The 57,671-nt window shown below is 50.0% G+C and carries 55 protein-coding genes and 1 riboswitch (2 of these 56 running past the window's edge); of the genes, 7 read left to right on the forward strand and 48 right to left on the reverse strand.

Annotation, left to right across the window (positions count from 1 at the left end; translation table 11 throughout):
• From C162_RS07805 to C162_RS34210, 5 genes are all read right to left on the reverse strand, one after another.
• Positions 1 to 280, reverse strand: partial view of an ABC-three component system protein gene (locus C162_RS07805; protein ID WP_036693211.1) — the start only. Its footprint begins 704 nt before the window's first position; the window shows 280 of its 984 coding nt (coding positions 1-280); the start codon lies at positions 278 to 280; its stop codon lies beyond the left edge, outside the window.
• Positions 281 to 487: 207 nt separating this feature from the next.
• On the reverse strand, positions 488 to 2,407 hold the full coding sequence (locus C162_RS07810) for an FtsK/SpoIIIE domain-containing protein (RefSeq protein WP_036693213.1): 1,920 nt from the start codon (positions 2,405 to 2,407) through the stop codon (positions 488 to 490).
• Positions 2,408 to 3,276: 869 nt separating this feature from the next.
• Positions 3,277 to 4,239, reverse strand: a complete 963-nt coding sequence (locus C162_RS07815; protein WP_036693215.1) for a copper amine oxidase N-terminal domain-containing protein — start codon at positions 4,237 to 4,239, stop codon at positions 3,277 to 3,279.
• A gap of 213 nt (positions 4,240 to 4,452) precedes the next feature.
• A complete protein-coding gene (locus C162_RS07820) occupies positions 4,453 to 6,072 on the reverse strand; it encodes a hypothetical protein (protein ID WP_036693217.1) in 1,620 nt (539 codons plus the stop codon).
• A gap of 26 nt (positions 6,073 to 6,098) precedes the next feature.
• Positions 6,099 to 6,803, reverse strand: a complete 705-nt coding sequence (locus C162_RS34210) for a copper amine oxidase N-terminal domain-containing protein (RefSeq protein WP_051493303.1) — start codon at positions 6,801 to 6,803, stop codon at positions 6,099 to 6,101.
• A 153-nt stretch (positions 6,804 to 6,956) separates the two neighbouring features.
• On the opposite strand from C162_RS34210, the gene C162_RS35280 reads away from it, so the two are divergent.
• A complete protein-coding gene (locus tag C162_RS35280) occupies positions 6,957 to 7,157 on the forward strand; it encodes a helix-turn-helix transcriptional regulator (protein WP_084648852.1) in 201 nt (66 codons plus the stop codon).
• Positions 7,158 to 7,583: 426 nt separating this feature from the next.
• A complete protein-coding gene (locus C162_RS07830) occupies positions 7,584 to 8,027 on the forward strand; it encodes a hypothetical protein (protein WP_036693219.1) in 444 nt (147 codons plus the stop codon).
• A gap of 260 nt (positions 8,028 to 8,287) precedes the next feature.
• Here the strand turns inward: C162_RS07830 and C162_RS34985 are convergent, their stop codons facing one another.
• The 8 genes from C162_RS34985 to C162_RS07870 all read right to left on the reverse strand — a co-directional run bounded on the left by C162_RS34985 (position 8,288) and on the right by C162_RS07870 (position 14,427).
• Positions 8,288 to 8,980: a helix-turn-helix domain-containing protein gene (locus C162_RS34985; RefSeq protein ID WP_063828992.1), complete on the reverse strand. Its 693-nt coding sequence runs from the start codon at positions 8,978 to 8,980 to the stop codon at positions 8,288 to 8,290.
• A 552-nt stretch (positions 8,981 to 9,532) separates the two neighbouring features.
• Positions 9,533 to 9,886 (reverse strand): hypothetical protein, encoded by a 354-nt coding sequence (locus tag C162_RS07840; protein ID WP_036693221.1) that lies wholly within the window; start codon positions 9,884 to 9,886, stop codon positions 9,533 to 9,535.
• Positions 9,887 to 10,436: 550 nt separating this feature from the next.
• The gene (locus C162_RS07845; protein ID WP_036693222.1) at positions 10,437 to 11,042 is read right to left on the reverse strand and encodes a hypothetical protein; all 606 of its coding nucleotides are present in this window, start codon (positions 11,040 to 11,042) and stop codon (positions 10,437 to 10,439) included.
• Positions 11,043 to 11,230: 188 nt separating this feature from the next.
• Positions 11,231 to 11,644 carry a YopX family protein gene (locus tag C162_RS07850; protein WP_036693223.1) on the reverse strand — a complete coding sequence of 138 codons (414 nt, stop codon included), beginning with the start codon at positions 11,642 to 11,644 and terminating at the stop codon, positions 11,231 to 11,233.
• 68 nt (positions 11,645 to 11,712) lie between these two features.
• Positions 11,713 to 13,029 (reverse strand): replicative DNA helicase, encoded by a 1,317-nt coding sequence (gene dnaB / locus C162_RS07855; RefSeq protein WP_156949564.1) that lies wholly within the window; start codon positions 13,027 to 13,029, stop codon positions 11,713 to 11,715.
• The gene (locus C162_RS07860; protein WP_051493304.1) at positions 13,010 to 13,324 is read right to left on the reverse strand and encodes a replicative helicase loader/inhibitor; all 315 of its coding nucleotides are present in this window, start codon (positions 13,322 to 13,324) and stop codon (positions 13,010 to 13,012) included. The genes dnaB and C162_RS07860 overlap by 20 nt, the downstream gene beginning before the upstream one ends.
• The gene (locus C162_RS34215) at positions 13,311 to 14,210 is read right to left on the reverse strand and encodes a replication protein (protein ID WP_051493305.1); all 900 of its coding nucleotides are present in this window, start codon (positions 14,208 to 14,210) and stop codon (positions 13,311 to 13,313) included. The genes C162_RS07860 and C162_RS34215 overlap by 14 nt, the downstream gene beginning before the upstream one ends.
• 34 nt (positions 14,211 to 14,244) lie before the next feature.
• Entirely contained in the window at positions 14,245 to 14,427 is a 183-nt protein-coding gene (locus tag C162_RS07870) for a helix-turn-helix domain-containing protein (RefSeq protein ID WP_036693226.1), read from the reverse strand.
• 152 nt (positions 14,428 to 14,579) lie between these two features.
• Here C162_RS07870 and C162_RS34220 point away from each other — a divergent pair, with 152 nt between their 5' ends.
• The gene (locus C162_RS34220; RefSeq protein WP_051493306.1) at positions 14,580 to 15,035 is read left to right on the forward strand and encodes a helix-turn-helix domain-containing protein; all 456 of its coding nucleotides are present in this window, start codon (positions 14,580 to 14,582) and stop codon (positions 15,033 to 15,035) included.
• A 6-nt stretch (positions 15,036 to 15,041) separates the two neighbouring features.
• Positions 15,042 to 16,244 carry a site-specific integrase gene (locus C162_RS07880; RefSeq protein ID WP_036693228.1) on the forward strand — a complete coding sequence of 401 codons (1,203 nt, stop codon included), beginning with the start codon at positions 15,042 to 15,044 and terminating at the stop codon, positions 16,242 to 16,244.
• Between the two features lie 49 nt (positions 16,245 to 16,293).
• Here the strand turns inward: C162_RS07880 and rlmD are convergent, their stop codons facing one another.
• The 4 genes from rlmD to C162_RS07900 form a co-directional block, all read right to left on the reverse strand.
• Positions 16,294 to 17,796 carry a 23S rRNA (uracil(1939)-C(5))-methyltransferase RlmD gene (rlmD, locus tag C162_RS07885; RefSeq protein ID WP_036693229.1) on the reverse strand — a complete coding sequence of 501 codons (1,503 nt, stop codon included), beginning with the start codon at positions 17,794 to 17,796 and terminating at the stop codon, positions 16,294 to 16,296.
• Between the two features lie 34 nt (positions 17,797 to 17,830).
• Positions 17,831 to 18,721 carry a diacylglycerol kinase gene (locus C162_RS07890; RefSeq protein ID WP_036693231.1) on the reverse strand — a complete coding sequence of 297 codons (891 nt, stop codon included), beginning with the start codon at positions 18,719 to 18,721 and terminating at the stop codon, positions 17,831 to 17,833.
• Between the two features lie 243 nt (positions 18,722 to 18,964).
• On the reverse strand, positions 18,965 to 19,729 hold the full coding sequence (locus tag C162_RS07895; RefSeq protein WP_036693234.1) for a sirohydrochlorin chelatase: 765 nt from the start codon (positions 19,727 to 19,729) through the stop codon (positions 18,965 to 18,967).
• A gap of 3 nt (positions 19,730 to 19,732) precedes the next feature.
• On the reverse strand, positions 19,733 to 20,023 hold the full coding sequence (locus C162_RS07900; RefSeq protein ID WP_019913624.1) for a YerC/YecD family TrpR-related protein: 291 nt from the start codon (positions 20,021 to 20,023) through the stop codon (positions 19,733 to 19,735).
• Between the two features lie 374 nt (positions 20,024 to 20,397).
• On the opposite strand from C162_RS07900, the gene C162_RS07905 reads away from it, so the two are divergent.
• Entirely contained in the window at positions 20,398 to 20,946 is a 549-nt protein-coding gene (locus C162_RS07905) for a hypothetical protein (RefSeq protein ID WP_036693237.1), read from the forward strand.
• 27 nt (positions 20,947 to 20,973) lie between these two features.
• Here the strand turns inward: C162_RS07905 and corA are convergent, their stop codons facing one another.
• The 13 genes from corA to C162_RS07970 form a co-directional block, all read right to left on the reverse strand.
• Positions 20,974 to 21,933: a magnesium/cobalt transporter CorA gene (gene corA, locus C162_RS07910; protein ID WP_036693238.1), complete on the reverse strand. Its 960-nt coding sequence runs from the start codon at positions 21,931 to 21,933 to the stop codon at positions 20,974 to 20,976.
• Positions 21,934 to 22,135: 202 nt separating this feature from the next.
• Positions 22,136 to 23,038, reverse strand: a complete 903-nt coding sequence (locus tag C162_RS07915; RefSeq protein WP_036693240.1) for a response regulator — start codon at positions 23,036 to 23,038, stop codon at positions 22,136 to 22,138.
• Positions 23,039 to 23,041: 3 nt separating this feature from the next.
• Complete coding sequence (locus C162_RS07920) at positions 23,042 to 24,331, reverse strand: ATP-binding protein (protein ID WP_036693243.1); 1,290 nt, start codon at positions 24,329 to 24,331, stop codon at positions 23,042 to 23,044.
• An 87-nt stretch (positions 24,332 to 24,418) separates the two neighbouring features.
• The gene (locus C162_RS07925; protein WP_036693245.1) at positions 24,419 to 25,069 is read right to left on the reverse strand and encodes an amino acid ABC transporter permease; all 651 of its coding nucleotides are present in this window, start codon (positions 25,067 to 25,069) and stop codon (positions 24,419 to 24,421) included.
• Positions 25,070 to 25,111: 42 nt separating this feature from the next.
• Entirely contained in the window at positions 25,112 to 25,762 is a 651-nt protein-coding gene (locus C162_RS07930; protein WP_036693248.1) for an amino acid ABC transporter permease, read from the reverse strand.
• Between the two features lie 185 nt (positions 25,763 to 25,947).
• Complete coding sequence (locus C162_RS07935) at positions 25,948 to 26,802, reverse strand: glutamate ABC transporter substrate-binding protein (protein ID WP_036693249.1); 855 nt, start codon at positions 26,800 to 26,802, stop codon at positions 25,948 to 25,950.
• A 33-nt stretch (positions 26,803 to 26,835) separates the two neighbouring features.
• Positions 26,836 to 27,564 (reverse strand): amino acid ABC transporter ATP-binding protein, encoded by a 729-nt coding sequence (locus C162_RS07940; RefSeq protein WP_036693252.1) that lies wholly within the window; start codon positions 27,562 to 27,564, stop codon positions 26,836 to 26,838.
• A gap of 432 nt (positions 27,565 to 27,996) precedes the next feature.
• Positions 27,997 to 28,986 carry an inorganic phosphate transporter gene (locus C162_RS07945; protein ID WP_036693255.1) on the reverse strand — a complete coding sequence of 330 codons (990 nt, stop codon included), beginning with the start codon at positions 28,984 to 28,986 and terminating at the stop codon, positions 27,997 to 27,999.
• A 12-nt stretch (positions 28,987 to 28,998) separates the two neighbouring features.
• Entirely contained in the window at positions 28,999 to 29,616 is a 618-nt protein-coding gene (locus tag C162_RS07950; RefSeq protein WP_036693257.1) for a DUF47 domain-containing protein, read from the reverse strand.
• 205 nt (positions 29,617 to 29,821) lie between these two features.
• Positions 29,822 to 30,937: a DUF3048 domain-containing protein gene (locus C162_RS07955; protein ID WP_305954389.1), complete on the reverse strand. Its 1,116-nt coding sequence runs from the start codon at positions 30,935 to 30,937 to the stop codon at positions 29,822 to 29,824.
• 169 nt (positions 30,938 to 31,106) lie between these two features.
• Positions 31,107 to 31,883 (reverse strand): DODA-type extradiol aromatic ring-opening family dioxygenase, encoded by a 777-nt coding sequence (locus C162_RS07960; RefSeq protein ID WP_036693263.1) that lies wholly within the window; start codon positions 31,881 to 31,883, stop codon positions 31,107 to 31,109.
• A gap of 83 nt (positions 31,884 to 31,966) precedes the next feature.
• Positions 31,967 to 32,797 (reverse strand): alpha/beta hydrolase family protein, encoded by an 831-nt coding sequence (locus C162_RS07965; protein WP_036693266.1) that lies wholly within the window; start codon positions 32,795 to 32,797, stop codon positions 31,967 to 31,969.
• 204 nt (positions 32,798 to 33,001) lie between these two features.
• Positions 33,002 to 33,202, reverse strand: a complete 201-nt coding sequence (locus C162_RS07970; protein WP_036693270.1) for a hypothetical protein — start codon at positions 33,200 to 33,202, stop codon at positions 33,002 to 33,004.
• A gap of 185 nt (positions 33,203 to 33,387) precedes the next feature.
• Here C162_RS07970 and C162_RS07975 point away from each other — a divergent pair, with 185 nt between their 5' ends.
• Both C162_RS07975 and C162_RS07980 read left to right on the forward strand, forming a co-directional pair.
• The gene (locus tag C162_RS07975) at positions 33,388 to 34,050 is read left to right on the forward strand and encodes a DUF1129 family protein (protein WP_036693273.1); all 663 of its coding nucleotides are present in this window, start codon (positions 33,388 to 33,390) and stop codon (positions 34,048 to 34,050) included.
• 41 nt (positions 34,051 to 34,091) lie between these two features.
• Entirely contained in the window at positions 34,092 to 35,030 is a 939-nt protein-coding gene (locus C162_RS07980; protein WP_051493307.1) for a hypothetical protein, read from the forward strand.
• A gap of 75 nt (positions 35,031 to 35,105) precedes the next feature.
• Here C162_RS07980 and ilvA read toward each other — a convergent pair whose 3' ends face one another.
• The 18 genes from ilvA to C162_RS08070 form a co-directional block, all read right to left on the reverse strand.
• The gene (gene ilvA, locus C162_RS07985) at positions 35,106 to 36,368 is read right to left on the reverse strand and encodes a threonine ammonia-lyase IlvA (RefSeq protein WP_036693275.1); all 1,263 of its coding nucleotides are present in this window, start codon (positions 36,366 to 36,368) and stop codon (positions 35,106 to 35,108) included.
• Positions 36,369 to 36,566: 198 nt separating this feature from the next.
• Positions 36,567 to 38,609, reverse strand: coding sequence for a methyl-accepting chemotaxis protein (locus C162_RS34225; protein WP_051493308.1), 2,043 nt, complete (start codon positions 38,607 to 38,609; stop codon positions 36,567 to 36,569).
• A gap of 283 nt (positions 38,610 to 38,892) precedes the next feature.
• The gene (locus tag C162_RS07995) at positions 38,893 to 39,429 is read right to left on the reverse strand and encodes a PadR family transcriptional regulator (RefSeq protein ID WP_083677984.1); all 537 of its coding nucleotides are present in this window, start codon (positions 39,427 to 39,429) and stop codon (positions 38,893 to 38,895) included.
• Positions 39,430 to 40,272, reverse strand: coding sequence for an NmrA family NAD(P)-binding protein (locus C162_RS08000; protein WP_036693279.1), 843 nt, complete (start codon positions 40,270 to 40,272; stop codon positions 39,430 to 39,432).
• A gap of 277 nt (positions 40,273 to 40,549) precedes the next feature.
• Positions 40,550 to 41,872 carry an SEC-C metal-binding domain-containing protein gene (locus C162_RS08005; RefSeq protein ID WP_036693282.1) on the reverse strand — a complete coding sequence of 441 codons (1,323 nt, stop codon included), beginning with the start codon at positions 41,870 to 41,872 and terminating at the stop codon, positions 40,550 to 40,552.
• A 306-nt stretch (positions 41,873 to 42,178) separates the two neighbouring features.
• A complete protein-coding gene (gene purD, locus C162_RS08010; protein WP_036693283.1) occupies positions 42,179 to 43,444 on the reverse strand; it encodes a phosphoribosylamine--glycine ligase in 1,266 nt (421 codons plus the stop codon).
• Positions 43,445 to 43,467: 23 nt separating this feature from the next.
• Entirely contained in the window at positions 43,468 to 45,015 is a 1,548-nt protein-coding gene (gene purH, locus C162_RS08015) for a bifunctional phosphoribosylaminoimidazolecarboxamide formyltransferase/IMP cyclohydrolase (RefSeq protein ID WP_036693286.1), read from the reverse strand.
• Between the two features lie 579 nt (positions 45,016 to 45,594).
• Positions 45,595 to 46,209, reverse strand: a complete 615-nt coding sequence (purN, locus tag C162_RS08020) for a phosphoribosylglycinamide formyltransferase (protein WP_036693288.1) — start codon at positions 46,207 to 46,209, stop codon at positions 45,595 to 45,597.
• On the reverse strand, positions 46,209 to 47,249 hold the full coding sequence (gene purM / locus C162_RS08025) for a phosphoribosylformylglycinamidine cyclo-ligase (protein WP_036693291.1): 1,041 nt from the start codon (positions 47,247 to 47,249) through the stop codon (positions 46,209 to 46,211). Before purM ends, purN begins: the two co-directional genes overlap by 1 nt.
• Before the next feature lie 656 nt (positions 47,250 to 47,905).
• Positions 47,906 to 49,402, reverse strand: coding sequence for an amidophosphoribosyltransferase (gene purF, locus C162_RS08030; RefSeq protein WP_036693294.1), 1,497 nt, complete (start codon positions 49,400 to 49,402; stop codon positions 47,906 to 47,908).
• Positions 49,387 to 51,633, reverse strand: coding sequence for a phosphoribosylformylglycinamidine synthase subunit PurL (gene purL, locus C162_RS08035; protein WP_036693297.1), 2,247 nt, complete (start codon positions 51,631 to 51,633; stop codon positions 49,387 to 49,389). The genes purF and purL overlap by 16 nt, the downstream gene beginning before the upstream one ends.
• Positions 51,611 to 52,300 (reverse strand): phosphoribosylformylglycinamidine synthase subunit PurQ, encoded by a 690-nt coding sequence (gene purQ / locus C162_RS08040; RefSeq protein WP_036693302.1) that lies wholly within the window; start codon positions 52,298 to 52,300, stop codon positions 51,611 to 51,613. Before purQ ends, purL begins: the two co-directional genes overlap by 23 nt.
• Positions 52,301 to 52,305: 5 nt before the next feature.
• A complete protein-coding gene (gene purS, locus C162_RS08045; RefSeq protein WP_019913657.1) occupies positions 52,306 to 52,551 on the reverse strand; it encodes a phosphoribosylformylglycinamidine synthase subunit PurS in 246 nt (81 codons plus the stop codon).
• 160 nt (positions 52,552 to 52,711) lie between these two features.
• Positions 52,712 to 53,602, reverse strand: a complete 891-nt coding sequence (locus C162_RS08050; protein WP_036693305.1) for a phosphoribosylaminoimidazolesuccinocarboxamide synthase — start codon at positions 53,600 to 53,602, stop codon at positions 52,712 to 52,714.
• Positions 53,603 to 53,969: 367 nt separating this feature from the next.
• A complete protein-coding gene (gene purB, locus C162_RS08055) occupies positions 53,970 to 55,265 on the reverse strand; it encodes an adenylosuccinate lyase (protein WP_036693308.1) in 1,296 nt (431 codons plus the stop codon).
• 6 nt (positions 55,266 to 55,271) lie between these two features.
• A complete protein-coding gene (purK, locus tag C162_RS08060) occupies positions 55,272 to 56,612 on the reverse strand; it encodes a 5-(carboxyamino)imidazole ribonucleotide synthase (RefSeq protein ID WP_235218372.1) in 1,341 nt (446 codons plus the stop codon).
• Positions 56,609 to 57,094: a 5-(carboxyamino)imidazole ribonucleotide mutase gene (purE, locus tag C162_RS08065; RefSeq protein WP_036693310.1), complete on the reverse strand. Its 486-nt coding sequence runs from the start codon at positions 57,092 to 57,094 to the stop codon at positions 56,609 to 56,611. Before purE ends, purK begins: the two co-directional genes overlap by 4 nt.
• Positions 57,095 to 57,338: 244 nt before the next feature.
• Positions 57,339 to 57,440: riboswitch (purine riboswitch) on the reverse strand.
• A 152-nt stretch (positions 57,441 to 57,592) separates the two neighbouring features.
• Positions 57,593 to 57,671 carry the 3' end of a universal stress protein gene (locus tag C162_RS08070; RefSeq protein WP_036693311.1) on the reverse strand. 356 nt of this gene lie beyond the right edge of the window, so only the last 79 of its 435 coding nucleotides appear in the window; the start codon falls outside the window, past its right edge — the gene reads right to left on this strand; its stop codon occupies positions 57,593 to 57,595.

A 57,671-nucleotide genomic window follows, 5' to 3' on the forward strand; every position in this document is an offset into this window, starting at 1 on the left:
TTTTTTTCAACGTACTCTCTATTTTTTGCTTAGTTGCAGTTGAAGAAACTTGAATAACAAGTTTATTTTCAGAATCTATTAAATCAATAGCTGCCATATTGGCACTTGAAACATTTGCAGACTCAAGTTTAAAGCCATATACATTGTTTAATAAATCTCTATAGAACGTTTCAGCGTGAATATTCAGGTCTAAAACATTTAATTTACCATTGGTTTTTATTCTATGAGATAGTATCTCAAGCTTCTCTGAAATTTCATTATAATACCGTTGTCTTTTCATTAACGAAGCTTCACCTCTCGTTTTTTATAGGTATTAAAGCCTTATTATGTTCCGAAGTCAAATGCTGTTGTATTCATTATAATAGTAAGAACGTTCAGACGATAGAAAAATCTCAATAAGAATGCGTAAGGCATTTCTCTACATGTACTCCCACGACAAGATAATATCTCTTATTGTTTTCGTGGAAGTACGCTTCTCCGGCAAATACTAAAAAATTTGATTATAGTCGAATTGATCTATAACACTAACTTCTTCTTGCGCCACAACACTATTACCAATTTTGTAATTAGAGTAAGAATTATCAGGCCATGTCGCTAAGTATTCCGAAAAGGTAGTGTCATCCATAAATGGAACTCTAAATGGCGCATCTGTACCAAGTCCTGAAGCTATGAAGATCCCAGCATACCCTTGATCAGGTATTCGTTGGTTAGCCCGATCATCCCCGTAAATGAGTGTGGAAGCCTGAATGCTGAGATATGAGGACATTTTGACCGCTATATTATCTCTTATGCCTGTACTGCCTAAGGAACGGGCATCCGGGCGTTGTGTACTGAGAATCATATGAATCCCCGATGCGCGAGCTTTTTGGAGCAACAGTTCGGTGTTCTGAATGCTTGGCTTTTGAATATTAGGGTCACTATGACCCATAACTGTCGCCACTTCGTCGATGAAACAGACAATGCGCGGCAGTGATGGCAGCCCTTGCTGGTCACGCAGAGCCTCATAGCCCTCAAAGTTCTTAAAACCATGCTTCTTTAAGAACTCAGCGCGAATGGACATTTCCTTAACAAGCTTCGTACTAAAATCTGGGTACTGGTCTACTTCTTCGATCACACTGTAGCCTTTGGAATAGTAAGGAGCATACTCAAGCCCGTTTTTAAAATCGACGAACAACATGAGAACGTCTTTTTCTTTCATCTGCCGAATGATATTATTGACGGTTGCTGATTTGCCACTCTTTGTAATGCCGACTACCAACAAATGAGGCTGGTCATAATAATCCCAGTAGATTTTTTGTTTTACATCTCGGCCCAATATTACAAGGTTCCTTTCTTTTGGTGTGGGCGTTTCCTTGTAGGTGACAAACAAAGGTAACTGAGTTGTGATAAGCTCAATTGCTGTAACTCCCACCTCTTGATAATTGGAATGGACACGATAGACTCTTTTTCTGACTAAGCTTTCTACAATAGCCTCACGTTTACTGAACTCACTAGCTGGGATTCCAGCGATACGGAACACATGCAGTTCTGTAGATTCCTCTTTGATGTATTCAGGTGTAATATAGGAAGCTTTTGAAAAATGTTGTTCAATAAACTTCTTCCAAACGGCATCAAGATAATTAGCATTAGCAAAGGTAGATTCTATAGATCCAGTATGAACCTCTTTAGCCTCTAAACACCCAAATTGGTTAGGGATTTGTTTATAGCTGCTTTCTGCTTGATGCTTTTGATAACTAACGGCATGAAGAACACTTTGGATCTGAGCAACTTCTTTCAACCGCTTACTGAGTAGTAAGGTTTTAGCCTGTTGGTGAAGCTGTGCGAGATTCGCATAATAGAGGTGTTCAGCAGCAATATGGTCGGCAGTAACAGTACGAATGACAGGGAGCAGCTTATAGCCCTTGTAAGTGCAAATGAGAATCAGGAATACTACTGCTATTAAGCCTATGGGGAACCAATCAAAAGGGAACCAGCTAAATACATGCAATAGCATCACTGTCAATGAAGCCATTGAAACTGAACCCAACAGCCACAAGAATCGCCGTCGGAGCAACGGAGCTTTCAGGCCAAGTAGAAAGGCTAGATGAAAACCTAACGATGTATAAGGGAGCCTGAGTGTATCATAGCGGAGTATCAATCTAACCGCTTGATCAATCCTCCCTTGAGGTGTATCTCGTTCAAAGAATGCCTTTCCTGCAAATTCATTCAGTAAATTATAGGCGGCTTGCAAATCGTCTTTCGTTTTCTCCAGCCAAACAGCGATTGTGGCCTTTCGCAAGCGTTCTTGATCATCGTAGCGCCACCAAGCCGCAGCATTCTTAACGGGTGGTGAAATGAATGCAAGGCCACGGCAAGAGGTAATAAGGATGTTCTTAGCTTTCGCTCTTGCTCTTTTAAGTAGTCGCATGTACACCCTCCTGTGAGATTTAGAGCTTGCAAGGTTGCCCAACACAAGCCCTTTTGATGTTAACGAAACAGTTCTTTCAGTAACTTATTAGGTTTTGTCATATTCTTTCAATTGACAGAATGACCATCAAATTTCAATCCCCCCTCCGATGCGGAGACTCTTGCCAATTCACACAAACTGTTTTTAAGGAAATCTGATTTGGTAAACTCCAGTGCCTCGAAGATACTAATGTCGAGCGTTTTGAAAAAAGTTCTTATCTCGAATAAAGACAAACAGCCAACGGCAAATATTGAACCTCTTCCCTTGAGGATATGCTATGGAAACCCAGGTCAGCAGAATCCATGCAAAGTTACAAAGCGTTTCAGTGAATCGTGATGCCTATATTTGAGTTAGTTTCTGCCCTGATATAGCCTGATTAGACGTACTTCAACCTGAGAAAAACCACAATAGCCTGCCATAATACTCAGTCCTAAAAATGGAAAAATAAATACATACCTCCCTAACTTCTAAGTAAGAAAAATCCGGCATCAAAACCATTAGTTTTTCATAAGAAACACCTCATTTCTTCACTTTTCAACTTAATTAGATAGACTCTCCGTAGTTACAATCTCTGTGTAAATGCCCAATCTGACTTTCGGAAAAGACAGACGTTGTGTTGGAAAGAGCTGAAGGAGGAGAAGATTGCGTTGTAATATTTCTCAAATACATATTTTTCAAAATCTCTTTAAACCTTTAATAAAGTTCAAATAAAAAAAGGATACGCGGAATACTAAAGCGTATCCTTGCATCCTTCACCTAATTCTTCTGACTCTATTACATTTTTATCCACAAATAAGTTGTATATTATAGTTATATAACTTCTTGAGCGGTCAATCGCTAATTCCTAGTACTTTATATATTGTTCCAAGCGTTATAAGCTCTCCCTCAGAATCATACACAATTGGTTCATTATCTATTGTTCCTTTATAAGGATAGTGTGTTTTTGCATAAACCTTAGACATCATATAATATCTGTCAATTATCCCATTAATATTCCCATTTTTATCGTGGCTTGAAATTTCAATATAAAGGATAAAATTTACATCTAAGTTTGAAAGTATTTGCTGTTTATCTAACGTAAATTTAGTGTATTTTGTATTTGTGTCATAGATTTCTCCATTCTGTAACACAGCACTTACACCCCAAGTTTCTTTTCCGTTAATTATATTAGAGGGTAATTTGAATTTGAGCGTTCTTGTAACTTCATCCCAAGTCATAGGGTTGAAAACAATCGGCCCAGTAATTCTTTGATTATCCGATAGTTTCCACTCCCAAGTAGGTGTTGTCCAAGGCACTGTTATTCTTAACTCCGCTATTTTTTGGTAATTAGCTGGTTTAAGAACAAACGTTGCACCAAACCCCTCTGTAAGTGCACGTAGAGGAATCATTATGTGGCCATTATCCACTATTGGTGCTCCGCTAATAGTCTTTACTACTCCATCGACTATAATCTTTTTACTATTAAGAGTTAACACTAACTCATGAAGAACTGGTTTTTTAACTGTGAGAGTAATAGGATTCTGATTAGAGGTGTAATTCACATTCAACCCCAAATAATCTACAATATCTCTTAAAGGTATATATGTAATGTGAGATTGATCATCAATGAAGCTGTAGTATGTCCCTTTAACAGACTGATTGTTAACAAAAACTTTAATATTGCTTGTCCATGATGCAGAAACGATACTTGATAAACCACTAAAAGAAGTTATTAATAAAACCATAGAAATTATAACCTTTATACTCAATTCAACAATGTTCTTTAATTTATATGGATATTTATCATACTTCATACTTAACCTCCCGTTATAGCTTTTGTGAAGATTGTTTAGACTTTTACATATGAATCAAATAATTTTAGTTTTATAATACTCTGATATCAAATCATAATTCGCTCCCATTAAGGTCAGTAACTAAATTACAAAGCCTATTGGCCTTACTGTTTATCCTAATTTCCATCATATAAATATCGTGATAAACCCTATTAACTCAAACAGTTGCAGTTCTTACTTTATAGTCACTTTTAGATTCAGACTGCGTTTCAACTCATCCAGCGGTACATACACTCTGTTTTTGAATCTAATTACTGTGCCAGCTTGAATTGGAACTGTTATATCCCCTCGGCTTATTGTTAATCCCCCCGCCTTCTCAGATACTGTAGCTGCAACGCCCTTAGCGAAATCATCCAGTGGTACATACCACAATCCCGCTCCTGATATAAATGGTCCCTGGCCACTTATCCGTAATTCATTCCCATCAAGGATAAGTTGTCTGCTAATCTCTGGAGATAATAAATTCTCATTGTTTGTTCCATACCTTTTAGCACTCGAACTTGATTCACCAAAATCTTGCTTAACAAAGATTCCTGTCGAAACGTTTAAGTATCCAGACTTTATTCGGTCAAAAAAATACACACCTACAAGTTCATCACCATAATCCCATTCATATATGTGGGATAAGCCTTTGTTCTCAAATACTGGAAGCTTATGAATTACTTTCGCTGTAGCCGTATCGATTATCAAAGTGTCATATTTCCCTGTACTTATTCCAGTCTTTGGATTAAATTCATTCTGCGTAATAATCAGATATTTTTTGTTAGGAGAAAATGAAGCATCCGGCTTGACCCCTGCACGCGTATAAAGTGTATAGTCCTTACCGTTAGTGGTGTATCCAACGACATTAGTCCCCATTTTTGCATCATAAAATCCAGAGTATCTTATATTTCCAACTTTGTAAGTGAACGGACTACCAAAGTAAATATATCTCCATCTTTCTACTTCTATAGAAACATCAGGTGGTTCTTCAAACTCAGTTTTTGTTCCTTCATGAGTCAATTCATATCCTTGTTCTGAATAATAATCTTTACCTATCTTATAAGTTTCGAACTCTCGCTCAACGTGTCCTGTTTTTCCTTTAAAACTAAGCCAATAGGCAGAATGCTGTCGGGAAGGTTTGATAGAACTCTTGTTAATCATTCCGATAAGCAAATGATCCGACTTAGGGAGTGGAATAACGTACTTCCCTCGATTGTTCTCCCGAATCCCTTCACCTCTCACATAATTAACCTTTGTCAAAAGCTTATTGTCAGGCAATGTATATATCTCGATGTCATTCTCACGATGAGGCTTATTATCCAAGATACTCCTATCTAAACTAATAGAATAACCCTTAAAGTTAGGATAGAGATTGATTCTTAATGGCCTATATATTGCTCTAACCTGCTTGATAATTTTTAGCTTTTTGGAGCCTAAATCAAATTCATATAGCCTTGCGTAGTTCCCCGCTGTTATTGGTACCAGGTCATTTGTAACACTCCAATAAGCTTTATTATCAATGATTGCATATTCCTCATATCCAGCAAAATCATTTCCATTTGAGTCATTTTTTATCGACAACTCCGGATACTTGTATTCTTCCTTCAATAAAGAATTGTCAATATAATTAAAAACACTCACCTTCACGGTTGGAATAAGTTTTCCAGTAATATCTTCTTTGTCATAATTAAATACGACCTCAGTTCTTAATTGCTTTGATTCCGCTGCAAATCCAAAATTATTCTTACCTATTGCTATTAAGATCATAAGAACCATTAGAGACATCAAAATTCGTATATATTGTTTCATCATATGTAGTACCCTCCTTGAATTAGAGCCTAACGTATTTTCAAATACGTTGTTGCCGCATCACGAATGAATGAATTATAAAATTTCTCATTAATTTTAGGGTCCAGAATAGTAATAACTACCTTTCCATCCATAAGTTCAATCTTAGCCTTATAGGTTACATCATCGGAGATAAAATGAAGAGTAGTTTCGGCAATCCCATTACTATTCACCTTGAACTCATTTGTTTCCCAATCTCGCTGGGTTGTACCCAACCACTCTTCTTTACCGTTACCCTGGTCAAAGGTAGCAACGTCACGATAAGAATTAGAAAGCTGAATGGTATCACCACCAATAACCTCTAAATCAAAACCAGTTTCTATTTCAGTTTTAATTTTCTTGTCCACATCTATCTTTTCTATTTCTGTTCTCCAAGTGCCTATGTATTTAGATGCATCAAATTCCGAATTAGTTGTACACGTTGTTTGTTTACTATTAATAGTTATAATCTGAGTCTTAGCATCCCATCCCACTTCAGCACCTAGATTATCAGAAATATATCTAAGCGGAACATATGTTGTCCCGTTATAGGTAAAAGGCTCTTGCTTAGGCATTTTAGATACATTGTTAATTTTTATATCCTTAATCCCAAAAATTACTCCAATTGTCTTTGTTGAAGAAGCAGCGGCAACTCCAATTGTACCGAATACCATTGCTCCAGCTATAAAGCCTATAGCAAACTTGAATTTACTCATTCTAATCTCTCCTTTTGAATAATAATTAGTAGATATTTTTGTAATAATAAAGAGAATGACATCTATTACGATATATATTACACGATATATGTATCGTTATAAAGATATTATTTATTCGATAACATAGGGGTAAAATAGTTAGGAGCAATCCCCTTGAAATTAAGCGTAGCAAGAAACAATAAAAATATAACTCAAGAGGATTTTTCTCATTCTATTGATGTTTCATTGAGATATTACCAACGCTTAGAAACTGGAAAATCCATTCCAAGTGTGAAAATCGCACTCCGCATATGTACAAAACTAGAAGTCAGCCCATTTGATATTGATGAATGGCAAGATGAACCAAACAACTAATGTAAACCGTCAAGCTTCTAGCTGGCGGTTTTTTATTATTTCTTTCAGTGTATTTGAGAATACCTATTATCTCCACGGACTATAAGTAACATATTTCCACAAAATTTGACAAAGTCTATAACTATTGAATCATGTAGCCGATGTACTAAGGAAGATTATTGATAATCATTTGGGGATGATCTTGAGCATTCGGGCTGATTTGGAATAAGTATATGTGAGCTTCGTGCAGGCAGGGGATATCACAGGAGCTGTTAGCTAATCGTGCAGGATGGATCGGTCCTATATTAGCGGTGTGGATTGTGGGGATTGGAAAATTAGCATTGTAAACATTGAGAAGATTCCCCGTGCGCTCAATGTTTCTATCGAATACCTGTTTGCAAGTTAACGTTTTGAGCAAATCTGGATATCAGCCCAAGAGACTTTAAAGTGCCTTTTAAGAAGCGCTTCTCGTATCAGTTAGGCAAGAAGCAGAAAATTTCAGCCTTTCGGGTGAACGGACTGCTCATCAGAAATGAGGTGGATTATACATCGGTAGTCTTGACGGATACTTCCTCCTCTTTCGCAGAAGGGGAATTAAGCGTACTTGTAGATCATCGCGAGACGAAGGCCGCTGATGGTGTGCTGGCTGTGTATTCCCCGGAAGCAGCCGAACGCGCCGTCCCGTTCCAGCAGAAGATTTTCTCCCGCGTCAAGCAATCTGTCGTCCTGTGCAACTCCTATTTTATGGTGCATCAAATGAATGTTGTAACACTAACCAGCAGGATACGCGACAAGGCCACTAACCTGTACGGGAGTGACAGAGACATGACCGGGAATGCCTATCTGTTAATTGATATTCACGGAAATAAACTTATTAAAGTTGCAAAATAAAACCGCCAGGAGGTGACTGGCGGTTCCTTCTTTGTCTATAATCCACTTTCGGCGGAATTAGTATTTCCATATTATGAGTATATTCACTGTTATAGTATTGCCTTATCATCCTTTTATACATTGTCAGGTGAGGCTGAAATAAAGGCCAACTATTGATCACATATTTTAGAAATAAGTACGAAGAGCTATCGGGTTAGTTAGTATCTTATATAGGTGAAGTTTGGTAGGCAGAAAATAAACCGTCAGCAATCACGGACGGATTATTGCATAGGTTTAATTAATTCATTTCCGTTAACATCTAATAATCCGTAAGCTTGATCTAACATTTCTTTATCCCTGTCGTACAAAGGCGTGGTTTTATGCCATACCCCACTTCTGGTTGTCATATAATTCAGTTGATGTACCATGAATTCTGAATTACATAATACTATAGCCTTTTTGCTGCACGCTATCACGCTCTGTTGAAGCAAAACCGCCTTCTCAATTACTTCAGGAAAAAAAACAACTGGCCCACCGTCCCCTGCTTTCATGTTTCTATGATCAACGAAAACACTTAATTCTCCCTCCGCAAAGTTAGAGACAATGCCTTTCCATATTTTAGATACATAATCCACGTTTGCACCGGTTACTACTCCTTGTATCTGAATAGTAAGTAACTTTCGGTCACAGTCCAAATGATACTTGAATCGTTCGGAAATCGGGACTTCAACATTTTTCTTTAAAAAAATAGGATTGCTTGAAAACCGCTCACTTGAAAACAAGTATTTCATTGGGACGCTCAGCGCGTCTGCAATCTTTTCAATATTAACTAAGCTGATGTTACGCACACCACGTTCCACTCCACTTATATATGTTCGATCCAATTCGGAGCGATGCGCCAACAGTTCTTGCGAAATTCCACTACGCACACGCAGTTCCTTAACCCTATTTCCGAACTCGGCAAGTATATCCATGAAACAACCTCCAACAACCTCTTTTATAAATAGATTTCATTCAATGATATATTCTTGAAATACTTTGGGACAATAAGGAGGAATACAATTACGATGAAATATTTTGGAGGATTCATCAAACTCTTCGATACTGTTGAAGGTGCATACACTTACCTTGATAATTCAGTACATTATTAAAATAAAATTCATAGATGTATGCCAAATTCAGATCGAATATACGAACATACAAGCTCGAAACCTTACCATTTCCTCTATGCTAAATATCGGATAGTTAGGATGAAAGTTGTAGGTTTTTGTCGATGTGACTTATAGTCCGTGGAAATAAGAGATAGTGATATCCTATAGTTGAATACAGAGATCAAACTATTGGACTTGTGGGATATGAGATAAAGCAACTCACATTTATGGAAAAGATAAATCCATGATCGGACAGGCTTACCAATTAATTAATATCTACGGAAATGAACTCATTAAGGCTGCAAAATAAAACCGCCAGGAGCTTGTCGGCGGTTTTATTTCTGTATATAAACTAATTTCCGTTAGATTAAGATATCAGTTGCTCAGATATTCGTCAGCCTCAGCGTAAGATTCAAAGTAGGCAACAAAATCACCAAACATACGTTTCATCTGCATTTTGAAGACTGGAGAGTCGGTAATGTAAGCCCATTTCTTCGTGGTAGAAAATCCAGCTTTAATTGCAAGCTCGTTAGTTGGACTCAATTCCTTAACCACTTCTTGAGTCAGCACGCGGCATCCCGTAAGATCGGTTAGACCTGTAAAACCTGGGCGTACTTGTTTAAGAATTTCCGTAAGCTCGCTGATGTAGGGTGCAACATCCTCCATAGCCATTCTATCCCCTACGAAGTGGACCCGGTTCTTTTTAGCATCATATTCAAGAGTAAACATAATTAATTCCTCCTAATACTTTCATGTCATGGTTGTATTGATTACACTGCAATAATGGGAATTAAAGTAACTACTTCTGAATATAAGTATATATACTTTGTTAAGAATCTCCACGGACTATAAGTAACATATTTCCGCAAAATGTGACAAAATCTATGACCAATAGGGAATGCACTAAATGTCTATATTGAGTATTTATTTGCAAATGAAAGATTTATATTAAATACAATATATCTGTAAAATAAAACCGCCGTATTCTAATCAGCGGTTATTTTCTTCTAAAGGCTAAAATTTAAGGTCAAAATAGTATTGGCGAATTATAAGGATATACACTGTTATTGTATATCCTTATTATCCGTTTATTCATGGTCAGCTGAGGCTATAAAACAGAGCAACTATTAAAATAACATATTTTTGAAACAAGAACTCTCGTTTAAATATCGGTTCATTATCAAAATGGAATAAAGTGGGTAAAGACAGGATCTTTACTATAGATGAATTCAAGAGGAGATATCGGGTTAGTGAGTATCTGATATAGCTGAGGTTTAGACTAAATATCTATCGTTTGAAGCAGCACAGTGAAGTGACAACCGTTCGTGTTCACGTAGCGCTGTAACTCTGCTGCACGATTTTCTGACAATGCGATAATGTCCAATGGTGCATTGATCGTAGCTACTTTGACAACTTCCTCAATTCGTTGAAATGTATTGGCTATGTGTACATTAGGATTGTCCACGATTAACGCTCTAGGAGTTTCGCCTTTACTCACAGCGTCTAATGGCTTTGTTGAAGGCTGTGCCTCTAATCCCAGCGTTTCAATAAATCCGGTTTGTTCCATCGCCCATGTCATTCGTACCAAGTCACTTTGCAGAAAGCTCCGTCCCCGTAAGGTAACACCTTGCATTATCAATTCATCAACACCTCGTTGCGTAAGTCTGAAAATCTTCCTCTTGTGACGATCAACTACTGGCTCGATATACCCCCATTCGGCGAGCACTCTTGTACGCTGATAAATAGTGTTCTTAGGTCGCGGTTCTAGTAGGAGGCTGCTTAGACCAGTTACGGAGATATGTCCATAATGTCCTATTGTCTGCATCAGTGAATGGTCAAGTGTCAGAAGATATCGTTTAATCTGTTTTTGAGCTTCGTTTGGCAATTTAGAAATCTCCTTTCGAGATTTGATGCAAGGCTAATTGTTCAGCAGCCTTCGCCATGAATAAGGCATATTCTCGTTGCTACTTTTTGAGCTTTTCTTTGACTTTCATAGGGCAGTTCCTTTATCTAGTGTTTAGATCGATCAGGACCTAAACTCCCAGTTTCTACGAATAGGTAAATATGACGATACTAATTAAGTTGGAGATCAAAAACCCCTAAAGCCCAGGCATTTCCGATAACTTCGGCGTTCTTGTATTTTTTCAGAAAATTAATTAATAACTGATCTGTATCTTTTTCTTGAATTTGATTCTGATTCGGCTTAAATGTTACCACTCGATATTGTCCAAATCGCAACTCAACAACCGCGTACTCCTCAGTTTCTCGTTGAAAAACGTCTCCAACATAAATCTCAGTTCCAATGCAATCACGTTTACCGGTATTGCTTAGCAATACCACCTCTCCATAATCGAATTCAAAACCAGCTTTGTTTTCTACACAGTACTTGTCGCTGGTTCCGTACTCATATACCATTCCATTCCACAAAAAACGGAATGGAGTTGTCAAATAAGGAAAGGGTCTTTTTTTATGTGTATGTTTTTCCATAGGTAACTCCTCCACATTTCATTATAGGGGCGTGTTTTTATAATGCTATTGATGCAGGAAGCCTAAGCTTAATGCAAATCAACAAATTTTCCGTATTGCTTTAAATATCCCATCTCTATAACCCCGATACCTGTATTCCTTCCCTTGGCGATGATAATTTCTGTAATATTTTTCTTTTCACTATCGGAATTATAATAGTCGTCTCGATATAAGAAATCGACTTCATCTGCATCAAATTCGATTTGCCCTGATTCCCTTAAATCTGAAAGCATCGGGCGTTTATCCTGCCGTTTCTCGCTGTTACGGTTAATAGCACTTATCGCTATAACTGGACAGTCATTTTCTAAAGCTATTTGCTTCAAAGCACGGCTAATATAACCAAGTTCAGCTTCCCGATTAGAGAAGCGTTGACCTCCATGTACCAGTTGCAGATAATCAATGTAAATAACTAAATTATTATGTTCTCTTTTTAACCATTTCACTTTGTTTCGAATGCTTTGAATAGATTGACCTTGCTTCGCGGCAATGTAAATAGGTAATTCCGATAAACAGGAACGAGCCATCGTATACCTATACCAATCATCATCATCCAACAATCCACTACGAAGTTTTGACCGGTCGATCTGCCCGATCATTGAGATTAAGCGATCTGTTAGCATTACACCAGGCATCTCCAGACTAAATATTCCTGCCGCTGTACCACTTTTCGCTGCATTTAACGCTTCATTCAACATATAATCACTCTTGCCGATTGAGGGACGAGCAGCAACAACTATCAATTCTCCTTTCTGTCTGCCTCCAGTGAACATATCTAATGCGGAACCTGCCGTTTTAACTCCGGTTAGTCCCTTATGTTGAACCCTACCTTCCATAATATCCTCATGACCTTCAGCACTTTCAGCGACATGGATAAAACCTTCTTCCGGTTCTAACTGATCTGAGAGTCTTGTAACATTCTTAGTAATCTCCGAAAGGACTTCTTCAAAATCTTCCCCCTCTGCTATAGATGATAAGCCCTTTCCTAGAGCTTGTTTCAAATTTCGGAGTCGATGCTTCTCCAATAAGATATCAACATAATACAAAATATTAGTGGCTGTAGGCACAGAACCGACAAGCTGTGACATATAAATTACGCCGCCAGCCTCATCCAGCTTCTGTTTCTTCTGTAAGACATCCGTCAATTGAACAAGATCAATCGGTATGTTTTGTTCCGCAATCTCAAGCATTGCCTGATAGATCGTTCGGTGTGCTTTGTGATAAAAAACTTGTTCTCGCATTTTTTCATGAACAGCATCAATTGATTTCGGCTCTAACAGAATTGCTCCAATAACAGCTTGTTCAGCCTCAAGGTTGAATAAAGGAGGATTAATCATCTGCGGCTTCACCCTTAAATACTGCTCTGTAATGCCATTCCTCCATCATTTTAAGGCGGTGTAGGGTTGCCTCTTTCAGTTGGAGGTAGTTTGCGGCTTCTACCTCCAGAGGAGGCTTTCTAATATCTGCAATCGTTGGAGGAAACTTTTCCGTATAAACATGCTGCCGCAAATTATTCATGGCAATTTCAAATGGGTAATCTTCTAACATTTTGTGCCAAAATGTTGTTTTAATTTCATCAATCGAGAAATTTTGATAGGCATTGTTGATAATCAAGAATAGTTTATTAAGTTCAGTCTTTGTCATCTGTTTCCTCTCTGATCGCCCGAAGTAACATTTCATTTTGTCTTTCTTGCCTGCTCTGATAACGGCTTGGCTGTTCCCTCATAGCCGAGGTTGCCTTAGCAGTGCTAAATGTTCGCCAAGAATCCAAAATAGGTCGCTCATAGTATGCAAAGCTATTAACAGTTTCGTCGCGTTCAATTTTTTTAGTATAGGTTTCTTTCATGCGCTGGATAATAAAGTGAGCAGGTATACCAATATTGATAAGCTTATCTATCAGTTCTTTATCATTCTGGTTTAAGCTCTTCTTGTTATGCAAAGAGCAATACTCACGCTCAATTTCTTCATATATCTCAGCCTCAATGATAGTAATTTCTTTATTATTTTCTTCTTTAATTATATATTTAGAAGCTTCCTTCTCCTTAGAGCCAAAAGGTTTTTCTAGATGTGAGAATACCTGTTTTGATAACTGTTCATGATTTTCGGTAATCTTTTTGATAACCGCAGTATTCTCAGTTTGATTCCGCGCTGATCTCAGAGAGTTATCAATTGGAGAACTTTTTGCAAGATTCAATTTAAGCAGTTCTCGGAAAGCAGTTTCTTCCCAACCACTGACTAATCCGATCTCCCATTCCTGAACGTTTTGGTTTATCGCAAAGGTATTCTCCAGCTTGTTCCAGATAATCACTTTCTGTGTAACTAAACTCTCTAGAACTTCAGTAATATTCGTTTTTCCAACTCCACATATCCTGAAACATACGAGTTTTGGAATATAGGCACTAGAACGTTGGCATCCATTGGAAAGGCGAATAATTAGCATCAGTACACTCAATTGACGTTTCGTTAGATCCAATTGAATTAACCGTTGAATTAAGATGTTATTAACAGTTGTAAAACCCTTTTTTTTCAATTTTCACACCTCACATATACAATTCCGAGTGTTATCAGAGCGTAACCCTCTGTTCACTTTCCCGAATCCATTTTTCGATACTTATAGTACTAAAAAGTATTTTCCCTCGTAGTCTGATGTGCGGAATTTGATGCGCTCTTACCATTTTATATATTGTGTCGAGGCTAACATTCAGATAAATCGCTATTTCTTTTGTATTCATTGTGATTGGTTTCATCTGGCCCCCCCTTTCTTAGAAAAATAAGTTTCCATCAGGTTTTTCGTGCTGTTCATGTTTAGATTTTAGTCAAATGTTTCTATTTTGTAAATACATGTTTGCTAAATAGAAACGATTGTGTTATATTGATTCTATAAAAGGAGGCTAATGTATTGAAACTTGATATTGGCACTAAATTGAATTTTCTCAGAAAACAGCAGAAAGTATCTCTTAGGACGCTCAGTAAAGCATCAGGAGTTTCTTTAGCTTATCTATCACATATTGAAAATGGTAAGAGAACTCCATCACCTTATATTCTCCAGAAACTAGCACCTGTTCTTAAAGTGCCGCTTGCCGAATTAATGCAAGATGCTGGATATCTCAATGAAAAGGAGGACAGTGAGTATCACGAGGACGTTTTTTTAGACTTCGATTCCTTCAATCATATGGAACTAACTCATATGATTAAGTTACCCTTTATTTTAGTAGACGGAATTGAGATTAACAGCAACGAAGCAGATCAAATAATTGCTTTTGCTAGAGCATTAATATTTCAAAGAGAACATAAAAATATATTTCCAGAGCTAATGAATGAATTTAAAAACAGACTTGAAAAAGGAGAGGATTGATAGACAATGGCAAGCATTGAAAAACGCGGAGATAATTCTTGGAGGCTTATTGTTGAGCTTGGAACTGACGCTCAGGGACGCAGACTCAAAAAGACTAAAACAGTTAAAGTTGAGGATGCAACTTTATTAAGAGCAAAAAAAAGATTAAATAATTTTCTCAACGAAGAATTAATGAAATTCAGGATTGAAGTTGAAGCTGGGGAGTACATTGCACCAGAGAAAATGCTTTTCTCTGCATTTGTGGAAGAATGGGAAAAGAAATATGCAGTTAAGCATCTTGAGGTCACTACTTTAAACACATATAAACGTTGCTTGAAAAAACGGATACTTCCTACTTTTGGAGATTATCGACTTGATCAGGTTAAGCCAATCCATATCCTGAATTACTTAGATTCACTTGAACAAGATGGAAGTAGATTGGATGGAAAACAGGGGAAACTATCGTCTGGCAGTGTATTTATGATGTATCGAATTTTAAAAAATATCTTTAGCCGCGCTGTCGAATGGAGAATCATAAAAAATAATCCCGTGGCCGATGTTACGCGTCCTCGCGTCAAGCACAAAGAAACTAAAGTTTACACGAAGGAAGAAATCCACCAGTTATTCGAGGTACTTCAAAATGAGCCGTTCCATTGGCGAATGATGATTACTTTAGCCTTAACCACCGGAATGCGGAGAGGAGAACTGCTTGGATTAGAATGGAGACATATTGATTTAAAAAACGGAGTTATAGATATTAGACAGAGTATTACAGCATACAAAGATGGTGAACCCCTCATAAAAGAGCCAAAGACCAAAAACAGTCTACGTAAAGTCGCTCTGCCTTCTTCTATTACCGCTGAACTAAACGAATATTATTTGCATTGTCGAAAAGAACGAATGAAACTGAAAAATATTTGGAAGCGAGATGAACACTTCTTTCTTTTCTTCAATGAAGAAGGCAAGCCGTTCTATCCAGAAACGCCTTACCTTCATTTTAGAAATCTATTATTGAAACACAAGCTGCCTTATATTACTTTCCACAGCCTTCGTCATACATCAGCAACCCTACTATTAAATCAAGGTGTGCATGCTAAAATCATTTCCGAACGATTAGGCCATGCTAACATCAGTACGACCATGAATATCTATGGACACGTACTGAGATCAGCCGACCACGAAGCAGCGAACAAGTTTGACTCCATTTTGCCAAATATTAAGGCAAAATAACCCCCTCAAAATTATTCCGTCACCATTTCGTCCCCAATCAATAAAAAAATCACTCAAAACCCTTATATACCAAGGAACAAACCGACTCCACATGCACCGTATGCGGGAACATATCCACCGGCGTGACCTCCACCGCCCGGTATCCCCCATCCTCCAGCACCCGCAAATCGCGGGCCAGGGTAGACGGGTTGCACGAGACATAGACGACACGCTCCGGCTGCATCAGCAGGATAGTCTCCAGCAGGCGCGGGTCGCAGCCCTTGCGCGGGGGATCGACGACGATGACATCGGGAGTGATGCCCTGCTCTTTCCAAGCGGGGATGACATCCTCCGAAGCGCCGACTTCGAATTTAACGTTGTTCATTCCGTTCAGCTTCGCATTGGCACGGGCGTCTTCGATGGCTTCAGGGACGATCTCAACTCCGTACACCTGATCCGCGTGCTGGGCCAGGAACAGGGAGATGGTGCCGATGCCGCAGTAGGCATCAATCACGGTTTCCTTGCCGGTAAGTGCAGCGTATTCCAGAGTTCTGCCATACAGCACCTCAGTCTGGGCCGGGTTCACCTGGTAGAAGGAGCGCGCCGAGATGGCGAATTGCACCTCTCCAATGTAGTCATAGATGACCTCGCTGCCCCAGAGGACACGGGTATCGTTGCCGAAGATGACATTGGTCTTCTGCGTGTTAATATTCTGGCAGAGGCTGACCACCGCCGGAAGCTGCTCACGGATACTACCGAGCCAAGCATCCAGATGCGGGATATCCCGGCCGTTCGTGACCAGCACCAGCATCATCTGGCCGGTGCGGAACGCCTTCTTCACCACAACGTGACGGAGCAGGCCACGGCCGGTCTCTTCGTCATAGGCGGTGATGCCCAGCTCTCGGCCGAGGCTCTTGACGGTGGCAACGACCTTGTCGTTGTCCTCATGCTGGATCAGACAGGTTTCCATGTCGATGATCCGGTGACTGCCCCGTGCATAGAAGCCGCCGACCAGACCGCCTTCGGTCACACCGATAGGCACCTGGGCCTTGTTGCGGTAGCGCCATGGCTCGTCCATGCCGAGTGTAGGCAGCACGCGGATGCCTTCGCCTTGAGTCCCTGATGCACTTGCTCCATCTGTACTCGCCGCTCCTCCACTAACTGCACCGGCCACCTCCAGCTTCCCGATCCGCTGGAGGTTGTCCACCACCAACTGCCGCTTCCACGCGAGCTGCGCGGTGTAATCCATATGCTGCAGCTGGCAGCCGCCGCATTGATCATAGATCGGGCAAGGCGGCGCGATGCGGTCGCTGCTGGCCTGCACTAGCTCCAGCAGCTTGGCGTAGCCATACTGCTTCTTGGTCTTCAGCACTCTGGCCCGGACCCTCTCACCGGGAAGAGCGCCCTGCACAAATAGGGTAAAGCCCTCTACGCGGCCTACCCCTTCACCTTCATGGGTCATGCCGATAATATCGAGCAGGACCTCATCGTTCTTATTCACCGGCAGACCGGCGACAGGGGCCGCCCCTTGTTCCCGGCGGCTTGCGCTGCGCCTGCTGCGTTGTTTATTCATGTGTATAGGTTCACTTCTTTCATGTTCTTCACGATTAATTCTGCGCGAAAATCCGCAGATGCTGCGGCAGGATGCTGAAGTTGCCCGGCAGGGTGCCGCCAAGCTCGCCGTCCAGGTTCAACTGTACGTGGCCGGGAGAGGTAACCTCCATGGCATCGGTGCGGAAATGGATAACCTTCTTGTCATTCAGGTGATCTCCGCGGATGGTCAGACGCACCAGCCGGATGAACTCGGCCAGGTTGCATTTCTTAACGGCAATAACGTCGAGCAGGCCGTCATCGATACGCGCACCCGGGGCCAGCTTCTCGAAACCGCCGACTGAATTCGTGTTGGCGATCAGGAAGAGCATGAACTCGTCATGGATCATCTCCTGGCCGTTCGCGCGGATGTACAGCTCTTGCGGAGCAAGGCTGGCCATCTTCTCGATCCCCTTCAGGTAATAGGCGAGCTGACCCATCATGGTCTTCAGCTTGCTGGGGACCTCATAGGTCAGCTCCGTCAGCTGCCCTCCGCCTGCTATATTAATGAAGTAACGGTCATTGGCTTTGCCGAGATCGATCAGGCGCGATTCCTGACGCAGAATCAGGTCGCAGGCTTCCTCCCAATTCTTCGGAATACCCATGGCCCGCGCGAAATCATTCGTCGTTCCCAGCGGCAATATGCCGAGCGGGGGAAGGTTCGGCTTCTCCGCCATCCCGTTAATCACTTCATTAAGCGTACCATCGCCTCCGGCAGCTATGATCAGATCATAAGTACCGCGTTCCACAGCCTGGGCTGCAGCCGCAGTAGCATCGCCCTCTCCCGTTGTTGCATGGCAGGTAGCTTCGATACCGCCCATATCCAGCCGGTCTAGAATATCGGCGAGTCGTCTTTTCATTTCTTCCCGTCCAGAAGTGGGATTATAAATCAATCTCGCAGTTTTCATTACCGGAACGCCACCTGTTTATATAATGGATAACTTTACTGATTATACCCAATTCTGTACCCCACAAGCAATGTCGGAGGAACTGAGGAGGAATATAAGTATACCCTCCGCCCGGGCTCCAAGCTTAGAAGATCGGCAGAAAGTATAGATATATGTATGCAGCAGTGGTAACCATGGCTACATGGAACACTGGGCGCACCCTATAATCAGCTTCATTACCCGCTTACGAATTAACGTTGACCCTCAAGCCTCCAGGCGCTGGAGCACTGCTTCCACCTGCCGCTGAATCCAGCGCGGCAGCAGCGGATGCGGCAGCAGTGTCTGGCCGGAATAGGCATACTCAAGCCCCTCGAGCCGCTGCGGAATAACAACCTTAGTGAAGTACCCCTCACTCAAAAAAAGCGGAGCTACCAACACACCATAGCCCTGCTTCTGCCAGTGCTCCACCCGGCTTCTTATACTGTCCGGGTTCAGCAGCCCGTAATCAGCTGCATCCAGCCCGCTTATCTCCCGTACCCGCGCGGCAAGTGAAGAGATGCCCTGCTCCCAGCGCTGCCGGAAGCCGTCATGCCTGCTGCCGTGTCCGACCAGCAGCACCATCTCCCGCCCGTTATGCTTTGACAGTTCCCGAATCTTATCCCACAGCATTTGCGCAATATCGGGATCATCATCGACAGGATAGCCATAGTGAATTTTCGCGGCAACCCTGAACGGCGCAAGGTCGGTCTCCCGCTCAGGAACCGGCTTAGCGCCCAGCGCATACTCTATCTCATCGACATGCGTGCTGCCGGAAGAAACAAACAAGGGGATCACAATAATATCTGTGACCCCTGCATGTTCCAGCTTATCGATTCCATCCTGTATCAACCGTCCTTCTACCAGCTCAAGGAAAGCCACTGCCACCGGCAGCTCCTCCCGGAACGTGAGATGGCTCACTGCCTCGTCTACCATCGACACCCAGGCCTGATCACGGGAGCCGTGACTGATTAACAATACACCCGGAACCATAGATTATCGGCCCAGACGTTCCAGCGTAAGCTTATAACCGTCATTGCCATAGTTCAGGCAGCGCTTCACGCGGGAAATTGTAGCCGTACTGGCCCCCGTCTCGGCTTCGATCTGATTATATGTAGACCCCTTGCCCAGCATCCGCGCAACCTCAAGGCGCTGCGAGAGCGATTGAATTTCGTTCACTGTGCACAGATCATCAAAGAATACATAACATTCTTCCATATTTTTCAATGTTAAAATAGCCTCAAATAATTGATCGATACTTTTATCGTTTAGCTTCTTTAGCTGCATCGCCCTATCATCCCCTAAACATTAACTTAATGTGACTATCTTGCCTCTACTATATTGTACTGGAGCACATTTTTCAAGCATTAACGGTTTCACGCTGTAAAGAGTGAAATCGATGGACAAACGTCCACCCCTGGCGTACACCATCACTGGGGTTAATTCTAATCTACTTCCGGCTTCCAGGTTAGACCGCCTTACTCATAGTACTACAAAACCGTGCGAAATCAAGCATGGACACGGTTTCTTCACTTCCGCTTGCCGCTCTATAGGCATTCGCCCTTTTCCGCTAGTATCCCGGTTACCCGGGCATTCGTCTATACCGTCTGTTCGCCCATGACATACAGTATAGCAAACCACTAACGAAGGAATGTGATCCTATGCCTCAGCATTACTATAATCATTCCCGCCAGCAAGGCCGTTCCCTGGCTGAACCCTACAATCCGTCACCCTACCCGGGACTATCTGCTTATACACCTGCCCCGCTTCCCGGAGAACCTGAGCTGCTGCCTGCTTATGGCGCTGAAGTCACCGATACGACCCTCGCGCTCCCTGCTGCAGAAGCTTCTACTGCGAAGGCCGGAGGCCTGCTTGGCGGACTCGGCAATCTTGGAAGTCTGGCGAATATGGAACAGATCAAGGGAATCGTTGACCGGATGGGCGGTATTGACGGAATCGTCAACACCATGGGCAAGGTGCAGAAGGTAATGCAGGGCTTCTCACAGATGGCTCCGATGGTGAAGCTTGTGATGGGCGGCTTTGGCAAAGGCAAGGGAAGCGGAGCGGGAGAGCTCGCCGCCGAGGAGGATGCAGCCCTCTATAGCCCCAAACGGCGCAAAAAAAGACGCTCCGTCCCGAAGCGCCGCAATACCACCTCCAAAAAGCGTAAATCCGGCGGGCCTTCCTCCGTTAAGCGCCGCCGTTCCTAAGCGGCGGCGTTTAACGCGCTTTTCCCGTTACTTAAACCAGCCGCTCCGCCGGAACCAGCCGAACATTCCGATTCCCAGCACCAGCATAAGCAGCAGCACTGCGAAATAGCTGTATTTCCATTCCAGCTCCGGCATCACCCTGAAGTTCATTCCATAGATTCCGGCGATCAGCGTCAGCGGCATGAATACCGTGGTAATCACCGTGAGTGTCTTCATAATGGAGTTCATCCGGTTGGAGTTGAGCGAGATATAGCTGTCACGCAGGTCGGCGGTCATTTCCCGGTCAACTTCAATCATGTCGGTCAGCTTCAGCAGATGATCATAGATATCGCCGAAGTAGACCCGCTCCTCCCCGTTACTCTGCACATGCTGCGAATTGACAATCCGGTACATCAGATCACGCATCGGCACAATCGTCCGCCGCAGCTTCAGCAGCCTTCCGCGTACATTGAAGACCTGGCTCATCAGCTCTTCCACCGATTCGTTGCCGCCCTGGCTCTCCAGATCCGCAAGTTCATCCTCCAGCGTATACAAGGACGGGAAATACCTGTCGACCAGCTTGTCCATCACAGTGTAAGCAGCGGCCATCGGTCCGCCCGACCAGCCCTTGCGGCTATGAATCTCAGCTTTGACCATCTGCCACGCTTCCTCCATCTCCGGCTTGTCCTGATGATGGTAGGAGACGAGGAATTTCGGGCTGAGGAACAGGTCAATCTCTTCGGCCTCCAGCGTCCGCTCATTCAGCGAATGCAGCACGAAGAACTGCACATCCTCGTAATAATCAAGCTTCGGCCGCTGCAAGACATGCATGCAGTCTTCAATTGCCAGCGGGTGAAAATGAAAATAAGTATCCAGCTTCAAGGTTTCTTCCTCCGTCGGCATAGCGAAATCCGCCCAGATCCAGGAATAATCGTCCAGTACGATATCCTGAAGCAGCAGATCGGTCAGCACCTCACCCGTAGGCGTTACGGCAAGTGTTCGTATCATAATATAAGTCCTCCGCCCTATGTAGGCAATCCGCAGCAGAGCTGCGCTGTTCTAGTTGCTTCCTCCCATTGTACAGCATGTCCCCGCAAAAAAATAACCGCCAGCCCGCTGACCAGCGGCTCCGGAGGTTTCTTGGTCTTGCCTCTATAGCTGACGATGCCATTTGCAGTGAAAGGCCCGGACCCATAGTCCCGTATCCGGCTTAGCGGCCCAAGCCTTCCAGCACCTCCAGATGCAGCACCTGCAGAAATTTCTTAATGTTCACCTTCACCTTGCCGCTATCCCGGCCCTGTTCGATCTCCTTCATCTTCAGGCGCACCTCTTCGAAGTCGAAATACAGCGGCGCATAATGCTCGAACTTCGGATTCCCGTAATCTGTCAGACCGATGGACGCGAGACTTGTCAGACCCGCCGCCAGTGCGCGGCGCAGACGCTGCTCAATAGCCTTGACCTCTTTGGCTGCCTCCACAGGTACCGGTCTGTATTTGGCAGCAGTCAGCTCATACAGCTCCTTCAGGGACGGAAGACTTCCGCTCTTCCCTTCCGCTACCGCCAGCTCCATGATCGTGATAATATCACGGCTGCCATTCTCCGAGATCATACCCATATTCATCAGAATGGGCTGGACAATCTCCTTGACGGTCCGTTTGCCCGGCTGCAGCTGGGGCAGTCCGAACTGCAGGCCCTCCAGCTTGCCCAGCGTCAGCTTGATCTCATCCAGATAACGGCCCATGGCGTAACGTTCATTCACTTTATATAGAACAGATTCGACTTCAATCTTGTTGATCGGCTTGCGGATGAAGAATTCAATTCCGCTCCTGTAGGCGCGGCTGACCATGTCCCCGTTCTCAATCTGCGAGATCATGACGAATTTGGAGCGGCAGCCCTGTGCCTGAAGAGTGAGGATGGTCTCAATCCCGTCCTGGTCCGGCATCAGCAGATCCATCAGCACAATGTCCGGGGTCTCGCTCAGTATCAGAGCTATACCCTCCTGTCCGCTCGCTGCAGTCCCCGTCACCTCACCAAGCCCGCTGTCCTCAATAATATGCTGCAGCATTCTTCTCGCCGACGCGTCGTCATCTACAATACAGAATGATAGCGGCATCCTCTATTCCTCCTTCCGCAGCTTCATGCTCGGCACTGTAATCTGAAACATGGCCCCTCCGGCATGCGATACCGGCTGAACCGTAATGCTTCCCTCGAACATATTCACTATATCCCGTACATGTGAGAGCCCGATCCCCGTGGCAGCGATGCCCTCTTCATCGAATTTCGTTGTGAAGCCCGGCTCGAACAGCAGGTGGAGATCACGCTTCCCGATGCCCGTCCCGCTATCAGTAACTGTCAGAATCGTCATACCGTCCTGCTCATAAGCGTTCAGATGGATGCTGCCTATTCCTTGGATGACTTCCACCGCATTGGCGGTAAGATTGTTAAGCAGGGTCAATAGAGGAATGTAGCTGTCGGTTGTGTAATCGGAGGTGATGTGAATATGGAACTTAATCTCTTTGCCCAGCATTTCCGCATATTTGCCATTGCTCTTGACCGCGAACTGCAGAATGCCCGATAACGGCATGTCCCCGTTCACCTCACGCTCTACCAGCTTCACCAGCCCTGCCAGAATCCGCTGCGAATCCTTCTTCACCTCATGGAGCTGCTGGGTGATGTCGAGCACCTGCCGGCTGTAACGCCCCGTGCCTTCCCCGTCCTTCAGCTTGGTGTACAGCTCAAAGCTGTTCAGCGTTACCTGCTCCAGGGTGCCTATGGACTTCTTCAGATAGAACACTTCCCCGTACAGGCCGGAGCCGAATCCGAGCATCTGCTGGGTCCGTTCATGCTGCTCCCGCTCCCGGATACGCAGCTGGCTGACAGAGATACTGCTGTATACCCCGGTGGTGAAATACGTTCGCAAGACCGCAATCGCCATCAGGTACGTCCACTCGTTCAGCCGGAAGGTAGCCGAATCCAGCACAATCAGGCGGGCCAGCAGCTCCATTTCATTGGACAGGAGATCGATCACCGCGGCAACGGCGCCCAGCACCAGCGGATGGAAGGTGTCGATCCGGCTCTTGATGACATACATCAGCGCGCCGAACACCATGTAATAGATCATTGCCGAGAAGTGGCTGCTGAGGCTCTGCTCTGCCGTCAGTCCGCTTCCCTCCACCATATCCATGGCAGTCCGGAACAGCAGCACGACCACCCCGGTGGCACAGCCTGTGCGGATATACGGCAGCTGCCTCATTAACAGCAGGAAGAGGAGAAAGGCGCTGCTGCCCATGGCAATGCGGAAGATATCTCCGTCAAACGGGTTGATCTTGAATTCTCCGGCTACCGCAGTAACGGCGGCCACCAGCAGAATCTGTACCGCCTTCATTCTCAGAATCGATTGTCCCATCGCCACTGCTCCTGCCTAGAGAGGTTGACAACTATAGTATCATAGCCGTACTGGATTGAATATGGCTTAATCCTCATTCGGCTAAGGTTATACCGCTCTGTGCTCAAGCCTTCTGGACAGCAGCGACAGCAAGTAATTGACGACAAAATAAATCAGGGCAACCAGCGCCAGCGTAGGGATGGCATAGCTGTAGCTGTGGCCGATGACAATGTTGGCATTATGCATCAGCTCCGGCAGGGAAATCACAACAGCGAGCGAGGTATCCTTCAGCAGGGAGATGAACTGGCTGACCAGTGGCGGAACCATGCGCCGCAGACCCTGGGGAAGCACGATATGCCATAAGGTCTGTAGATTGCTGAGACCGGAGGAACGCGCCGCTTCAATCTGCCCCTTGTCGATCGACATTAAGCCGCCGCGGACAATCTCGGCAATCATCGCCGCCTCGAAGATGGTTAGTGCTGCAATGGCCGCAGTAATCAGTCCGAGCTTGATTCCGACCTCCGGCAAGGCGAAGCGGATGAAGAAGATGATCAGCAGCAGCGGCAGATTACGGATCAGCTCCACCAGGTAGAACATGACCGGAGACAGCACCGGCACCTTCGAATAGCGGATGACGCCAATAATACAGCCGATGATAAAGCTCAGGAAGATCGATACAAAAGCAACGATCAGCGTCACATACAATCCGTCCAGCAGAAACTTCAGATTATCGGCAGAGTATGCACCTGTGAAATCCATAATATCCCTCCTTTAGCTTCAGATGTCCTTTAATGATGCTTCTTAATATTTGCGCTGCAGCCGGCGCTCCCAGATCCGCACGCCGTAGCTGAGCGGAAGTGTAAGCACCAGATAGAATACCGCTACGAAAATGTAGGTGTCGAAGGTACGGTAAGTCTCTGTAGAGATCCCGTCAGCAAAGTACATCAGATCAAGACCGGCCACCAGAGTCAGTACCGAGGAGTTCTTAATCAGATTAATGAACTGGTTGCCGAGCGGCGGAATGACCAGCTTGATCGCCTGCGGCAGAATAATATGCAGCATGGTCTGTATGTAGTTGAGACCGGAGGAACGTGCCGCCTCCATCTGTCCCTTGGGCACGGCCATAATTCCGGCACGGATCGCTTCGGCGATGAAGGCCGAGGTATATACGGCGAGTCCAATGGTTCCTGCCTTGAAGCCGTCCAGTGTGAAGCCCAGAGCGGAAGGCCCATAATAGAAAATATACACGACTAGCAGCAGCGGAATGTTGCGGATGAACTCCACATACACCGCACCGGACCAGCGCAGACCCTTGACCGAAGTTATGCGGAAGACGGCAACGACCGCGCCGATCAGGAAGCTGCCGATCAGGGCCAGCACACTGGACAGCAGCGTACCGTAGAAGCCTTCCATATACAGTCCGAAGTAGTTCGTTAATATTGAGAAATCCATCAATGTTCACCTGCCTTTACCTGTGGATGAGTTCGTTCCTGCCCGGCATGACCGCCGTTCCTACAAACAAGTAGAAACGGCGTTGCCCTCCTTGGAAAAGGCGGTACCGTTTCTACGAGAAATTCGTGTGAAACCCGTTTATTCGTTTTTACCTTGATGGAAGCCTGCTCTTACTTGGGACAGACTTATTTAGCCGGGGCTTTACCAATCCACTTCGTATAGATGGCATCATACTCCCCATTCGCCTTCAGTTCAGCCAGTGTATCATTAATCGCCTTAACTACATCCGCGTTGCCTTTCTGGACCGCAATGCCGTATGGCTCATCGGTAAACGGCTTCCCTACCACCTCGAAGCCGGGGTCCTGTGAGGCCATTCCGTACAGAATCGCATCATCCGTAGTGAGCGCGTCGCCCTGCCCCGCCTTGAGCGCGCTGAAGGCATCCTGGTAGTTATCGAATTCAAGCACGTTTACGCCCGGCACCTTCTCTTTGATATTCTTGATCGAGGTTGCCCCCTTGGAGCCGAGGATCTTCGTATCCTTCGTAACGCTCTCCAGGCCTGTTATCGGGCTGCCCTTCTTTACAAGCAGGGACTGGCCGGCCTGGAAATAGACGTCAGAGAAATCGACTTCCTTCTTGCGGTCCTCCGTAATGGTCATGGTAGCCACCACCATATCGATCTCGCCGTTATTCAGCATCGGAATGCGCGTCTTGGAGGTCACCTCCTTCAGCTCGATGGCATTCTCGTCACCGAGAATTTTCTTAGCGATGGCCTTGGAGATGTCGATGTCGAAGCCTTCCACGTTGCCGGAGGCCGGGTCCTTCAGACCGAACAGGCGGGTATCGAACTTCACGCCGACGAGCAACTTGCCGCGCTCCTTGATCTTGGCAATGGCTGCAGAGTCAGCGGCTGCCCCTCCGGCTGCATTGCCGCCTGCCGCAGGGTCGTTCTTGCCCTTGTTGTTGCCGCATCCGGCAATGACCAGCAGGGCCGCAATCATCAGCGCACTTAACACCTTGAAGCTCTTAGACATTTTCATTTCGTTTCCTCCCCGGATTCCTATATATTTAGTTTAATGGCTTAATACACGGCTGAGAAAAGTACGCGTCCGCTCTTCCTTCGGGCTGGCGAAGAAGGCTTCCGGCTCCGCCTCTTCCACGATCTGCCCTTGATCCATGAAGATGACCCGGTCCGCTACCTCACGGGCGAAGCCCATCTCATGGGTCACAACGACCATTGTCATGCCCTCACGCGCCAGGGCGCGCATGACATCGAGCACCTCTCCGACCATCTCCGGGTCCAGCGCCGAGGTCGGCTCGTCGAACAGCATAATCTTCGGCTTCATCGCCAGCCCCCGGGCAATCGCCACCCGCTGCTGCTGTCCGCCGGACAGCTGGGAAGGATAGGACTCTGCCTTGTCGGCAATGCCGACCTTCTCCAGATAATACATTGCGGTCTTCTCCGCTTCCGCCTTGCTTAAGCCCAGCACCTTCACCGGGGCCAGCGTGATGTTATCAATCACCTTTTTGTGCGGGTACAGGTTGAAGTGCTGGAAGACCATTCCGATCTCTTTGCGCAGGGTATTGATATCTGTCTTGCGTTCGTTTACAGTTATACCGTCCACGGTTAATCCGCCGCTCGTTATCGTCTCCAGACGGTTAATGCAGCGCAGCATCGTGCTCTTGCCGGAGCCGGAAGGACCGACTACAACAACTACTTCCCCTTCCTGAACATGCAGATCAATGCCCTTCAGTACATGGAATTGTCCGTAATGTTTGTCTACCTGATGAAAGTCGATCAATGGCTAGGCCTCCTTTGTCTATTCGGATGTTTGTCAGCAATGGTAACACTTAAAACAAACCTTACTTCAGAGACTACCAAATCCTACATAATACTACGCAAATTTCATTTCTCATATGTTATTTTCTTTTAAATATGTGATGTATTTCATTTTCTTTTTATGCCCATTAACATTTTTTATCAGTTTGGTGTAGCCTTTTGTGACATTCCTCTCTTGAAAAATCAAGTGGAAACGGCTTTGCCGTCCTTTTAAAGGACGGTACCGTTTCAGCGGGAAATAGAAGGATAATTTATCGTGTGCAACATATAAATTCTTATATTTTCAAATAACCTCCGCTTAGGCCGAGGTTTACCGCTGAACGCAAAAAAAGATGTCCTAAAGCCATCCATGGCTTCTGCGACATCTTGTCCAGGCAATCTATTCTGTTCAGTCCTAAAAGAAGAGCTTGAAGATCACTCCCGACAGCAAGGCGCTGATCGGAATCGTAATGAACCAGGTAACCACGATCCGTCCGGCCACTCCCCATTTGACAGCGGAGAAGCGCTTGGCAGAACCTACACCCAGAATCGATGAAGTGATCGCGTGGGTTGTACTTACTGGCAGATGCAGCAGCGTAGCCGTGAAAATAACAGAGGCCGCCGAAATATCCGCCGCGAAGCCGTTGATCGGCTCAATTTTGAAAATCTTCGTGCCCATCGTCTTAATAATCTTCCAGCCGCCGATAGACGTTCCGAGTGCCATGGATGTAGCCGCTGCAATCTTAACCCAGAGCGGAACCTCCATCGTCTCAAGCCGTCCCGAGGTAACGAGGGCAAAGGTAATGATCCCCATCGCCTTCTGCGCGTCATTCGTACCATGGGTGAAGGATTGCAGTGCGGCCGTCACGATTTGCATCGAACGGAAGCCCTTGTTGACCGTATGCGGACTGCGCTTCGCGAAGATCCACTTCAGAATCGTCATCACAATATACCCGATTACAAAAGCGATCAGCGGGGAGAAAATCAGCCCCTCTACGATCTCAATGAACCCGCTCCATTTGATATGCTCTGTACCTGCCCCAACATAGACCGCACCGGCTAACGCACCGATAAGCGCATGGGAGGAGGATGAAGGAATACCCAGCCACCAGGTCACGAGATTCCAGATAATTGCCGCAATGAGCGTCGCTGTGACAATATCTATACCGTTGTCCAGCAGGGTCGGATCGGTAATGCTGCCCCCGATCTTCTTCGCCACGCCGGTGAACATCAATGCGCCGATAAAGTTCATCGAGGCGGCCAGCATGATGGCTGTACGCGGCTTCAGCGCACGGGTCGAGACAGAGGTAGCAATCGCATTGGCGGTATCATGGAAGCCGTTAATGAAGTCGAACGCCAGCGCAAGAAAGATAACAAAAGCTAGTACATATATAGATGTATCCATATTTAAGGCCCCTTATGAGTTACGCATGATGATCGATTCCAGCATGTTGGCTACGTCTTCACATTTATCCGTGGTGGTCTCGAGCCGCTCATACAATTCTTTGCGCTTAATCAGCTCAATCGGGTCCTTCACAGTCTCGAACAGGGCCTTGGTGCAGATACGCAGGACTTCGTCGCCCTGGTTCTCCAGATCATTCAGACGGATGGTGTATTCGCGGATCGCCAGCAGCTTCTTCTGGGAGAGCAAATGAACTGCCTTCTGGATCTCGTATGCACTCTGGCGGAGAATCTCTGCAAACTGGACAATATACTCATCCGCATCCAGCAGGTTATACATATAGAAACGCGAGGCTGAGGCCTCCAGACCATCAATGACATCGTCCATGCTGGTGATCAGATCCATGATGTCGTCCCGCTCCAGCGGCGTAATGAACGTCTTGTTCAATTCCTTGATGACAGTATGTGTGTAAGTATCGCACTGGGATTCGTATTTCTTCATCTCCGCGGCGAAGTTCTCCACATTGCCCTGGAGAGTCGAGATATTCTGAGCGAAATAATCCGCAGCCTGAACAATGGTGTCAGCCATGTTTTCCAGCGTCTCAAAGAATATATCCTTTTTTCTGAGCTTCATTAGTCTAAGACCCCTTTACATAATATTGCCGTGAAAAAAATGAAGTCATTCCATGTAAACCGCATGAAAATGAATGACAACCCTTGTTATCTTATCATATCGACAGAAGGGATAGAAGACAAAAAACCGAACTTTTTTACACTATAATAACAATTCCCTGTAATCACGAAAATAATCATCCGAACATTCGATTCTCCAGCTGAACTTAGAGGGATGCAGGCGCCAGCGCATATTCGACATGACTGCTGAACGAGGGGCTGTTCGGGACAATCAGAATATGGGTGATTCCCGGGAACATCAGCGCCTCCTTGCCGTCCTTCTTCACGAACCGGATGACGTCTCCGGGGCTGCGCGACCATTTGCCCTTAATCGCTACGCCGCGCTGTAACAGCACTGCTTCTCCCCCCAGCTCCGTATCCACCTGCAGCCGGCCGACATCGTCAAGCACCTTATGGTCCGAACCCATCACGATGATGTTCGCCGCTTCCACCGGACGGTTATTATTCAGATCCAGATGCGGCTTGCCGTTCACCAGGCGGGCATACGTACGCTGCTCTGCATTATATTGGTACCCGACATTGTAGCTCTTCAGCAGGAAGTTCACACTCAGCGCAAGCGCCGGGGTGCCCTCCACAGGAATGTAATCCGGATCATTGAAAAGAAAACCAGGGACCTTCACGCTCTCCGCATACCCCAGCTTCCCTGCACCCTCCCGCAGCTTGGCGGCATTGCTGTACAGGTTATGCGGGGCCTTGCGTTCCTTGTCCCGCCAGAAGTAAGCTCCCGCGCGTCCGATTTCGTCCATATCCGCCTTCTTCTGCCGTTGCAGAATGGCATAAGCGTCCGGACTGCCTCCGGCATGCACTGTTATGCCGCCGTAGCTCTCGCCGATATCGAGCAGATATGGGCGGATACTGCGGATCGGCCCGATCTTCACCACGCCGGCATGACTCTGAAAGATACCGATCAACCGGGTAATACCGCCCTCGGCCAGCACCTCGTACAGAATATCCGCCTCGCTGATCCCGGACTGTGGACGGGCCGCCGGGGCATTATTAATCATGACCGCGAGCGGCCGGGGCAGGCTCCCCTCTTCAGATACCAGGCCCGTTAAGCCGGAGATCGCTCCGGCGGCAGGCTCAGGGGCCGGGGTCTGCGCCACCTCTGTCGGCTGTGGCTCCAGGGTAGGCGCTGCTGTTGGTACAGATGTTTGTACAGGTACAGGGTTGGCTTGCTCATTACTGCAGGCAGAGAGCAGCACGGCGGCAAGGACTAGAGTATATACAGGACGGGATACAGAACGGTTCATCGATATAGACACGTTGTTCCTCCTAATCATAAGTTACAGCTTGCTTCTCTCGATGCTCTTCTGTGAAACTCGCTTCCTTCATTTAATCATAGCTGGCAGAGTTTGTCTTGAGTCAAGTGAAAATGGCAGCAGAAAAAGGGTACAGCCCTTATAGCAGCTGTACCCTCTATTCATTCCTATATTAGTCAAGCATCCAGCAGTTCAGGCTGAGCGTACCGTATTGGTAGGCCTGAATCATTAGCTGTGCCCGTCTGCCTTCATCGGCTGCCCCCATTGCGTAGAAGAGCGGGATAAAATGTTCTTTGCCGTAGGCAGGTACGGCCTCTCTCACATGTGGCGCTTGCTTCTCATACGCATACAGGGAGCGAAGATCCCAGGCCGCAAGCCGCTCTGCAATCCACCCGTCGAAGTCAATCGCCCATTGCTCCGGCTGATCCTTTTGCTTCAGCAGTCTGAGGTTATGAACCAGACCGCCGCTGCCGATCAGGAGAATGCCTTCCTCGCGCAACGGAGCAAGCATCCGTCCGATGTTGTACTGCTCCTCAGGCGAGCGGAGCGAATCCACGGATAAGGCCACGACCGGAATATCCGCCTGCGGGAACATGGTGCTCAGGATGACCCAGGCGCCATGATCCAGCCCCCGTCCCAGCACGGGCTGATGGGGCAGATTACTATTCTTGAACAGTTCCGAAATACGGCTGCTGAGTGCGGGATCACCTGGAGCAGGATAACTCAGCTGATACATCTCTTCCGGGAACCCGTAGAAATCATGCTGCGCTTCATGCTGTGTGTCCACTGTAATCAGCTGCTCTGGACTGTCCCAATGAGCTGAGAAGATCACAATGCCGCGGGGCTTCCCCAGATCCGAACCCAGCCGCTGCAGGAAACGCGTGTAGTCGTTATCCTCAAGTACCAGCAGCGGGGAGCCGTGCGCAATGAAAAAGGCCGGTAATTTCATAGGGTAAGAGCCTCCATTTCCGGTATGGTCTGCCCCTTTATTTTACAGCTAATTCCCAGCCATTGCGAGTGCCGTTACCGCTCCTATATCATCCAGTTCTGCCATTCCTCCTGCAGATGCTCCTGCTGGTTCATCCAGTCCCGGGTGCGCTTCAGCACCTGCTCCTGCGCCGGACCCGAAGAGAAGGTATGATCGCCCTGGAAAATAATCTCCTTGTCGCACCGTCCTTCCGGCCGGGTCCAGAACAGCTTCTGGTAGAGGAACGCATAGTCCACAGGGATCACATCATCGGAGGTTCCGTGAATGACCAGCACATCGCCGCTGAACTTTCCGGCCTCTTGGAACGGCTGGAAAGCAGCCAGGGAATTAAAGTATACCGGAGTGAACGAATATCCGGCATAATCTGCGCTGCCGCTCTTCACCGACCGGTCGAAAGCTTCCCTGCCGACAATCTTGACGATATCATTGAAGGGATAGCCGACAGCTGACCATAGTACAAGATTCTTCACCCGCCGGTCACGGACACCGGTCAGCAGCGCCACCGCACCTCCCAGACTGTGCCCGATCAGCGTTACACGCTGCGGGTCCACATCGGCCGAGCTGATGCCGTAATCCAGCACCGCCCGGGTCTGCCCGATCATCGACTCCATATCCTCACTGCCGTAATCGCCGCTGCTCTCCCCGCAGCCTGCATAGTCGAAACGGATTACCATATAGCCATCCTGCGCCAGCTCCCGGGCTGCCTTGACGAAGATCCGGTCGACACCGATCCGGCTGCCCACGAAGCCGTGGCAGATCACTGCAAGCGGCACCCGGTTCTTGCACCGTCCTGTCCCTGCCCGGTCTGCGGCCGGATAATGTATACTCGCTGTCAATTCCTCTCCGTTATGCCGGATGATGATATTCCGTTCCATTGCGGTGTCCTCCCCTGTATGGCTAATTTATTTTAAATTATAATAATTCCGATTAACTTAGTATGATTAATAAGTCTATTATAATATCTGTGCTAATTTGTTGTCAATATGCATGAAGCCCGCAGCTTTCATCAGCTCTTCAGGAGAAAAGGCCCCTTCCACTCCCTTAGGAGCAAAAGAGGCCCATCTCTGCTTAGGCATCACTCAGTCATAGCTGTCGTGAAACATGTCGTGTGTCTCCTGCCGGCCTTCCCAATCTCCAAGCCCGTTCTCCTGGTCCTGGCCCGCAGCATCCCATAGGCTGAAGCCGTCAGAATTGCCCCAGTCCCCCACATCATTAGTAGGTGCAGGCGCGGTGCCGCCGTTCACAGCCTTGCCGGGTTCCTGCTTGTTGTCCTGTTCCATAACGCTCCCTGCCTTCCCTCCAGCTATAGTTGGTGAAGCCACCACCTCTTCAGTGTTTACTCTTCCAAAAGGATTATTCAGACCTTCGTGAACGAACGTTGTCCTTGCACACGGCTGGTGCACAAACGTATACTCTAGGTTGAAGGTATCCTGATCACTCAATGCTGGAGGTATAGGTCCACACTATGAAAGTCAAAGCTATGATTAAGCAGAACAACCTGCTGCGGGAGCAGATGACACCGTCTAACCGCTCTTATTTCGAAGATATGATTCTGGCGATGCGCGCCAGTTCAGTAGATGCTGTACGTGCAGAGGAGCTGCTGCTGGAGGCGGCCGCGCTGCTGCTGAAGGGACAAGCCAAGGGGAAGAACGCCAAGCAGGTTTTTGGCGAGAAGCCCGGTGATTATTTCAAGGACGTGATGGACAGTGCCCCGCCGCGTGCACCGCGCAGCCGGCTGAAGAACTCCCTGATGATCTCCTGGTCCGCTCTGACCCTGCTATTCGGGACGATGGGCATTGCCGGTCTGATTACACAGTGGAGCGGCGGTCCGCACGAACTCTTCGGCCAGCTTAGCCTGTTCACGCTGGTCGTTGTCGGCGCAGGCTCCATCGTGCTGGTTGAGCTTATTATGAAATGGATGGCCTCCCTCTCGGAGGACGACAGTCCGAAGCCCAAGACCTTCGATATTAAGGCCTTGGGCATCTATATTGGAATTGCCGTGATTGCGGTATTCGCCGGCCTATTCCTCGATAATCTGTTCCCGGTGATTCCGGTCTCGCCCTGGGTCAGTCTGGCTCTGGCCGCTGCCGGAGGTCTAGGGCTGAAATTCATATTCTTCCCATCTTAGAGGCTGTATCCCACATCCATTCCACACAGGAGGAGACTCGAATGAAAAAGCATACCGTTCTATCCGCCGCTATCGCCCTGCTCATGGGGCTTCAGGCAGGAGCAGCCGTCCCGGCCGGTGCCGAAGGCAGCGGAAGCAGCCGGACAGGCACTTCCGGTGCAGCTGCAAGCGCTAAGACCGCCAGCCATGCAGAAGCGGTCTATAAGGCCGCGCTGCCGCTGCTGTCCAGTGGTAACCTGCCGGGCGCCATTACCTATATGAAGACGAAGCTGTATGCAGTCACTCCGTATCAGGCGACTGTACTGACGCTGAAGCTGGAGAACCTGCATATGGCGCTGCTCCCCTCCTGGGAGAAGAAATTCAGCAGCAGCGAGGTCCAGCGGAAGCTCCTCACCGTCTACAGAGGGGGAGTCAGCATGGAGAAGCTGGCTGAGAGTACGGATAACGCCGCCCTGCGCGCCCTGCTGCAAGGCGCGGGCGAGAGCGGGTACAAGCTGGATACCGCTGAGGGCAGCTTTTACCCGGTGATTGATTATGCGGCTTACCGCAAATATAAGCCTTATGTAACGGAGGATATCAGCAGTTATATTTCCATTATGGCGGCTGAATCAGATCTGCCTCCTTCCAAGGATAACGGGCTGATCATTGCCTGGGGCGAGGTGGCCGACCGTGCGCTAACCCAGGAGCAATTCATCCAGACCTATCCCAAATCCAACCGGGTACAGGCCGTCAAGAAGCTGTATAACCAGTATGCTGTGAACACCTTCTACGGTCAGAACAACACCCCGCTCTTCCATTACGATAATCTGGAGATGGATCTGGAGGCGCAGAAGGCCTACACCAGCATCCTGGCTAAGAACAGCAGTACCAGCGCCTTCCTGCAGAAGCTTGAGGGCTTCATGAAGCTGATGAAGAGTAACGGCTACCTGCTGGACGACGCGGCGGAGCAGTATCTGAAGACTGAGGTGCCTCAGCCGTAGACGGTTCAACTGAATCCATATAACAACAAACAGCCCCGTCCGCAATCACGCCGGACGGGGCTGTTGTCTATAAGATTAGATCAGCATACTGAACAGATTAACATCCTTGTTGATCTCCACATAATCGACGCCCTTCTGCTTCATCCGCTCAATCAGCGGGGCGTAGGCATCGGTAGACATCAGCTCAATGCCGACCAGGGCCGGGCCGTTCTCCTTCTCATTCTTCTTCGTGTACTCGAACCGGGTAATGTCATCGTCCGGACCGACCACCTCGGTCAGGAACTCGCGCAGGGCACCCGCGCGCTGCGGGAAGTTGACCATGAAGTAATGCTTAAGGCCCTCATAGATCAGGGAACGCTCCTTGATCTCCTGCATCCGGTCGATATCGTTGTTGCCGCCGCTGACGATGCAGACCACGCTTTTGCCGCGGATCTGATCACGGTACATGTCCAGTGCAGCAATGGGGAGGGAACCGGCAGGCTCCACCACAATGGCGTTCTCGTTATACAGCTCCAGAATAGTGGTACACGCCTTCCCCTCCGGCACCTTCACCACATCATCCAGAAGCTTCGAGCAGATATCGAAGGTCAGGCCGCCGACACGCTTCACCGCCGCGCCGTCCACGAACTTGTTGATCTCCTTCAGGGTGATTACCTCGCCGCTCTGCATGGCCTCACTCATTGAAGCCGCGCCGCTAGGCTCCACACCGATCACCTTAGTTGCCGGACTCACCGTTTTGATATAGGTGGCTACACCGGCTGCCAGCCCGCCGCCGCCGATGGTGACGAACACGAAGTCCGCAGGCTTGTCCAGATTCTCCATTACCTCCATGGCTATGGTACCGTTGCCGGCAATAATACGCGGCTCATCGAACGGGTGAATCAGGGTCATGCTATAGTCTATGCAAGCCTGCAGCGCTTCATCATAAGCATCATCGAAGGTATCCCCCTTCAGAATCACCTCAACGAATTCGCCGCCGAAGCGCCGGACCTGCTTAATCTTCTGATTAGGAGTAGTGCTCGGCATGAATATCTTGCCTTTGATGCCGAGTGCCTTGCAGGAATAAGCCACGCCCTGGGCATGATTTCCCGCACTGGCGCAGACGATGCCCTTGGCTCTGTCTTCGTCAGACAGACTGCGGATCATATTATAGGCCCCCCGGATTTTGAAGGAGCGTACAATCTGCAGATCCTCACGTTTCAAGTACACATTACAGCCGTATTTGGCCGACAATACCGCATCCAGCTGGAGCGGCGTACGGACGATAACCTCCCGCAGCACATGGTGTGCGCGTACAATATCTTCCATTCCTACGATCCGGTTTTCGCCTTCTCTCATGTTTTTCCCGCCTCACTGTCTCTTTCTTATCGTTTCGCTTCTTGTAACATACTCTTCCAAGGACTTTTTTTCAACCCTTGTCCTCTCCACACACCATAACATCCACTGAGAGTGGAATGGTGACCAGCAGCCCCCCCGCCGATAAGCAAGAGGGAGGTCCGGCATCTACCTGCCGGACCTCCCTCTCACCAGAACCCTTTATACCTTAAACCTTGACACCGCACTCAGCAGCTGCGCCGAGCTATGCTTGATCTCCTCCATCTCCGCTACGATGCTGCCCGACCGCCCGATGATCTGCTCCGCTCCGGCAGCGATGACTCCCGCTCCTTCCGCCCCCTCATTCGTCGCACTGCCAGTCTCGCTGATCGCAGTGAGCATGCTCTGGATGGAAGCGAGCAGCTCTTCCGAAGTGGCGCTGAAGTCCGTCACCAGCTCCTCGATATACCGGGCATCCTCACTGTACCGCTCTCCGGTCTCCTGCATGGCATCATAGTCCTTCTTCACCTGGCTGTCCATGAAGCCCAGCATACTCTCCGCAGCCTCCACAAGATTGGACACCGCCTCGATTACCGCCCCGGTCACTCCCTGAATCTCAGTCACCGTCTCACGCGAGTTGTCCGCGAGCTTACGGATCTCCTCCGCCACTACAGCGAACCCCCGGCCGGCTTCTCCGGCCCTGGCCGCCTCAATTGAAGCATTCAGCGATAACAGGTTGGTCTGGGCGGCGATCTCCAGAATGGCGCCCGTAAGCGCGCTGATCTGCGAGATTGATCCCGACTGTTCAATGGCTGTGCGCAGCTTCTCTTCACTAAGTCCGTACACGGTATCCGCCTGTGTGCGGGATTCCCAGGCTCTCTCCTTCAGCCGCTCCGCCCGTACGTTAATTTCTCCGGCGGCTTCCGCCCCCTCCTGGGCTTTGCGGGCAATCCCGTGGATCGCCGCCTCGATCTGGGTTGTACTGGCGTTCATCTCCTCCATTGAGGCGGCGGTCTGCTGCAAGCCTGCCGACAGCTCCTCCGTAACCCCCGAGATATCGGTGATGCTGCCGTCCAGCACGAATACGTTCTGCTCTGTATTCCCCACCGCTCCCGAGATACTCTGCGAGCTGTGCAAGATCTCCTGAATCAGTGACTGCTGCGAGGCGATCATATCGTTGAAGCCCTCAGCCAGCACCCCGATCTCGCCTCCCGCGGTCACCCTTGCCCTTACCGACAAGTCTCCGTCCTTCGCCTGCCCGAACGCAGCCGTGAGGAGCGGAATCTGCTTCAGGATGCTGCTTGAGACCAGATACAGCAGGACAGACAGCACCGCAATCGAAGCCATAATAGAGAGGAAGAAAATCAGCGCGAAGCGCTTCAGCTCCAGCTCCGCATGCTTCTGTGGTACGATCAGCGCGACCGACCACTGGTTAGCCACAGCCGGTGAATAGGATACATAGCTGGGTTCGCCGTCAATGTCCGTCCGGATGACATTAGAACCCCATTGCAGCATTTTATCGCCAACAGTCTTCCACGATCCACCCAGGTCAGCCATCTTCTTCAGCAGGATATTATCCGGATTAGGATGGTAGATGAACGTCCCTGTCTCATCAATCAGCACGGCATAGCCGCTGCCCTTATAATTAAAAGCGCCCAGCGCCGCTGTAATCTGCTCTATCGAAATATCTGCACTCGCCACACCGATCAGCTTGCCCGAATCATCAAGCAGCGGGGTGCTGACACTAACGACCATTTTGCCCGACCCGGCATCAATATAAGGATTGGTAATCGTAACACGCTTGTTCGCAGCCGTAGCGGAATACCAGCTTCGCTCCTTCAGCACGTAGTCTGCCGGAGGCTCGAATTCATCCTGGGTAATCACCTTGTTCACCGCATCCAGACCTATGTATACATTGAGCAGATTCTTATTGTTGTTCTTGATTAGGTTCAGCGTCTCGATCAGCTCCGCGTACCCGTCCGTAGTCTTCAGCATCTGCGCATCCTTCACCCTCAGAATGAAGTCGCGGAGGTAGGCGTTGGCATTGAGCAGCGCCACACTATCCACAGCAGGCTGCAGCAGGTCATTGACCTGCACCCCGATCTCCCCTTTCTCATAGGTCAGTGAGCTCTTCAGCCCGTCCACGATAAGCTGCTTGGCATTGCTGTAGATCACTGCAGACACCGCCATGAAAATAACCACCACAGACAGAATCACTGACAAAAACAGCTTGCCGCGAATCCCCATATTCCTTAATGCTTTCATAGAACTCCCCCATCCCCATGTCAATAGACTCAGGCCTTAAGCTCTACCTGCGGCTATTCTCTGTCTTTTCGACTTATTTCTGCAAAAAATCCCCTTATCCCTTTACCGTTTCACCGTAAGCTGTGAAAAAACTGTGACCATGTCAGGTATTTTCTCATGATTATCCTGTTAACCACCTGATTCTTCCTCATTTCCACTTGTTCATGTCAGGTTTGTCGCACAAAAAATACTCCCTTTCTCTGCTGTATCAGCAAATAAAAGGGAGTATGAGGAGTACACCGTCCTACCGTTCCAGCAGCTCCTGAAACCATTTCAGGTTCAATTCATGGTGCGCTCTGACATTATTCATCATCGATTTGGCCGTATCGTAGATCTTATCTTGCTTGGCATCCAGCACATGGTCAATCTCAGCAATCTTACGCCTTGTCTGCTCCATCTGCACCGCTACAGCCGCCTTGAATTGTTCAGGATCATATTGGTGGGCGAACAGCGTTGTCATGTAAAAGGCTAACGTAATATCGTCCGTCTGCAGCGAATATTTGGCCATCAGTGCTTTGAAATGCTCGTCACCCTGCGGTGTGATCTCGTAGATATATTGCTCGGGATAGTTGTTCACGCTAACGACCTCCACCAGCCGGACCCAACCTTCCCCTGCTAACTTCTGCAGGTTGTAATAGAGCGATCCCTTCGTCATATGAACAAGGTAACGGTAATCCCGTTCTTTGAAGACACTTAGCAATTCATAAGCGCTGGATTGTCCGCAATCCTTCAGCAGACCCAGTATAAGTAAGGGTATAATAGTGAATTCCTCTTTCTGTATTTATTGAAAATCACCGTGATGCTCCGCGATCCATTCTCTGAACGTATAAGGCTCCCGGCCAAGAATCGTCAGCACCGTGTCCGTCACGGCGAGCTTATGCTTCAGGCTATACTCCCAGTCCTGAACTCTAAGAGTAATGTACTCTTCAGCGATATACTTGCTCATATAAGAACGGAAGTCCCCGATCGTCTGCTCCTCCAGTTGAATGGATTGTCCAAGCTGCTTGGAGATTTCGGTCAATATGTTCCGCTGGCTAAGAATATTTGCTCCTGTGAGCGTCAAGACCTGCCCGGAGAATCTGTCAAAATCCGCTACAACCTCACTGATCACTTCGGCAATATCTGCTTCATGCACACTGGCCAGCTTTGCCTCCAGAGCCGGTAGCCGGATCGTCCCCTTATTGTATCTAAAAAGGTCCCTCCAGTAAACGGTATTATGCATGAAGGCCTCGGCCCGGATATACACATACCGAAAGCCATACGCCTGAATCTGCTCCTCGACCTTCTTATGTTTCATAGCGTTCTCATTGTAACCGGCATCCGAGCGGTTGATCGACGCTGAGGATAAGAACACGATGTTCCGTACACCCTTGTCCCGGGCAGCCTGCAGAATTTCTTCGGCATCATCCAGCAGGATCAGGAATAAGGTCTCCACGCCTCGCAGACTGTCTGACCAGGCACTGCAATCCTTAATATCGCCAGTGACGATAGTCATTTGATCGCTCTGATCGCTTATCAGTTTCTCCGGTGTCCGGGTGAGGGCTTTGAAATTGACATCCTTAGACTTGAGGGAATGTACAACCCGATTTCCGACCGTTCCAGTTGCTCCAGTAATAAATAACATTAGGAGGACCTCTTTTCAGATAGTTTAGTCTAATTAGACTACACATCATAATATAGTCTAATTAGACTATATTGGCAAGGGGATTTATACGTAGCCCAATCCCAACGCCAATGTGGTCGGTTTTTCGATTACATTCGCCCATCCACCTGCGCCACTCCCCAATGTGTTCGTTTTTGGCATACATAGGCGGTGTGAGATGAAATCAAGGAGGTCACGCCTAATCTCCATAAAAAAACACAGCCCCGGAGGACTGTGTCTGGTATTTCATCTATAGTGTCTATTGCTTCAGCATCCACTTAAGCAGATCCGGCAGGCTCGCCCACAAGCGCGAGTGCATAATTACATATTCAATCGCTTCATTGGGATCACCCATACCGACAAAATCCGGAAGATTATGCGGCAGCCGCTTCACGCCCAGCAGGTAATCCGGCACATGCTTGTTCACTCCGCGGGCTATGCGGTAGAGCATTTTGAGCTGCGAGGTAATACCGTTCTTCTTGAACTCCAGTACAATCCGGTCATAGGCAAAAGCCGCTGCCGCATCCTCTTCACCGTAGTTCTTAATGATCCGCTCTGCTTCTTCAAGCTGGTTATTATACAGATATACAGCAGTCAGCAGATAGCGGGCACCGGTATTATCATCCTCATTCAGCTCCAGAATATGCTCCAGCATCTCTGTTGCTTCCTCCGCCTTACCGCCGAACCAGCAGGATTCCGCGTAGCTCTGGCAGATACGGATATAAGGACGGGTCTCATATAGCCCCCAGAAGAACCCTTTATGCTTCGTAAAATAAGACTCGCCCAGCTCCCGTCTGCCTGCGGCGATTCCCGCCTTCAGCAGCTCCCGCGCGTCATCCTCATTCTCCGTTTCCTCGGCGAGAATAAGGTAGGCTTCCGGGCTGTCCGGATAGAGCTCCAGCGCCTTCTCCGCCAGCTGGACCCGGCGCTTCGCAGAGGTTGCCTCCATGGCTTGGGCCAGAAGGGTCTGTGCCTTCTCCTGCGGAGTTTCTGCTCCGTTCAGCGCCGTCAATTCATCCGCTTCCCCGGTCATGCCGTATTCCTCGACATAGTTATAGATCTCTTTAACCTTGCGGGAGATCGTGGCCGTAGTAACCGCGTATTTGTCCGCCAGCTCTGCCTGTGACAGCATGAAGCCGTATTCCTCGGACAGCAGGTATTCGATCGCCGCACAGAAGGAGCCTGTCTTCTTCACGGCCGGCTTGGTCTGGCGGGAGAAGCCGTTCCACAGCAGCAGCGCTTCCAGGATCAGCTCCCGGTCATACTGCTCTCTCATGTGCTCGATCAGCTCCAGCGCCAGCTGTTCATGGGCCGGATGCTCCCAGTTCAGCTCCTTCGCCACCATCTTCTTCAGCTTGGGCAGCGTTAGCTTGCCCGCAGCAGGGGCAGCACTTACCGTAGCCGGCTGTTCCTCGTGCACGATTACGCCGGGTATGGTTACAGGCGCTTGCGCCGCTGCATCCCCTGCGGTAACCAGCCGCAGCATTGACTGGGCTGCCGCTCTGTCTTTCTCCATGCAGCATTTCTTATATTTGTTCCCGCTTCCACACGGGCATAAGTCGTTTCTTCCTACCTTACTCAAAACTAATTCCCCCTTAAATCAGTAACTGTACATCCGCATAAGCATCGCTTTTATTGTACTATTATAACATTCGTTATGGAATTGCAAGTGGAAACGGCTGTGCTGTCCTTTTAGGGACGGTACCGTTTCGGCGAGAATAGAAGGATAATGTATAGCGTGAAACATATGAATTTCTCTATTTTAAAAAGGCCTTTCCTTAGAAAGGAAAGACCCTTTATCTGTATATATCCGCACATTTTCCCCCGTACGAGTTGTATTATAGCACTTCTCCTACAACTTGTCAGTCCTTTTTTTGGGACTTTCTCCTCAGACCAGTGCCTTCATTGCGATATCACTGCGGTTCTGTTTACCCGCAAACGTAATAGTCTCCGCACTGGCATAGGCCGATGTACGTGCTTCGGCAATGGTTGCCCCCAGGCCTACTACCCCAAGCACACGGCCGCCGGTGGTCACCCAGCCTCCGTCTTCACTGCGTGCGGTTCCGGCATGGAAGACCAGCGCAGAGCTGCTGTCTTCCAGCCCGCTGATCGGCACTCCCTTCGGGTAAGGCCCGGGATACCCCTCCGAGGCCAGGACCACGCAGACTGCCGCATCAATGCTCCACTCAATCGGAATATCGGCGAGTCTGCCTTCGGTCACAGCCAGGAAGATCTCCAGCAGATCGCTTCGCAGCCGGGGAAGAACTACCTGGGTCTCCGGGTCCCCGAAGCGGGCATTGAACTCAATCGTCTTCGGTCTGCCGTCCGGCGAGATCATTAGTCCCGCGAACAGCACTCCGCTGAAGGGCCGCCCCTCAGCCACCATCGCTCTGGCTGTCGGCTCAATAATCGTCTCCACCGCTTCACGGATGATCGCTTCATCGATATGCGGCAGCGGGGAATACGTCCCCATGCCTCCCGTATTAGGTCCTTTATCGCCGTCGAATACAGGCTTATGGTCCTGAGCCGCAGCCATCGGCCGCACCGTTTCGCCATCCACAAACGCCAGAATCGACATTTCCTGCCCGGCAAGGAACTCCTCAATGACTACCTGCGCCCCTGCTTCCCCGAAGACCTTGTCGACCATGATCTCCTGAAGGGCCTGCTCCGCCTCCTCCCGGGAATATGCCACGGTTACCCCTTTGCCTGCGGCCAGGCCGTCCGCCTTGATGACAATCGGCAGCTCCTGGCTCCGCAGATAAGACAGGGCTGTCTCATAATCGCTGAATTTCTCATATGCGGCTGTCGGAATGCTGTATTTATGCAGCAGATCCTTCATGAAGGTCTTGCTGCCCTCAATCTCTGCGGCATTCTTCCGCGGGCCGAATACAGGAATATCCTGGGCTTCGAAGGCATCCACAATGCCTGCAGCGAGCGGATCATCCGGTCCGATGACTACCAGGCCCACCTTCTTCTCCTTCGCAAAAGCGGTCAGCTTATCGAACTCGAAGACGCCGATCGGCACACATTCCGCAAGCTGCGCAATCCCGGCATTGCCGGGGGCGCAGTAGATTTTACCGGCACGGGGACTGCGGGACAAGCTCCAGATGATCGCATGCTCGCGTCCGCCGCCGCCGACTACTAAAATATCCATAAGGCTCTGATCCTCCCAGCGTGCTAGTGTTTGAAGTGGCGTACGCCGGTGAAGACCATGGCAATGCCGTATTCATTGGCAACCTTAACCGATTCCTCGTCCTTGATCGAGCCTCCCGGCTGAATAACTGCCGTAATGCCCGCCTTCGCAGCCATTTCCAGGGTATCGCCCATCGGGAAGAAGGCGTCTGATGCCAGCACAGCACCCTTTGCTTTCTCGCCTGCTTGTTCAATGGCAATCTTGGCCGCACCGACACGGTTCATCTGTCCTGCACCTACACCGACTGTCATATCGTCAGCCGCAAGCACAATGGCATTGGACTTCACATGCTTCACGACCTTCCAGCCGAACAACAGCTGCTTCAGCTCTTCTTCCGTAGGCTTGCGGTTAGTTACAACTTGCAATTCCTCAGGATTCACAGAGTGTACATCGCTCTCCTGCACCACCATTCCACCTTCAACGGAGGTAACCACAAAGCTGCTCTTGCGGGATGCAGCGGTGCTGAGGTTGCCCAGTTTAAGCAGGCGGATATTCTTTTTCTTCGTCAGGATCTCCAGCGCTTCTTCTGTGAAGCCCGGGGCCAGGACGATTTCGAGGAAAATATCCTTCAGCAGATTAGCCGTGTCCGCATCAATAATCCGGTTGGCTGCCACAATTCCGCCGAAGATGGAGGTAGGGTCCGCATTGTACGCTTTTTGATATGCTTCATAGACACTTGTGCCCACGCCGACTCCGCAAGGATTCATATGCTTCACGGCTACAACGGCAGGCTCTTCGAACTCTTTGACAATCTGGAGCGCCGCGTTCGCGTCATTGATATTGTTGTAGGACAGCTCTTTGCCGTGCAGCTGCTCAGCAGCCGTCAGCGTATCCTGCGCAGCCAGCGGCTTGCGGTAGAACGCAGCCTTCTGATGCGGGTTCTCCCCGTAGCGCAGATCCTGGATTTTCTCATAAGTGACCGTATAGCGCTCCGGCAGCGGTTCACCGGTGACATTCGCCAGATAATCGGCAATCAGGGCGTCGTAAGCCGCCGTATGGCGGAAGACTTTGGCCGCAAGACGTTTGCGGGTTGCAAGGGTTGTATCTCCACCGGCGCGTACTTCTTCAAGCACATTCGCATAGTCAGCCGCATCGACCACCACACTAACAAACGCATGGTTCTTCGCCGCAGAACGCAGCATCGTCGGTCCGCCGATATCGATATTCTCGATAGCCTCTTCATAAGACACATCCGGCTTGGCAATCGTCTCCGCGAACGGATACAAATTCACCACGACGAGGTCGATGTAATCAAGGCCAAGCTCATTCATCTGACGGGTATGCTCTTCGTTGTCACGAACGGCCAGCAGGCCGCTGTGTACGGCTGGATGTAAGGTTTTGACGCGTCCGTCCATGATCTCAGGGAAGCCGGTAACATCAGAGATGCCAATGACCGGAACGCCTTCCTTCGCGAGAAGTGTGCTGGTGCCGCCTGTGGAGATAATTTCTACGCCTAATGCAGACAACTCGCGGCAAAAATCCACGATGCCCTGTTTGTCCGATACGCTGACCAGCGCTCTCTTGATACTCACTTTGAATAGTCCTCCTCTGGATTCTCGCTAGATTATTAGGGTGTTGTAAGAGTTACTTGATGAATCGGCTGCTCTTGAAGACGGCTTGTACCCACTCATTGGCGCAGCTGATTTAGTTGGATTTTTGTCATCTAATTCCGGCGGGGAAGCACGTAGCGGGGCAGTAGTTGGAAAATACACACCTAAATGACGCCAGATAAGGTCAATCATTCGATTGGGGCCGGATTAGCTGTACTTTTTCCACTTATGCTCCGTTCACCGCATATATCAGCCAGATTAGATGGAGAAAATCCACCTGTTCCAGCAGCTTAGCTTATTGAGTTGGGAATACTGAACCTTTAAATCAAATGATCCCCGTGCCTATGAATGTTTGCCGGATGAACTCCGGATGATTACAGCAACGAATCCTGTAGAACAAACTATTAATTTAGAATTCCCTGGTGTTTCTGTCCTGATATTTGTGCTTCTGTCCTTATGCCAGCAAACCTGTATTTTCGCAATTTCCGGCCATGCCGCCAGAGCTTCCGTCAATTTCTGACGCCTCAGCAGTATTTCCCGAGAAATATACAGCTACTTCTATTAATCGCCAATGGTCGCCATTCTTCCGTTCAATTCTACTTTTCCGGCGGCAAAAGCACTCACTACCTCAGGATACAGCGCGTATTCCACCTGATGGATACGTGCAGCCAGCGATTCAGCGGTATCTCCAGACTGGACCTCCACGCTGCGCTGGGCAATCACCGGTCCGGTATCCATGCCTCCATCGACAAAATGCACGGTCACGCCTGTCAGCTTCACGCCATACTCCAGCGCCTGCCCGATCGCGTCCTTCCCGGCAAAAGCCGGCAGCAGCGAAGGATGAATGTTGATGATCCGTCCGGCATACGGTGTGAGCAGAACAGGGGAGATTAGCCGCATATAACCGGCCAGCACCACCAGTCCGATGTTCCGGCGCTGCAATTCAGCCACAATCGCGGCCTCGTACTGCTCCCGGCCCGCGAAGTCCTTCGGCCGCAACAGCAGAGCAGGAATTCCTGCCTCCTCTGCCCGCTGTGCTACAGGCGCTTCCGGTTTATCCGAGACCAGCAGCTCTATGCTGCCTCCGCCCAGCCTGCCCTCCCGCTGTGCCTGGACCAGTGCAGCGAAATTGCTGCCCGTTCCGGAGGCAAAGACAGCGATTCGGCTCCACTCCATCAGACTTCAGCTCCCGTGAAGGTAACAATGCGCTCTCCTTCAGTAACCGTGCCGATCCGGTAAGCCTCTTCCCCGCTGGCCTTAAGCAGTTCCAGCGCACGCTCTCCGTCCGCTTCCGCCACTACCAGCACCAGCCCCACGCCCATATTGAACGTTGTGAACATGTCGCGGTTGCTGACCTGCCCCTTACTCTGCATCAAGCTGAAGACAGGCTGGATCGGCCAGGAGCCGTAGTTGATCTCTACATTCACATGCTCCGGTAATACGCGCGGAATGTTCTCGATGAACCCGCCGCCGGTAATATGGGCCATGCCCTTGACCGGAAGCTGTTCCAGCAGAGCGAGTAGCGGCTTCACGTAGATCCGGGTTGGGGCCAGCAGAACGTCCACCAGCGGCGCTCCCAGCTCCGGCACAACCTCATCTAAGCCGTAACCGTCTTCCTCCAGCAAAAGCTTGCGCACCAGCGAGAAGCCATTGCTGTGAATCCCGCTCGAAGCCAGCCCGATAACTGTGTCTCCTGGAGCAATATCTGATCCGGTTACCAGCTTCGCCTTATCGGCCACACCTACGGTGAATCCGGCGATATCATATTCGCCAGCTGCATACATACCCGGCATCTCGGCGGTCTCGCCGCCGATCAGGGCGCAGCCCGCCTGATGACAGCCTTCCGCGATCCCGGCTACGATGGCTTCGATCTTCTCCGGCACGACCTTATCGCAGGCCAGATAATCGAGGAAGAACAGCGGCTCAGCACCCTGTACCACGATGTCATTCACGCACATGGCGACAGCATCGATGCCAATCGTGTCGTGGCGGTCAGCCGCGAACGCGATTTTCAGCTTCGTGCCCACACCATCTGTTCCCGACACGAGAACTGGCTCTTCGTACTTGTCCTTATTCAGGCCGAACAGGGCGCCGAAGCCGCCCAGCTCCGTCATCACTTCCGGACGGTATGTGCGCTTCACATGCTTTTTCATGCGTTCTACTGCTTCATTGCCAGCCGCAATATCCACTCCGGCTTTCTTGTACGCTTCTGACACGTTTGGACACCTCATTTAGATTAGTTTAGAGCGCGGGTTCGGGGCGGCAGGGATTTGAAATGATAGGGTCGTTATAGTCGTCATTACAAAGAATATTTGGACTTCCGGCCGCTGTTATGGCCCGATTTCCTGATTGATACCGCTATTTGCGGTAGAAATCGGGCCATAAAGGCGGACGCTACCGCTCCTACAGTTCCAAAATTCCTCTCCATGACTCACACCACCGCAGTTCAAACCTCTGCCGCAAGCCGAAGCTTCGCGCCTTGCACAGCGGCAAGGGGGCGGCGCTGGGCTTCGCACAGCGCCTCCTTAGGCGACCGGTCCCCCGTTTTTGCGTTAGCAAACAGGACGGGGGTGGGAGCTCTTCTCCGCACGGGGCGAAGCCGTGCGGGCTTCTTAGGCGACAGAATCTCCGGATTTGCGCAGCAAATAGGACAGATTCTGGAGCCAGTGGGCCCGGCGGGCCGCAGGCCGCCGGGGGGCAGCACCGCATAAGCGCGTCCCGTCCGTGCGCAGCACATAGGGACAAAGCGGGCACCCGCACCCAAGCCTCCTTAGCAAGTTTAGAGCAGAAACAGACCACCAAACTTCCGGAATCCCCCTTCGCAAGGGGAACTTAGGGGGATGAGCCCCACAGTGTTAGGCGGATGTTCCGCCTAACACGAGCATCCGTCCTTCTCTTCCCCGCCGAAATCCACCTGCGTCGGGTAATCATTGTCGAAGCAAGACAGGCATAGGCCGCCTTTATAGTCGTCACTATTATAGCCGCCGATGGACTGGATCAGCCCCTCGGGAGAGAGGAACGCCAGGGAATCAGCGTTGATCTCCTCACACATCTCGGCGATGGTCTTGTAAGAGGCAATCAGCTCCCGGCGGTCCGGGGTATCAATGCCATAGAAGCACGGATTCTTGAACGGCGGCGATGTAATCCGCACGTGGACCTCTAAGGCTCCGGCTTCGCGCAGCAGGTTGACGATCCGGCGTGAGGTGGTACCTCGCACGATCGAATCGTCGATCATCACTACACGCTGGCCTTCCACGACGCGGCGTACCGCGCTGAGCTTCATCTTGACGCCCTGCTCACGCAGTTCCTGGCTGGGCTGGATGAACGTGCGGCCGGTATACTTGTTCTTGATCAGCCCCAGCTCGTACGGGATGCCCGTCTGCTCGGCATAGCCGATGGCGGCGGAGATACTGGAATCCGGCACGCCGGTGACAATATCCGCATCCACGAAGGCTTCGAGCGCCATACGGCTGCCCATCCGCTTGCGGGCGGAGTGCAGGTTGGAGCCGTTCAGGTCGCTGTCCGGGCGGGCGAAGTAGATGTACTCCATCGCGCACAGCGCTTTGCGCTTAGGCTCTGCGAAGCGTTCTTCACGGAAACCGTTCTGGTCCAGCACCAGCAGCTCGCCGGGCTCGATATCACGCACCAGCTCGGCGCCGATCACTTCGAGCGCACAGGATTCAGAAGCGAAGACATAGGCTTCGCCCAGGCGGCCCATTACAAGCGGACGAAGTCCGTGGGTATCTGAGGCGACAATCAGCTTGTCATTGGTCATCAAGAGGAAGGCGAATCCGCCGACCAGTTGCGACAAGGCATCCTTCGTCGCTTCGACAAAATCCTTCTGTGAACGTGCAATCAGATGCGCCAGCACCTCGGTATCACTAGTCGTCTGGAAGATCGAGCCGCCCTGCTCCAGCTGCTTGCGGATCAGCGGTTCGTTAACGATATTGCCGTTCGTGGCAATCGCCAGATCACCGTCACGGTATTTGAAGACCAGCGGCTGCGCATTGGTCAGCCGGCTGTCTCCGCTGGTGGAGTACCGCACATGGCCGATGGACATGTCTCCCACCAGTGAAGCGATTTTGTCTTTATCGAAAACTTCTTTCACCAGGCCCATGCCGCGGTGATAGTTGAAGTCGCGCCCATCCGCCACGCAGATGCCCGCGCTCTCTTCTCCCCGGTGCTGCAGAGCATGCAGGCCATAATAGGACATGGAGGCGGCCTCCGGGTGTCCGAAGACCCCGAAGACGCCGCATTCTTCTTTTAACGTATCAAAAATATCTCCCGAGCCCGTTCCTTCATTGTAAAAGTCGCCGGTCCACAGGATAGGGGTTTCCTGCTTGTTCCCGGTCTTTATTTCATCAGACATGGAATAGCATCCTCCCAAATGGTCTTGAGTTCGGTAACAGCTTCATCCAGTGCAGACGAGCCGTCCAGTGTAACGCGCAGGCGCTCTCCGCCCACGGTTCCAATGATCTCTACAGGCACGCCGTATGCGGCAACTGCCGCCTTCAGCTCCTCTGCATGCTCAGGCGCGGAAGTCAGGATAATACGGGACTGGCTCTCGCTGAACAGCGCCACATCCGGGCGTAATCCGCCCGCAGACAGTTCGATATTCGCGCCGATGCTGCCGCTGATGCAGCTCTCTGCCAGTGCTCCGGCCAGACCGCCTTCGGACAGGTCATGCGCCGAGCGCACCCGACCGCTGCGGATGGCAGCGAGTACGGCATCCAGCAGCTTGCGCTCTGTCGCCAAGTCCAGCGCCGGCGGACGGCCTTCGGTCACGCCGTGAACGGCATACTGGAATTCACTGCCGCCCAGCTCTGCCTTCGTCACGCCCAGCAGCAGTACAGCATCGCCTTCCTGCTTGAAGGCCTGGGTTGTAATGTGATCCGTATCTTCAATGAGACCGACCATGCCAACAACAGGTGTCGGGTAGATGGACCCGGAGGCATTCTCGTTATACAGGCTGACATTCCCGCCGATAACCGGCGTATCCAGCACCCGGCAAGCTTCCGCCATACCGTCTACCGCCCGTTCCATCTGCCAGAAGATCTCCGGCTTCTCCGGACTTCCGAAGTTCAGGTTGTCCGTAATCGCCAGCGGCTGGGCACCGGAGCAGACGATGTTGCGCGCCGCTTCGCTGACAGCAATGCGTCCGCCCACTTCAGGGTCCAGATAGACATAACGGCCGTTGCAGTCAGTCGTCATGGCCAGACCTTTGCGGGTGCCATGAATGGTTACCACTGCCGCATCGGAACCCGGACGAACCGCAGTACTGGTGCGTACCATGTAATCATATTGGTTGTACACCCATGCTTTGCTTGCTACCGTAGGCGAACCCAGTACGGTACGCAAAGCGCCGCCCAGATCGGTAACTTCTTCATAACGGAGCGTATCTACCGAGGCATTCTCCTCATAATAAGCAGGAACTGCCGATGGTTTGTTATAAATAGGGCATTCATCCACCAGCGCCTTCACCGGCATATCGCCTACTACTTCACCGTGATGGAACAGCTTCAGGCGGCCGTCATCGGTCACCTTACCCACCTTGCGGCAGATGACGCCCCAACGATCGAAGATTTCCTGGGCCTGAGCCTCATCCTTAGGCTCCACCACGAACAGCATCCGCTCCTGGGATTCCGAGAGCATCATCTCATACGGGGTCATCCCGTCTTCACGCTGCGGCACCTGATCCAGATAGAGCTCCAGACCGTTGCCTGCCTTGCTCGCCATTTCCGCGCTGGAGCAGGTCAGTCCGGCTGCGCCCATATCCTGAATGCCGAGGACGATGCCGCTGTCGATCAGCTCCAGGCAGGATTCCATTACCAGCTTCTCCATGAACGGATCGCCGACCTGAACCGCTGTCTTCTTAGCTTCGGATTCTTCGCTCAGTTCCACAGAGGCAAAGGTCGCACCGTGAATCCCGTCACGGCCAGTAGGCGGACCTACGTAGAAGACAGGGTTGCCCACCCCTTTGGCAACGCCGCGCTGGATTTTGTCATGATCAATCAGACCGACACACATCGCGTTCACCAGCGGATTACCGTCATAGCTGTTGTCGAACATAATTTCCCCGCCGACAGTAGGGATGCCGATACAGTTGCCGTAGCCTGCAATCCCGGACACGACATGCTCGAACAGGTATTTAACCCGGTCACTTTCCAGCTTCCCGAAGCGCAAGGAGTTCAGCAAGGCCACCGGTCTTGCTCCCATGGAGAAAATATCGCGGATAATCCCGCCCACTCCGGTCGCCGCGCCCTGATAAGGCTCTACCGCCGACGGATGGTTGTGGCTTTCGATTTTGAAGACAACGGCCTGGTTATCACCGATGTCCACGATGCCCGCGCCTTCACCCGGTCCCATCAGCACCTTCGGTCCGCTTGTCGGGAAACGGCTCAGCAGCGGCTTGGAGTTCTTATATGCACAGTGCTCAGACCACATGACGCTGAACACACCGATTTCTGTATAGTTGGGCTTACGTCCCATGAAGGAGGTAATGAGCTCATATTCGCTGTCTGATACACCGAACTGACTGTAGATTTTCTGCTCCGCGATCTGCTCTGCGGTCGGCTCCTTAGCGGATACTTGCTGCGTCATAACGATCCCTCCATGTCTTGAGAATGGATGTGAACATCCGTTTGCCGTCTTCCGAGCCCAGCAGGCTATTCGCTGCACGCTCCGGGTGAGGCATCATGCCGACTACATTGCCCGCCCTATTACTGACTCCGGCAATATCGGCCACCGAACCGTTCGGGTTGTCACTGTAGGTGAATACGATCTGGTTATTCGCTTGAAGCTCTGCGAGCGTCTCTTCATCACAATAGTAATTGCCTTCGCCATGCGCGATAGGGATGACGATCTCTTCATCCTTCGCATAGTCAATAGTAAACGGGGTTGTGTTATTAATGACCTTAAGCACCGTGTCATGACAACGGAACTTCATCGACATGTTGCGGCGCAGCGCGCCCGGCAGGAGACCCGCTTCAGTCAGAATCTGGAACCCGTTGCAGATGCCAAGCACGAATTTGCCTTGCTCTGCCGCCTTAGCCACTTCAGCCATTACCGGAGCGAACCGGGAGATTGCGCCGCAGCGCAGATAGTCACCATAAGAGAAGCCGCCTGGCACGAGGATGCAGTCATACGCCGACAGGTCTGTCGCTGTATGCCATACATAATCTACTGGTTCGCCGAGGCTGTCTTCTACTGCCTTGTAGCAGTCAATGTCACAATTGGAGCCTGGAAAGACAAGTACAGCAAATTTCATGACGTTTAGTCCTCCAATTCGTAGCGGTAATCCTCGATCACCGTGTTGGCCAGCAGCTTCTCGCACATTTCCTTCAGGCGTCCTTCCGCTTCTGCGCGGTTATCCGTATCGAGGGTCAGCTCCATATACTTGCCGATCCGCAGACTTTCAACTTCCTGGAATCCAACGGAATGCAGGGCACCCTGCACGGCAACTCCCTGAGGGTCGAGCACGCTTTTCTTAATGGTGACGTAGACTGTCGCTTTTAACATACGCTTGTAGTTCCTCCTAGAATTTAATGAACTGAATTAGGCTTACTGGCAGCTTGCTTAACTGCATAATGTACAACTATATTCTCAATATTCCCTGCAAAATTAGCTTTAGTTGTATTTCGTACAGCTATTTCTATGAAAATCTGCATTTTACGCCATCCTACAACGACTTCCCGGTAAGACGGTGATAAATATCCAGGTACCGGCGCGACGTCTCCTCGACTACCTCAGCCGGCAACGGGTCCGGCGTACTGTTTTTGTCCCAGGAGGAGGCTGACAGGTACGTGCGAACCGGCTCCTTATCCATGCTGTCGATCTCGATATCCAGTGCATATTTGTCCTTGGCCCAGAAGCGGGAAGCATCCGGCGTGAAGATCTCATCGATCAGAATCACCTTACCATCCAGCAGTCCGAACTCGAATTTGCAATCGGCGAGGATGATACCGCGTTCTTCACAATAAGCTCTGGCAAAAGCGAACAGCTTCAGGCTCTTCTCCTTCAGCTCCAGCGCAAGCTCTGCGCCGATCTGCTCCTGCATCTGCCCGAACGGAATGTCTTCATCGTGACCAACATCATTCTTAGCCGCAGGTGTGAAAATCGGCTCCGCCAGCACCGCATTTTTCCGCAGTCCCTTGGGCAGCTCAATGCCGTTGACTTGACCGGTCTCCTGGTACTGCCGCCAGCCGCCGCCTGTAATGCAGCCGCGCACGACGCATTCGATGTCAATCCGCTCGGCTTTGCGTACGACCATGATCCGGTTCTTCAGCGCTTCACGGTCCTTCACAATATCTCCGAGCTTGTCCACCTCGATATGCACCACATGGTTCTCGATCAGCTCCCGGGTCTGGCCGAACCAGAAGGCGCTGAGCCGGTTCAGTACATTGCCCTTGTCTGGAACCGCCGGGTCCAGCACATAGTCGAATGCAGAGATCCGGTCTGTCACCACGATCAGTATCTCATCCCCCAAATCATACAGCTCACGAACCTTGCCTTTGTAGAGCAGCGGCGCATTTACTAGTTCCACGGCAGTGGATACGGCTAGGTGTGTCATGACCTTTCCTCCCTTGAACAAATGATCTTGCTATATTCGGGCTAAAAGCTTTGGGAGGCTTGTTTCCTGAGCTTCGCATCAAGGAATTGACTACACCTTCGGGTTAATAGGGTCACTGCGGAAATTTTGGACTTCCGATCGCTGTTATGGTCATATTTCTCTGATTTAACCACAGGCTGTGGTAGAAATCGGACCATAAAGACGAACGCTTCGCTTCTACAGTTCCAAAATTCCTCTCCGTTCCTCCTTTACCCCAAACCTAAATTTCAATTTCCTGTGCCCCGCATATCAGGAACAAGCATCCCCGTCGCTCCGCCCAACTCTTCTCCAGCTCATCCCTTCACCATTGACTTACCTTTTTTATAAATTAGATCAGTTCCAGCTTGCGGAAGATGGTGTCCACATGCTTGAGATGCCAGGAAGGGTTGAACGCATCCTCGATCTCCTCCGCGCTAAGCACGGCTGTGATTTCTGGGGTGGCTTCCACGATGTCACGGAACTGGGTCTGTTCCTCCCAGGCCTGCATCGCACGCGGCTGCACGGTGTCGTACGCCTGCTCGCGGCTGAAGCCCTTGTCGATCAGTTTGGTCAGGATGCGGCCGGAGAACGGAACCCCGAAGGTACGGTTCATGTTGCGCTTCATATTTTCAGGGAATACAGTCAGGTTCTTCACGATGTTGCCGAAGCGGTTCAGCATGTAGTTCAGCAGCATGGTCGCATCCGGCAGGATGATCCGTTCTACGGAAGAATGCGAAATATCACGTTCATGCCACAGCGGCACGTTCTCGTAAGCTGTCATCATATGGCCGCGGATGACACGCGACAGGCCAGAGATGTTCTCGCAGCCGATCGGGTTGCGCTTGTGCGGCATCGCGGACGAACCCTTTTGACCCTTGGCAAAAGCCTCCTCCACCTCGCGGATCTCACTCTTCTGCAAAGCGCGGATCTCGGTAGCGAACTTGTCCAGGGAAGTGGCAACCAGCGCCAGCGCCGCCATATACTCTGCATGACGGTCACGCTGCAAGGTCTGCGTGGAGATCGGAGCCGGGCTGGTGCCCAGCTTACGGCAGACGAATTCTTCAACGAACGGGTCGATGTTGGCATAAGTACCGACCGCCCCGGAGATTTTGCCGAATTGCACGCCGTCCGCCGCATGACGGAAGCGCTCCAGGTTCCGCTTCATTTCCTCATACCACAGTGCCATCTTCAGGCCGAATGTTGTGGGCTCTGCATGTACGCCATGGGTACGGCCCATCATCGGGGTATCCTTGTAGGCGATAGCTTTGTCTTTTAGAATCTCAATGAACCGGATAATATCCTGCTCCAGAATCTCGTTGGCCTGACGCAGCAGATAACCCAGCGCCGTATCGACCACATCTGTCGAGGTTAGTCCGTAATGCACCCATTTGCGCTCTGCTCCCAGACTCTCGGATACCGCACGGGTAAAAGCAATCACATCATGGCGCGTCTCCAGCTCAATCTCATCAATCCGCGCGATATCGAATTTGGCATCCTTGCGCAGCTTCGCGGCATCCTCATGCGGGATCACTCCCAGCTCGGCCCACGCCTCACAGGCGCAAATCTCAACCTCCAGCCACGCGTTGAATTTATTCTCTTCGGTCCAAATGGCCCGCATCTCAGGTCTGCTGTAACGTTCAATCATAGCTTGTCAGTTCCTCCAAAGGTTAGTTTGCTCTACCCAGGACAATCCGTCGCCGGTATCCTTGCAGAGCAGGTTAATATGGCCCATTTTGCGGCCGGTTGTGCTCTCGGTCTTGCCATATATATGAAGCTTGGGTGATACTCCAAGCCTGCTCACTTCTTCATTCGCACGGCAGGCTGCCCGAACGGCTCCTTCCAGATGCTGGCCGAGTACATTCACCATCACCACAGGAGTAAGCAGCGAGGTATCGCCCAGCGGCAGATTACAGATGGCCCGCACATGCTGCTCGAACTGCGAGGTCACGCAGGCATCCATCGTGTAATGGCCGGAATTATGCGGCCGCGGCGCCAGCTCATTGACGAACAGTTCTCCATCCTCCGTCACGAACATCTCAACCGCCAGCAGTCCGACCGCCTCCATGCCGGAGACAATCCGCTCGGCCAGCTCACAGGCCCGCTGTTGAATCTCCTCCGGCACCCGCGCAGGTACAATCGAGAGATGCAGGATGTTATCCACATGAATGTTCTCGGCAGGCGGGAAGCTCTTGACCTCCCCCGAGGCGCTCCGGGCCGCGATGACCGAAATCTCACATTTAAAAGTGATGAATTTCTCCAGCACCAGCTCCGGTATATCTGCTTGCGCCCCCGGCGCGACCTGATGGAACGCTGCAGCCAGCTCTTCCGGCCTGCGGATGACGGCTTGTCCCTTGCCGTCGTACCCCCCTGTGGCTGTCTTCAGCACACAGGGCAGGCCCAGGTCGGCAGCCGCCGCTTCCAGCTCCGCCAGGCTGCCGACCTTGCGGTACGGGGCAACGGGCACGCCCGCCGACTCGATTGCCGCCTTCTCGCGCAGCCGGTGCTGTGTCGTATACAGCAGCGCGCTGCCCTGCGGCACGTACGATTCCTCCGTCAGCAGCGCGGCTACGCCCGCGTCAACGTTCTCGAACTCGTACGTGATGACGTCCGAGCGCCGTGCCAGCTCGCGCGCGGCGTCCCGGTCGTTATAAGCCGCAGTGATCTGCGGCGTCACCTGTCCGCACGGCGCATCCTTTGCTGGGTCCAGCGCCACGAAGCGGTAGCCCATGGCGCTGCCGGACAGCGCCATCATGCGCCCGAGCTGCCCGCCGCCGAGCACGCCGATCGTTGCGCCGGGCAGCAGCGTCCGTGGCGGCTGCGCCCCGGTCTCTTCCCGCTGTGCCTCAGCCCCGGCAGCTTCCGCTCTGCCTTCAGCCTTTACCGCCCCGGCACTGGCACCTTCCGCTTCGTCTTCAGCCTTCATCCCTCGCCCAGCCTTAGCCTGCTCCGCGCCACCCTCCAGCCGTCCGGCTTTCAGCTCCTCCGGGCTCATAGGCTCTCGCTGCTTTCCAACACCTCTTGCTGGGTCGCCTCGCGCCGCAGCTGCACCCGCTGCGCTACCTCCGGCTCGAAGGCGCCGATGATCTGCGCCGCCAGCAGCCCCGCATTGATAGCTCCGGCGCGGCCGATGGCTACTGTCGCTACCGGGATGCCCGCAGGCATCTGCACAATCGACAGCAGCGAATCCATGCCGTTCAAGGCCTTCGACTGCACAGGTACACCGATGACCGGCAGCGTGGTCTTCGCAGCCACCATACCCGGCAGATGCGCCGCACCGCCCGCTCCGGCGATAATGACCCGCAGGCCGCGCTCCGCCGCCTCCTCGGCATAACGGAACATCAGATCCGGTGTGCGGTGTGCAGAGACAACCTTTTTCTCATAAGCTATATCCAGCTCCTCCAGCACTTCACAGGTATGCTGCATCGTTTCATAGTCCGATTTGCTGCCCATAATGACACCAACTTGCACAGACATCGTTCACCCAGCCTTCCATTTCCGTTATAGAGATTTCTCTGATTTCAGTGTGTCCCGTTTCCTGCCAATTCGCGCATGAACCGTGAAAAATAGCCCGGACTCCAGACGCATTCTGCTGCGGGTGGACCCGGACTACTAAAGGAATCAAGTGATAACCGCCTGGCAGCCGCACTCTCCCCGTTCTAACAGGCAGGAGAATGCAGGAACACCGCCCCGGTCTGCGGGGAGGCTAGCTGCTATCGTTCCAGTTATCCTATTTCCTCGTAGTCCGGCAATTTACGGTTACCGGGTAGAAACTTCCGGGCCCTATCCCCGGTTTTATACGAGCTCTTCATAGATTCAGTTTAACAACGCCCTACACATCATGTCAACTTAAACACGAACATTGTCATATCATGTCTGCAAATTGTTCGCTTTTGGGCATAAATGAAAATCTTATTCCCGCTAATCCGCCTAAAAAAAGGGGAACGCCGCAGCGTTCCTCTACTAAAGTTCCTATTATTTAACAACCAGCACCGGAATGCGCGCACTTTGCACCACATTATGGCTGACGCTGCCCAGAACGAATTCCCGGATA

Source organism: Paenibacillus sp. FSL R7-269 (genome assembly GCF_000517865.1).
Classification (GTDB): Bacteria; Bacillota; Bacilli; order Paenibacillales; family Paenibacillaceae; genus Paenibacillus_AQ.

What these genes read in the sequence shown, in the direction of transcription:
- C162_RS07950 (WP_036693257.1), bottom strand. Translation starts at nt 29,616, where the DNA reads ATGAAGCTCAGAAAAAAGGATATATTCTTTGAGACGCTGGAAAACATG.
- corA (WP_036693238.1), bottom strand. Translation starts at nt 21,933, where the DNA reads ATGATACGAACACTTGCCGTAACGCCTACGGGTGAGGTGCTGACCGAT.
- purB (WP_036693308.1), bottom strand. Translation starts at nt 55,265, where the DNA reads ATGATTGAACGTTACAGCAGACCTGAGATGCGGGCCATTTGGACCGAA.
- purQ (WP_036693302.1), bottom strand. Translation starts at nt 52,300, where the DNA reads ATGAAATTTGCTGTACTTGTCTTTCCAGGCTCCAATTGTGACATTGAC.
- C162_RS07895 (WP_036693234.1), bottom strand. Translation starts at nt 19,729, where the DNA reads ATGGTTCCGGGTGTATTGTTAATCAGTCACGGCTCCCGTGATCAGGCC.
- purK (WP_235218372.1), bottom strand. Translation starts at nt 56,612, where the DNA reads ATGAGCCCGGAGGAGCTGAAAGCCGGACGGCTGGAGGGTGGCGCGGAG.
- C162_RS07920 (WP_036693243.1), bottom strand. Translation starts at nt 24,331, where the DNA reads ATGGGACAATCGATTCTGAGAATGAAGGCGGTACAGATTCTGCTGGTG.
- C162_RS07880 (WP_036693228.1), top strand. Translation starts at nt 15,042, where the DNA reads ATGGCAAGCATTGAAAAACGCGGAGATAATTCTTGGAGGCTTATTGTT.
- C162_RS07860 (WP_051493304.1), bottom strand. Translation starts at nt 13,324, where the DNA reads ATGACAAAGACTGAACTTAATAAACTATTCTTGATTATCAACAATGCC.
- purL (WP_036693297.1), bottom strand. Translation starts at nt 51,633, where the DNA reads ATGACGCAGCAAGTATCCGCTAAGGAGCCGACCGCAGAGCAGATCGCG.
- purE (WP_036693310.1), bottom strand. Translation starts at nt 57,094, where the DNA reads ATGTCTGTGCAAGTTGGTGTCATTATGGGCAGCAAATCGGACTATGAA.
- rlmD (WP_036693229.1), bottom strand. Translation starts at nt 17,796, where the DNA reads ATGAATAAACAACGCAGCAGGCGCAGCGCAAGCCGCCGGGAACAAGGG.
- C162_RS07840 (WP_036693221.1), bottom strand. Translation starts at nt 9,886, where the DNA reads ATGTTTACTCTTGAATATGATGCTAAAAAGAACCGGGTCCACTTCGTA.
- C162_RS07945 (WP_036693255.1), bottom strand. Translation starts at nt 28,986, where the DNA reads ATGGATACATCTATATATGTACTAGCTTTTGTTATCTTTCTTGCGCTG.
- C162_RS07925 (WP_036693245.1), bottom strand. Translation starts at nt 25,069, where the DNA reads ATGGATTTCACAGGTGCATACTCTGCCGATAATCTGAAGTTTCTGCTG.
- C162_RS07960 (WP_036693263.1), bottom strand. Translation starts at nt 31,883, where the DNA reads ATGAAATTACCGGCCTTTTTCATTGCGCACGGCTCCCCGCTGCTGGTA.
- C162_RS07965 (WP_036693266.1), bottom strand. Translation starts at nt 32,797, where the DNA reads ATGGAACGGAATATCATCATCCGGCATAACGGAGAGGAATTGACAGCG.
- C162_RS07970 (WP_036693270.1), bottom strand. Translation starts at nt 33,202, where the DNA reads ATGGAACAGGACAACAAGCAGGAACCCGGCAAGGCTGTGAACGGCGGC.
- C162_RS34225 (WP_051493308.1), bottom strand. Translation starts at nt 38,609, where the DNA reads ATGAAAGCATTAAGGAATATGGGGATTCGCGGCAAGCTGTTTTTGTCA.
- C162_RS07975 (WP_036693273.1), top strand. Translation starts at nt 33,388, where the DNA reads ATGAAAGTCAAAGCTATGATTAAGCAGAACAACCTGCTGCGGGAGCAG.
- purF (WP_036693294.1), bottom strand. Translation starts at nt 49,402, where the DNA reads ATGTCTGATGAAATAAAGACCGGGAACAAGCAGGAAACCCCTATCCTG.
- C162_RS34210 (WP_051493303.1), bottom strand. Translation starts at nt 6,803, where the DNA reads ATGAGTAAATTCAAGTTTGCTATAGGCTTTATAGCTGGAGCAATGGTA.
- C162_RS08050 (WP_036693305.1), bottom strand. Translation starts at nt 53,602, where the DNA reads ATGACACACCTAGCCGTATCCACTGCCGTGGAACTAGTAAATGCGCCG.
- C162_RS08000 (WP_036693279.1), bottom strand. Translation starts at nt 40,272, where the DNA reads ATGTTATTTATTACTGGAGCAACTGGAACGGTCGGAAATCGGGTTGTA.
- ilvA (WP_036693275.1), bottom strand. Translation starts at nt 36,368, where the DNA reads ATGAGAGAAGGCGAAAACCGGATCGTAGGAATGGAAGATATTGTACGC.
- C162_RS07935 (WP_036693249.1), bottom strand. Translation starts at nt 26,802, where the DNA reads ATGAAAATGTCTAAGAGCTTCAAGGTGTTAAGTGCGCTGATGATTGCG.
- purS (WP_019913657.1), bottom strand. Translation starts at nt 52,551, where the DNA reads ATGTTAAAAGCGACAGTCTACGTCACCATTAAGAAAAGCGTGCTCGAC.
- C162_RS07820 (WP_036693217.1), bottom strand. Translation starts at nt 6,072, where the DNA reads ATGATGAAACAATATATACGAATTTTGATGTCTCTAATGGTTCTTATG.
- purD (WP_036693283.1), bottom strand. Translation starts at nt 43,444, where the DNA reads ATGGATATTTTAGTAGTCGGCGGCGGCGGACGCGAGCATGCGATCATC.
- C162_RS07870 (WP_036693226.1), bottom strand. Translation starts at nt 14,427, where the DNA reads ATGAAACCAATCACAATGAATACAAAAGAAATAGCGATTTATCTGAAT.
- C162_RS07890 (WP_036693231.1), bottom strand. Translation starts at nt 18,721, where the DNA reads ATGAAAACTGCGAGATTGATTTATAATCCCACTTCTGGACGGGAAGAA.
- C162_RS34985 (WP_063828992.1), bottom strand. Translation starts at nt 8,980, where the DNA reads ATGGATATACTTGCCGAGTTCGGAAATAGGGTTAAGGAACTGCGTGTG.
- C162_RS07850 (WP_036693223.1), bottom strand. Translation starts at nt 11,644, where the DNA reads ATGGAAAAACATACACATAAAAAAAGACCCTTTCCTTATTTGACAACT.
- C162_RS07980 (WP_051493307.1), top strand. Translation starts at nt 34,092, where the DNA reads ATGAAAAAGCATACCGTTCTATCCGCCGCTATCGCCCTGCTCATGGGG.
- C162_RS07815 (WP_036693215.1), bottom strand. Translation starts at nt 4,239, where the DNA reads ATGAAGTATGATAAATATCCATATAAATTAAAGAACATTGTTGAATTG.
- C162_RS07905 (WP_036693237.1), top strand. Translation starts at nt 20,398, where the DNA reads ATGCCTCAGCATTACTATAATCATTCCCGCCAGCAAGGCCGTTCCCTG.
- purN (WP_036693288.1), bottom strand. Translation starts at nt 46,209, where the DNA reads ATGGAGTGGAGCCGAATCGCTGTCTTTGCCTCCGGAACGGGCAGCAAT.
- C162_RS07930 (WP_036693248.1), bottom strand. Translation starts at nt 25,762, where the DNA reads ATGGATTTCTCAATATTAACGAACTACTTCGGACTGTATATGGAAGGC.
- C162_RS07915 (WP_036693240.1), bottom strand. Translation starts at nt 23,038, where the DNA reads ATGCCGCTATCATTCTGTATTGTAGATGACGACGCGTCGGCGAGAAGA.
- C162_RS07810 (WP_036693213.1), bottom strand. Translation starts at nt 2,407, where the DNA reads ATGCGACTACTTAAAAGAGCAAGAGCGAAAGCTAAGAACATCCTTATT.
- C162_RS07900 (WP_019913624.1), bottom strand. Translation starts at nt 20,023, where the DNA reads ATGCAGCTAAAGAAGCTAAACGATAAAAGTATCGATCAATTATTTGAG.